This is a genomic window from Anoxybacillus suryakundensis (assembly GCF_001418025.1).
In the GTDB taxonomy this organism is placed as follows: domain Bacteria; phylum Bacillota; class Bacilli; order Bacillales; family Anoxybacillaceae; genus Anoxybacillus; species Anoxybacillus tengchongensis.
Window position 1 is genome coordinate 1 of sequence record NZ_LIOK01000011.1, and the last position, 57671, is coordinate 57671.

The 57671-nt window shown below is 42.5% G+C and carries 48 protein-coding genes (1 of these 48 running past the window's edge); 7 read left to right on the forward strand and 41 right to left on the reverse strand.

Translation table 11 applies throughout. The annotated features are described in order from the left end of the window. Positions 1-395: 395 nt before the first annotated feature. The 7 genes from ASC42_RS09120 to hpf all read right to left on the reverse strand — a co-directional run bounded on the left by ASC42_RS09120 (position 396) and on the right by hpf (position 6922). Positions 396-1256: a YitT family protein gene (locus tag ASC42_RS09120; protein WP_055441493.1), complete on the reverse strand. Its 861-nt coding sequence runs from the start codon at positions 1254-1256 to the stop codon at positions 396-398. Between the two features lie 89 nt (positions 1257-1345). Then, positions 1346-1606, reverse strand: coding sequence for a type II toxin-antitoxin system RelE family toxin (locus ASC42_RS09125; RefSeq protein ID WP_055441494.1), 261 nt, complete (start codon positions 1604-1606; stop codon positions 1346-1348). Beyond that, the gene (locus ASC42_RS09130) at positions 1575-1832 is read right to left on the reverse strand and encodes a hypothetical protein (RefSeq protein WP_032101205.1); all 258 of its coding nucleotides are present in this window, start codon (positions 1830-1832) and stop codon (positions 1575-1577) included. Before ASC42_RS09130 ends, ASC42_RS09125 begins: the two co-directional genes overlap by 32 nt. A gap of 89 nt (positions 1833-1921) precedes the next feature. Further along, positions 1922-3029, reverse strand: a protein-coding gene (gene prfB / locus ASC42_RS09135; RefSeq protein ID WP_141653514.1) for a peptide chain release factor 2 whose coding sequence is annotated in 2 segments (ribosomal slippage) — positions 1922-2956 and positions 2958-3029 — 1107 coding nt in all. Because the reading frame shifts where the segments join, the coding sequence is not laid out codon by codon here. An 80-nt stretch (positions 3030-3109) separates the two neighbouring features. Beyond that, a complete protein-coding gene (secA, locus tag ASC42_RS09140; protein WP_055441496.1) occupies positions 3110-5614 on the reverse strand; it encodes a preprotein translocase subunit SecA in 2505 nt (834 codons plus the stop codon). A gap of 118 nt (positions 5615-5732) precedes the next feature. After that, the gene (locus ASC42_RS09145) at positions 5733-6311 is read right to left on the reverse strand and encodes a coiled-coil domain-containing protein (protein ID WP_021093732.1); all 579 of its coding nucleotides are present in this window, start codon (positions 6309-6311) and stop codon (positions 5733-5735) included. A 62-nt stretch (positions 6312-6373) separates the two neighbouring features. Then, positions 6374-6922: a ribosome hibernation-promoting factor, HPF/YfiA family gene (gene hpf, locus ASC42_RS09150; protein ID WP_021093733.1), complete on the reverse strand. Its 549-nt coding sequence runs from the start codon at positions 6920-6922 to the stop codon at positions 6374-6376. Positions 6923-7096: 174 nt separating this feature from the next. Here hpf and ASC42_RS09155 point away from each other — a divergent pair, with 174 nt between their 5' ends. Next, a complete protein-coding gene (locus tag ASC42_RS09155) occupies positions 7097-8179 on the forward strand; it encodes an HD-GYP domain-containing protein (RefSeq protein WP_021093734.1) in 1083 nt (360 codons plus the stop codon). Between the two features lie 65 nt (positions 8180-8244). Here ASC42_RS09155 and ASC42_RS09160 read toward each other — a convergent pair whose 3' ends face one another. From ASC42_RS09160 to ASC42_RS09290, 27 genes are all read right to left on the reverse strand, one after another. After that, the gene (locus tag ASC42_RS09160) at positions 8245-8634 is read right to left on the reverse strand and encodes a DUF8042 domain-containing protein (protein ID WP_035062849.1); all 390 of its coding nucleotides are present in this window, start codon (positions 8632-8634) and stop codon (positions 8245-8247) included. A gap of 8 nt (positions 8635-8642) precedes the next feature. Next, positions 8643-8993 carry a flagellar protein FliT gene (gene fliT, locus ASC42_RS09165; protein ID WP_021093736.1) on the reverse strand — a complete coding sequence of 117 codons (351 nt, stop codon included), beginning with the start codon at positions 8991-8993 and terminating at the stop codon, positions 8643-8645. After that, complete coding sequence (gene fliS, locus ASC42_RS09170; protein WP_042535029.1) at positions 8993-9385, reverse strand: flagellar export chaperone FliS; 393 nt, start codon at positions 9383-9385, stop codon at positions 8993-8995. Before fliS (ASC42_RS09170) ends, fliT begins: the two co-directional genes overlap by 1 nt. Positions 9386-9400: 15 nt before the next feature. Further along, the gene (locus tag ASC42_RS09175) at positions 9401-10954 is read right to left on the reverse strand and encodes a flagellar hook-associated protein 2 (RefSeq protein WP_042894883.1); all 1554 of its coding nucleotides are present in this window, start codon (positions 10952-10954) and stop codon (positions 9401-9403) included. Positions 10955-10966: 12 nt separating this feature from the next. Further along, complete coding sequence (flaG, locus tag ASC42_RS09180) at positions 10967-11341, reverse strand: flagellar protein FlaG (protein ID WP_021093739.1); 375 nt, start codon at positions 11339-11341, stop codon at positions 10967-10969. A gap of 133 nt (positions 11342-11474) precedes the next feature. Continuing rightward, complete coding sequence (locus ASC42_RS09185) at positions 11475-12545, reverse strand: glycosyltransferase family 2 protein (protein WP_240468856.1); 1071 nt, start codon at positions 12543-12545, stop codon at positions 11475-11477. A gap of 44 nt (positions 12546-12589) precedes the next feature. After that, entirely contained in the window at positions 12590-13810 is a 1221-nt protein-coding gene (gene fliB, locus ASC42_RS09190; RefSeq protein ID WP_055441497.1) for a flagellin lysine-N-methylase, read from the reverse strand. 590 nt (positions 13811-14400) lie between these two features. Then, the gene (locus ASC42_RS09195; RefSeq protein ID WP_042894880.1) at positions 14401-15246 is read right to left on the reverse strand and encodes a flagellin N-terminal helical domain-containing protein; all 846 of its coding nucleotides are present in this window, start codon (positions 15244-15246) and stop codon (positions 14401-14403) included. A gap of 138 nt (positions 15247-15384) precedes the next feature. After that, positions 15385-15570, reverse strand: a complete 186-nt coding sequence (locus ASC42_RS09200; protein ID WP_009362420.1) for a hypothetical protein — start codon at positions 15568-15570, stop codon at positions 15385-15387. Further along, positions 15560-15808, reverse strand: coding sequence for a carbon storage regulator CsrA (csrA, locus tag ASC42_RS09205; protein WP_042894877.1), 249 nt, complete (start codon positions 15806-15808; stop codon positions 15560-15562). Before csrA ends, ASC42_RS09200 begins: the two co-directional genes overlap by 11 nt. Positions 15809-15820: 12 nt before the next feature. Beyond that, entirely contained in the window at positions 15821-16258 is a 438-nt protein-coding gene (fliW, locus tag ASC42_RS09210) for a flagellar assembly protein FliW (RefSeq protein ID WP_021095723.1), read from the reverse strand. 13 nt (positions 16259-16271) lie between these two features. Continuing rightward, positions 16272-16826: a DUF6470 family protein gene (locus ASC42_RS09215; RefSeq protein WP_021095722.1), complete on the reverse strand. Its 555-nt coding sequence runs from the start codon at positions 16824-16826 to the stop codon at positions 16272-16274. A 14-nt stretch (positions 16827-16840) separates the two neighbouring features. Further along, complete coding sequence (gene flgL / locus ASC42_RS09220; protein WP_021095721.1) at positions 16841-17713, reverse strand: flagellar hook-associated protein FlgL; 873 nt, start codon at positions 17711-17713, stop codon at positions 16841-16843. 11 nt (positions 17714-17724) lie between these two features. After that, positions 17725-19266, reverse strand: a complete 1542-nt coding sequence (gene flgK, locus ASC42_RS09225) for a flagellar hook-associated protein FlgK (RefSeq protein ID WP_021095720.1) — start codon at positions 19264-19266, stop codon at positions 17725-17727. 12 nt (positions 19267-19278) lie between these two features. Continuing rightward, entirely contained in the window at positions 19279-19731 is a 453-nt protein-coding gene (locus ASC42_RS09230) for a flagellar protein FlgN (protein ID WP_021095719.1), read from the reverse strand. A gap of 14 nt (positions 19732-19745) precedes the next feature. Then, entirely contained in the window at positions 19746-20003 is a 258-nt protein-coding gene (gene flgM, locus ASC42_RS09235; RefSeq protein ID WP_021095718.1) for a flagellar biosynthesis anti-sigma factor FlgM, read from the reverse strand. A gap of 65 nt (positions 20004-20068) precedes the next feature. Continuing rightward, on the reverse strand, positions 20069-20470 hold the full coding sequence (locus ASC42_RS09240) for a TIGR03826 family flagellar region protein (protein WP_021095717.1): 402 nt from the start codon (positions 20468-20470) through the stop codon (positions 20069-20071). 13 nt (positions 20471-20483) lie between these two features. Beyond that, positions 20484-20921, reverse strand: a complete 438-nt coding sequence (locus ASC42_RS09245; protein WP_035063520.1) for a YaaR family protein — start codon at positions 20919-20921, stop codon at positions 20484-20486. Positions 20922-21003: 82 nt separating this feature from the next. Further along, positions 21004-21819, reverse strand: coding sequence for a flagellin N-terminal helical domain-containing protein (locus tag ASC42_RS09250; protein ID WP_055441498.1), 816 nt, complete (start codon positions 21817-21819; stop codon positions 21004-21006). 13 nt (positions 21820-21832) lie between these two features. Continuing rightward, positions 21833-22246, reverse strand: coding sequence for a flagellar export chaperone FliS (gene fliS / locus ASC42_RS09255; protein ID WP_021095714.1), 414 nt, complete (start codon positions 22244-22246; stop codon positions 21833-21835). Positions 22247-22304: 58 nt separating this feature from the next. Beyond that, on the reverse strand, positions 22305-22592 hold the full coding sequence (locus tag ASC42_RS09260) for an EscU/YscU/HrcU family type III secretion system export apparatus switch protein (RefSeq protein ID WP_009362432.1): 288 nt from the start codon (positions 22590-22592) through the stop codon (positions 22305-22307). Continuing rightward, complete coding sequence (locus tag ASC42_RS09265; RefSeq protein WP_021095713.1) at positions 22589-27181, reverse strand: metal-dependent peptidase; 4593 nt, start codon at positions 27179-27181, stop codon at positions 22589-22591. The genes ASC42_RS09260 and ASC42_RS09265 overlap by 4 nt, the downstream gene beginning before the upstream one ends. A gap of 82 nt (positions 27182-27263) precedes the next feature. After that, positions 27264-27932 carry a ComF family protein gene (locus ASC42_RS09270; protein ID WP_055441499.1) on the reverse strand — a complete coding sequence of 223 codons (669 nt, stop codon included), beginning with the start codon at positions 27930-27932 and terminating at the stop codon, positions 27264-27266. After that, positions 27929-29269: an ATP-dependent helicase ComFA gene (locus tag ASC42_RS09275; RefSeq protein ID WP_055441500.1), complete on the reverse strand. Its 1341-nt coding sequence runs from the start codon at positions 29267-29269 to the stop codon at positions 27929-27931. Before ASC42_RS09275 ends, ASC42_RS09270 begins: the two co-directional genes overlap by 4 nt. A 123-nt stretch (positions 29270-29392) precedes the next feature. Further along, entirely contained in the window at positions 29393-30235 is an 843-nt protein-coding gene (locus tag ASC42_RS09280) for a DegV family protein (protein ID WP_055441501.1), read from the reverse strand. Positions 30236-30334: 99 nt separating this feature from the next. Next, positions 30335-31015, reverse strand: a complete 681-nt coding sequence (locus ASC42_RS09285; protein WP_055441502.1) for a response regulator — start codon at positions 31013-31015, stop codon at positions 30335-30337. Beyond that, positions 31012-32175: a sensor histidine kinase gene (locus ASC42_RS09290; RefSeq protein ID WP_055441503.1), complete on the reverse strand. Its 1164-nt coding sequence runs from the start codon at positions 32173-32175 to the stop codon at positions 31012-31014. The genes ASC42_RS09285 and ASC42_RS09290 overlap by 4 nt, the downstream gene beginning before the upstream one ends. A 197-nt stretch (positions 32176-32372) precedes the next feature. Between ASC42_RS09290 and ASC42_RS09295 the strand changes: the two genes are divergently transcribed. Further along, complete coding sequence (locus ASC42_RS09295) at positions 32373-33011, forward strand: YigZ family protein (RefSeq protein WP_055441504.1); 639 nt, start codon at positions 32373-32375, stop codon at positions 33009-33011. Positions 33012-33103: 92 nt separating this feature from the next. Then, entirely contained in the window at positions 33104-34123 is a 1020-nt protein-coding gene (locus ASC42_RS09300) for an LCP family protein (RefSeq protein ID WP_055441505.1), read from the forward strand. 31 nt (positions 34124-34154) lie between these two features. On the opposite strand, the gene ASC42_RS09305 is transcribed toward ASC42_RS09300, so the two are convergent. Continuing rightward, the gene (locus tag ASC42_RS09305; protein ID WP_055441506.1) at positions 34155-35207 is read right to left on the reverse strand and encodes a glycosyltransferase family 4 protein; all 1053 of its coding nucleotides are present in this window, start codon (positions 35205-35207) and stop codon (positions 34155-34157) included. A gap of 225 nt (positions 35208-35432) precedes the next feature. On the opposite strand from ASC42_RS09305, the gene ASC42_RS09310 reads away from it, so the two are divergent. Both ASC42_RS09310 and ASC42_RS09315 read left to right on the forward strand, forming a co-directional pair. Beyond that, positions 35433-35651 carry a hypothetical protein gene (locus ASC42_RS09310; protein WP_055441507.1) on the forward strand — a complete coding sequence of 73 codons (219 nt, stop codon included), beginning with the start codon at positions 35433-35435 and terminating at the stop codon, positions 35649-35651. 2 nt (positions 35652-35653) lie between these two features. Then, positions 35654-36997, forward strand: coding sequence for a SpoIID/LytB domain-containing protein (locus ASC42_RS09315; protein WP_245191171.1), 1344 nt, complete (start codon positions 35654-35656; stop codon positions 36995-36997). A gap of 18 nt (positions 36998-37015) precedes the next feature. Here the strand turns inward: ASC42_RS09315 and ASC42_RS09320 are convergent, their stop codons facing one another. The 3 genes from ASC42_RS09320 to ASC42_RS09330 all read right to left on the reverse strand — a co-directional run bounded on the left by ASC42_RS09320 (position 37016) and on the right by ASC42_RS09330 (position 41704). Then, entirely contained in the window at positions 37016-37762 is a 747-nt protein-coding gene (locus ASC42_RS09320; RefSeq protein ID WP_245191172.1) for an S-layer homology domain-containing protein, read from the reverse strand. An 11-nt stretch (positions 37763-37773) separates the two neighbouring features. Continuing rightward, positions 37774-39216 carry an N-acetylmuramoyl-L-alanine amidase gene (locus ASC42_RS09325; protein ID WP_055441509.1) on the reverse strand — a complete coding sequence of 481 codons (1443 nt, stop codon included), beginning with the start codon at positions 39214-39216 and terminating at the stop codon, positions 37774-37776. 265 nt (positions 39217-39481) lie between these two features. Beyond that, positions 39482-41704: a S8 family peptidase gene (locus ASC42_RS09330; protein ID WP_055441510.1), complete on the reverse strand. Its 2223-nt coding sequence runs from the start codon at positions 41702-41704 to the stop codon at positions 39482-39484. 185 nt (positions 41705-41889) lie between these two features. Here ASC42_RS09330 and ASC42_RS09335 point away from each other — a divergent pair, with 185 nt between their 5' ends. Together ASC42_RS09335 and ASC42_RS09340 are read left to right on the forward strand one after the other, a co-directional pair. Continuing rightward, positions 41890-43812 (forward strand): 5'-nucleotidase C-terminal domain-containing protein, encoded by a 1923-nt coding sequence (locus ASC42_RS09335; RefSeq protein WP_055441511.1) that lies wholly within the window; start codon positions 41890-41892, stop codon positions 43810-43812. Positions 43813-43903: 91 nt separating this feature from the next. After that, positions 43904-45742: a stalk domain-containing protein gene (locus ASC42_RS09340; protein WP_082435714.1), complete on the forward strand. Its 1839-nt coding sequence runs from the start codon at positions 43904-43906 to the stop codon at positions 45740-45742. Positions 45743-45769: 27 nt separating this feature from the next. Here the strand turns inward: ASC42_RS09340 and ASC42_RS09345 are convergent, their stop codons facing one another. From ASC42_RS09345 to ASC42_RS09355, 3 genes are all read right to left on the reverse strand, one after another. Next, the gene (locus ASC42_RS09345; protein WP_055441513.1) at positions 45770-47548 is read right to left on the reverse strand and encodes an S-layer homology domain-containing protein; all 1779 of its coding nucleotides are present in this window, start codon (positions 47546-47548) and stop codon (positions 45770-45772) included. A gap of 70 nt (positions 47549-47618) precedes the next feature. Beyond that, entirely contained in the window at positions 47619-54125 is a 6507-nt protein-coding gene (locus ASC42_RS09350) for an S-layer homology domain-containing protein (protein ID WP_055441514.1), read from the reverse strand. Between the two features lie 45 nt (positions 54126-54170). Beyond that, a protein-coding gene (locus ASC42_RS09355; protein WP_055441515.1) for a S8 family serine peptidase crosses the window boundary here: on the reverse strand, positions 54171-57671 show its 3' portion. 789 nt of this gene lie beyond the right edge of the window; the window shows 3501 of its 4290 coding nt (coding positions 790-4290); its start codon lies beyond the right edge, outside the window; the stop codon is at positions 54171-54173.

A 57671-nucleotide genomic window follows, 5' to 3' on the forward strand; every position in this document is an offset into this window, starting at 1 on the left:
AGCGCGTTAGAAAAACGGGTACCGGTCGTCATCCCAGCGTTAGAGAGCCTTCCGCATATGCCGGCACGTTGGGCAAGGCTCATTGTCATGGCTCAAGAGATGTTGACCCAACAAGCCGCATCCTAAGGACGGATTCGGCGGAGCGTACCCTTGACCATCCGAACCTCGCCAAAGGTAAAATCAGGATAGGGCAAGGGCTGCTTTCCTATGCCCTTCTTTTCTGCCCTTGCCCTTACTGACCGTTTTTCTCCTTTGGCGAGTGTTGGTCAAGGGCGAATCCGATTCCACCATCCCCTTTATTTCCCTTCAAAAGGTAGCCCGTGATGACTTTTCATAGATTTTTTGACGCTACCCAACATTTTCATACACTTCTATTATATCGCATCGTTTTTACGTTAGGCACGTTTAAATCCTTCACCAAGCACTTCCGCCGCATCCATAACGACGACAAATGCAGACGGATCAATGGTTTTCACTAATTGTTTCAATTTTGTGAACTCACTTTGTGCCACAACGCACATGAGCATCGTGCGCTCTTTTTCTGTATATCCGCCGTATGCATGTAGTTTTGTCACACCGCGGTCAATTTTATGCAAAATCGCTTCTCGCACTTGTTCTTCTTTCGTTGTAATAATCATTGCCATTTTTGAATTACCAAAGCCAACTTGAACAAAATCAATGGTTTTACTTGTAACAAATAACGCAATTAATGCATATAACGCACGTTCCAAATCAAATACAAAAGCGGCTGTTAAAACAATTAAGCCATCAATTAAAATGACGCACGTTCCTAACGATAAGCCCGTATATTTATGAATAATTTGAGCCGCTAAATCCGTTCCCCCAGTCGATGCACGCCCACGGAATACAATACCTAATCCGACACCAACACCGATGCCACCAAATAGTGCCCCAAGTAATGGATCGTGCGTTGCTGGTGCCATGTCATGCGTTAAATAAACAACAAACGGCAAAAAAGCAGTGCCAACTAACGTTTTGACACCGAACTGTTTTCCAAGCAACAACACACCTGCAATAAATAGCGGAATGTTGAGCGACCATTGTACATAAGCAGGCTGCCAGCCGAGTGTCGCATGCAAAATGGTACTAATACCGCTCACACCACCTGAGGCAACGCGATTCGGAAGTAAAAATAAATTGAATGCAACAGCCACAACGGCCGAGCCAACAAGAATGTATACGTATTCCAATATTTTTTCAACGACTGGATTTGTTATGTTGTTTCGTTTACGCATGCTTCTCACCTTCCCTCGTGAGTATAGCATGCCCGACATAGGAAGTAAATGACATCGAATTAACGCAATAATGATTTAATATAGTGAAGTTAATATACATCTCCTCGATTTCCAATAGCCTCGATGTAAATCATTTGCTCGTGGTGATCAATGCGGAAAAGAATGCGGTATGTGCCAACACGTAAACGGTACAAACTTTGTTGTCCTCTCATTTTTTTAATGTCTCCTTGAGGGGGACTGTAAAGCAATCCTTTTAATGCTATAGCGATCCGTTCTTGTACTTCTTTCTCTTGCTTAGCAAGAAATTTTACTGCTTCCTTACGGTAAATCAACCTGTAAGCCAAATTCACGTTTTGCATCACCACCGGTCATGTATCCTTCGTCTCCTTGTAACTGGCGGTTTTCCTCTTCTGTTAACAACGCTTCTTCTTCACTTACTTCCTCCATCTCATCCCACCATTTATGATCTTTTTTTGATCTTTGCAGTAAATACAATAAAAATTCGTAGGCTGATTTTTGGTCGGATTCGCTTAACTGTTCAATCATCTCATGGAGCACTTTTTTGTCTACTGCCATGTTACTCCCTCCTTTCGTTATGTCCAGATTATCACGCTCTTTTTTTAGATGTCAATAATATACAACAAAAGGTGCCCGTGCCGGACACCTCACCCTTGTTTTAATTTTGAGCGTAAATAGGCGTCAATAAAGACATCAATTTCTCCGTCCATCACCGCTTGTACGTTTCCAACTTCCGTGTTTGTTCGATGATCTTTTACAAGCGAATACGGATGAAACACATAAGAACGAATTTGGCTTCCCCAGCCAATTTCTTTTTGTTCCCCGCGAATTTCAGCAAGTTCCGCTTGTTGTTCCTCCAATTTCTTTTGATACAATTTCGCCTTTAACATATTCATCGCTTTTTCGCGGTTTTTAATTTGCGAACGCTCTGATTGGCATGTGACGACAATGCCTGTTGGAATATGTGTAATGCGTACAGCCGAATCTGTCGTATTGACGTGCTGACCGCCGGCACCGCTCGAACGATACGTATCGACTTTTATTTCATCTGGACGCACATCAATTTCAATGTTTTCGTCAAATTCAGGCACAACTTCGCACGAAACGAACGACGTATGACGGCGACCGGAAGCGTCGAACGGTGAAATACGGACGAGGCGGTGAACCCCTTTTTCCGCTTTTAAATATCCGTATGCATTATGCCCTTTAATTAACAACGTGACACTTTTAATTCCGGCTTCTTCACCCGGTAAATAATCGAGCGTTTCCACTTTGTATCCTTTTTTCTCCGCCCAGCGCGTGTACATACGCAACAACATCGACGCCCAATCTTGCGACTCTGTTCCACCGGCGCCAGGATGAAGCTCTAAAATGGCGTTATTTTTATCGTACGGCTCATTTAATAGGAGCTGTAGTTCAAACTCACTAAAATCTTTCGATAGCTTTTTCGCTTCAGCTACGAGCTCTTTTTGCAATTCTTCATCTGGCTCTTCTTTCACGAGTTCGTATGTCACTTCTAAATTTTCGAACCGCTCTTCTAGTGAGCGAAACTCACCGACTAAATCTTTGAGCGCATTTGCCTCACTAATTACCGCTTGAGCTGCTTTTTGATCATCCCAAAAATGAGGCGCAGCCATTTGTGCTTCTAGTTGTTCAATGCGCGCTTCTTTCGTTTCGAGGTCAAAGAGACCCCCTAATATCCGCTAATCGCTTAGCCATTTTTTCAAGCTCTTGCTTAATTTCTACTAAATCAATCATGTCCTTCACCTCAACCATTATTGTATGCAAACGTCTCGGCGGACGCAACATAACGAAAGCGAGGGAACATCCCTCACTTATCGTCCGCAACAATGTTTATATTTTTTTCCGCTTCCGCACGGGCACGGATCATTTCGGCCGACTTCCACCGCTTTTTTCACCGGCTTGCGTTTTACTTCCTCGCCTTCTTTCGGATGAACAGCTTCTCCTTTGGCTACTTCTTGTCGCTCAAGATTGCTTTCGATTTCCGCTTTCATGATATAGCGGGCGACTTCTTCTTCAATAGAAGCGATCATTGCCTCAAACATCGCATACCCTTCCATTTGATATTCACGCAATGGATCAATTTGACCGTATGCTCGTAAATGAATGCCTTGGCGAAGCTGTTCCATCGCATCGATATGTTCCATCCATTTCATATCGACCGCACGTAAAACGATCACGCGTTCAAACTCGCGCATTTGTTCCGCTGGAATGCGGCTTTCTTTTTCATCGTAACGCGTGCGCACTTTGTTCCAGATGAATTCAATCATTTCTTCTGGATCTTTGCCGCGCAAATCGTTGATCGTCACGTCTCCTTCAGGAAGAAGATTCGCCTGCACATAATCAACGATCGCTTGCACATTCCATTCTTCCGGCATATCTTCATCTGGAGTATGCATACGAACGACGCGCTCAATCACGGATTGAATCATTTTTTCAACGATATCGCGCAAGTTTTCTGAATCAAGTACTTGGAAACGTTGACGATAAATAATTTCACGTTGTTCACGCAATACATCGTCGTACTGCAATAGTTGTTTCCGTGCATCAAAGTTGTTTCCTTCTACGCGTTTTTGCGCAGATTCAACCGCTTTCGACACGATTTTACTTTGAATTGGCTGTGAATCGTCCATACCTAAACGATCCATCATGGCCATCATATTTTCTGAACCGAAGCGACGCATGAGCTCATCTTCGAGCGACAAGTAAAATTGCGATACTCCTGGGTCTCCTTGACGGCCAGAACGTCCGCGCAATTGGTTGTCGATGCGGCGGCTTTCGTGACGTTCTGTACCGATGACCGCTAAACCGCCAAGCTCGCGCACACCTTCACCGAGTTTAATATCCGTTCCGCGTCCTGCCATGTTCGTCGCAATCGTTACCGCACCTTTTTGACCTGCTTGGGCGATAATTTCTGCCTCTTTCGCATGGTTTTTCGCATTTAATACGTTATGGCGAATGCCGCGCTTCGTTAACATGCTTGACAACAATTCAGACGTTTCAATCGACACCGTACCGACGAGGACAGGTTGTCCTTTCGCATGACGTTCCGCAATATCCTCGACAACTGCACGAAACTTTCCTTCCATCGTGCGATAAATTAAGTCTGGACGATCATCACGAATGACTGGTTTATTTGTCGGGATGACGACAACTTGCATATTGTAAATGTTGCGAAACTCTTCTTCTTCTGTTTTCGCTGTTCCCGTCATCCCCGCAAGCTTCTCGTACATACGGAAATAGTTTTGGAACGTAATCGTCGCCAGCGTCATCGATTCATTTTGAATCTCAAGCCCTTCTTTTGCTTCGATCGCTTGATGAAGCCCATCGCTATATCGGCGTCCGCGCATGAGGCGACCGGTAAACGGGTCAACGATGACGATTTTTCCGTCTTCAACGACATAATCGACGTCGCGCTGCATGACAACGTGCGCACGCAATGCTTGGTTAATATGATGGTTTAACGTCACATGTTTTAAATCGAATAAGTTATCGATTCCAAACGCGCGCTCTGCTTTGTTCATTCCTTCTTCCGTGAGCTGCACGCTTTTCGTTTTTTCATCGTACGTATAATCGACATCCCGTTTTAATGTGCGAACGAACGCATTCGCTTGAATGTACAATTTTGTAGACTTTTGCGCTGTACCTGAAATAATGAGCGGTGTACGCGCTTCATCAATTAAAATCGAGTCCACTTCGTCAATAATCGCATAATGAAGCGGACGTTGTACCATATGTTCTTTATATAACACCATGTTATCGCGCAAATAATCGAAACCGAATTCGTTATTCGTTCCGTACGTAATATCGGCGTTGTAAGCCGCTTGTTTTTCTTCGCGCGACATATTGCTTAAATTTAGTCCGACAGATAAGCCTAAAAACTGATACAATCTGCCCATTTCGTTCGCGTCGCGGCTAGCTAAGTACTCGTTTACCGTCACGACATGGACGCCTTTTCCTGTTAATGCATTTAAATAGACAGGCATCGTTGCGGTTAACGTTTTTCCTTCCCCAGTCTTCATTTCAGCGATGTTGCCTTCATGAAGCGCGATGCCTCCCATTAATTGCACTTTATACGGATACATGCCAAGCACGCGCTTTGCTGCTTCGCGAACAACCGCAAACGCTTCAACAAGCAAATCATCAAGCGTTTCTCCTTTTTCAAGACGAGCTTTAAATTGCTCTGTTTTTTGACGCAATTCGTCATCAGAAAGCTGCGCCATTTGCGGACCGAGCGCATCAATTTCATTCGCGATTTTTTCTAATCGCGCAATTTGTCGTTTATTCGGATCAAACACTTTTTTTAACATTCCAAGCATACAAAAACGCCCCTTGCTTATATAGTCGCTAATTACCATCATATCACTTACAAGAAAAGGTGACAACTCATACGGAAAAGGGGATGGGAAAAAAGAAAAAACCAGCTTCTTCGCTGGATTACACTTGCGATTGTAGTTGCTCGATAGAGGCTTCGACTCTGAGTAAGCGTTTGTTGAGGGCGTAAATTTCAAATCCTTTTTCGTCGATCTTTTTATAAATGTTTTGCAGTAATGTGCGCACATCGTCGGCTAGTTGAATTTCTAAACGTTGCACTGTTTCTTTTACGTCGCTTAGCTGTGTTTCAACATGCTCGAGACGTTTCTTGACATCGCACATCTCTTCCTCCAGGCGACTGATGCGCTCATTTGTTTCTTTCATTTCTTGTTCAAGCGCATCTAACCGACTTTCCATATTAGCAAACCGCTCGTCAATCTGCGCAAACCGTTTATCAATCTGGGCAAATCTTTCATCAATTTGCGCAAATCTTTCGTCGATCTGCGCAAAGCGCTCATCAATTTGCTTAAATCTCTCATCGATCTGGGCAAATCTTTCATCAATTTGCTTAAATCTCTCATCGATCTGGGCAAAGCGCTCATCAATTTGCGCAAATCTTTCGCGCACTTCTTGTTGAAATTGCAAAAAATGACTCTCAATACTCGTCAACTTCCCTAAAATTTCACGTAAGATTGCTTCCACCTTTTTTCACCCCCTTTCACATTATACCACCCTCTGTCTTATGTCGACAGAGGGCGGTAGGATTAGTTCGCTTCAATTAAGCCATATTTGCCGTCTTTTCGTTTGTAAACGACGTTTGTGCGGTTTGTTTCCGCATTAATAAAGACGTAAAAGTTATGGCCAAGCATATTCATTTGTAAAATCGCTTCTTCACTATCCATCGGTTTTAAGCTAAAACGCTTCGTACGTACAACTTCAAATTCTTCTTCCTCATGCTCTTCTGTTGCGACAGGAGCAGTTGTTGTAAGCGTCACACCGTTTACTTCTTTTTCACGCATTTTTCGATTCACTTTCGTTTTATGTTTACGAATTTGGCGTTCGAGTTTATCGACAACCAAATCGATTGCCGCATACATATCGTCGTGGCGCTCTTCCGCACGCAATACAATTTGTGGCATTGGGATCGTTACTTCAATTTTCGATTGTTTATCGTTATATACTTTTAAGTTAACGTGAACAGTAACTCCTTCCGTTGATTCAAAATAACGTTCTAACTTCCCGATTTTTTTCTCGACATATTCTCGAATCGCTTGTGTAACCTCGATGTTTTCTCCGCGAATGTTGTATTTCATACGCTGTTCCTCCTTTTATGAAAGGTTGATTACTTATTTCTACAATTCCCTACAAAACTCCTCCTCAATCGTCACATTTTTTGTGAAAAAATGATGAACAAAATGATGGATAATTATGCTATAATTTATAGATGATGAAAAAGCGTTCGTATTTTTCTGCTGAGGTGTGATCGCATGCGCAAAGTGCATATATTTGAAGCAAAAAGTGGCGATGTGCTCGCCGTCGATATTTACGGACCGAACGGTGCCGTTTTGCTTGCTAAAGGAGTCAAACTGACCGACTCATACATTCGCGGATTGCGCGAAAACGGCATTCGTCATATTTATATTCACGACATTTTTACATTTGACATTGAGGAAAAGCCAACGATTAGCCCGGTTGTACGACAACAAGCCGTAAAAAAAGTGTACGAAACGATGACGGAACTCATCGAAGAACAAAAAGCTGTTCAACGCGTATCTTCGCTAGATCTCGGGCAAGAATATCAAAAAATATTTAAAGAAATTTTAGACTACTTATTGAGCAGGGAAAACTTGCTCATTAACTTATCCGACCTTGTTATTTCAAAGGGATATTTTTTTCATCACTCGGTCAACGTCGCAACGATCGCAGGTGTCATCGGATTAGCGAAAGGTTATTCCTCGCAACAATTGCTCGATTTAGGTGTTGGGGCGCTTTTATTTGATATCGGCATGACGCAAATTCCGAGTGCACTTTGGGCGAAAAAAGGGCCTCTTAGCCCTGAGGAACGCCGAATTATATCACATCATACGGAATTTGGATTTGAACTATTGAAAAAGCAAAATAATATTTCACCATCTTCCGCTTACTGTGCCTTACAACATCATGAACGTTTTGACGGGAGCGGTTACCCGCACAAAGCAGCCGGCAAATACATTCACGAATTCGCGCGCATTATTGCGATCGCAGACGTGTTCGATGCGCTCACTTCACCGCGCGATCATCGCCAACAACATTCGCCACACGAAGCGGCCGAATATTTATGCGCAGCTGGCAACACGCTGTTTGATTACGAGCTCATTAAAACGTTTTTAAAATACGTCGCCATTTACCCGCTTGGCACAAACATTGTACTCAACACAGGATACCGAGGCGTCGTCTCAAACATTTTCCCAGAATATCCGCTTCGTCCTGTCGTTCGTATTTTACAAAACCCAAACGGTGAAACGCTAAAATCACCATTTGAAATCGACTTGCGAAAAGAAGTAAACGTCACCATTGTAGAAGCATTTTAAACAGCACCCGTTTTTGTGAATATGTTAATATATGACAAAGAGGAGAGCTGTCTGCCCTCCTCTTCTTATTGTTCAACATATGGACGAAGATGTTGCATCATGCTTACTTTCCACGCTTCAAACGCTGGCGCTACATATTTTTCAACAATTTGCTTCTTTGCGTTTGGATCGTGTAGTTTTCCGTCTAATTTCCACGCCTCTTCTACGACGGCGGAAAATCGTTGTAGCTCATTCAATAGTGCGACATCATCAGCGAAAAAATGTGCAAGCGATCGCTCATTTGTCTGTTCAATTTGACCGAACGCTGTAAAAATATCCGCAAGCACAACATCCCCTTGCGTACGCCCATAATTGGAAAAACTTTCAATTACGTAATGAAATCCTTCTTCAATTGTGTCCAATAGCGCTGCATAGTGACGAACGACCGTCAATTGTTCTGGAGTTAACTGAGTCATCATGATACCTACCTTCTTTTATCGTAAAACATGCCGTCGCTCGCTAACGAATCGTACAAGTCGTCATAACGATCGACCGCTTCTCTTGTTTGTTTAATTTGCTTTAAGTCTTGCTGGATTTGTTGTTTAAATTGCCGAAGAAGATTGTTTGTCTCACGATCTAACGCAAGCAACTGTTTCCCCATTTTCTTTTCTTCTTCCGTTAACGTTGCAGGCAGTTGCTTGAGAAGCTGTTCCCGCTTCTCAAGCATTTCCTCGATTTGTTCAATCACCGCATCACGTTTTTCTTTTTCAATCGGCTCGCGAAGCAATTCAACCATTGCCTTTGTTATGCCCAAAAGCTCCGAAACAACGCTCATTACACGTGACCGCCTTGCGCGTATTGACGTTGACGATTTAGTTGAATCACTTGCTTCCACGTATCACGGAACTCTTTGACATATCCTTCAACTTCTTCTAAAATCGCGATGTCGCTTTTAATATTTGCTTCAACTAAACGACGATACATATAGTCATACATCGTCATCATCGATTTGGCTACTTCATATTCCATATTGAGCGTCACCATCAACTCTTGAATAATTTTTTGCGCTTTTAATAAATTTGTATTGCGCGCTTCAATATCTTTCTCTTCGATCGCTTTCTTCGCTTGCGCAATAAACTTTAGGCAACCGTTATAAAGCATAAGCGTCAATTCCCCCGGTGACGCTGTTTGCACCGCATTTGTTTGATATGATTGATATGGGTTCATCTTTCAACCTCCTAATTATTGTGCTCCACCGCCAAAGGCATTCATGAGATACATACTTTGCGAGTTTGCACGTTGCACTGCTTTTTCCATCGCGGAAAACTGCTTCCAGTAGCGATCTTCTACTCGTTTTAGCCGATCTTCGGCCGCACTAATGCGCGTATCAATGTCAATAATACTTTTTCCAATGATATACTGATTCGTAGCTTTTAACGTATTTCCTGCTTTATCTTCAATACTTTTGATCGTCTTTTTAATTTCATCGCGAAGTTGGCGGACAATCCCTTTCGCATTTCCTTCACCGTTGTTGCTAAATAGACGATAAATCGCATCTGGATTTTCTTCAATTTTTTGTCTTAGTTTCGCTTCGTCAATAATTAACTTTCCGCCTTCTAAATAGTTTGGCGTCGTTGTAATGCCAATTTGTGCAAGTTGAGAAAATCCGTCCGCCACTCCATCCACTTTTCGATAAAGTGCTTGGCGCATGCTAGAGAGGGCGTTTGACAAAATCGAATCACCGCGCAAAATGCCGCTTTTCGCTTTTTCCTCCCACTTTTCCGCCTGCTTTTCCGTCAACTTCTCGCGCTGTTCATCTGTAAGCGGCTGATAATCGCGATAACGCGTTTCTTTTAGCTTCTTATTGATTTCATCGATCGTTTCATTATATTTATCAACGAATGATTTAATCGAATTAAAAATCGCATCGGTGTTTGTTGAAGATGTAATCGTCACCGTGCCTGCATGCGTATTTTTCAATGTATATGTCATGCCGTTAATTGTAAATGTGTTCGATGTGCGTTCTGTTTGAAGACCGTTAATTGTAAATTTGGCGTTTTGACCTGTTCCCGCGTCTTGTTGTAAAAACGTTTTCGTGATTACATTTAATGGATCGCTTGCATCAACCTGTATATCTAGGTTAAATCCTAATTTAGTGAAAAGCTCCGCACCACTTGTAACTTCAATAGAAGATCCACTGCCCGTTTGATTTTTAGTAATGACCATTTTCTGTGTAAAATCATCATAAAACGCACGAACGCCTAATTTAGTATCTTGATTCAATTTTGAAATCAACGTACTCAATGTTTCCTTACTTGGGTCAAGTGAGATAGTAACCGTTTCTTCAACACTGCTACCTGGATTTTTTACTTTAAACTGTAAAGAAGTTGGCATTACCTCTGTACCTAAAAATAATGTGCTCAACTGGTCATTCGCACTTATATTAATCGTATTTTGAGACGTCCATCTTGCCGCTGTCGCAAGTTGTGTAATATTGCTAATTTCTACCGTTTGGTTCGCAGCAGACGGAGTCCCAGTTGCTGTCACAACGTTTTCATTCGAACTCGTCACTTTTTTCTGCAAAAACGTGCTTTGGCGCATCACGCCGTCGAAAATATGTTTATCTAATGCGTCTAGTAAACGATTCATATCGCGATATGCATCGCGTTGCCACTCAAGTAATTGCTTTTTTTGTTTTAATTTATCAATTGGCGCACGCTCCACTTTCATTAAATCGCCAACGATTTTGTCGATGTCCATACCGCTTGCCAATCCACCTATACGCATCATGCTCATATGTGTCACCTCCTAAATTTTTCGATCAACAATTAAACCGACAAATTTCATCATCGCTGCATACATATCTAACAGCTTTTTCGGTGGAATTTCGCGCACGACTTCTTTCGTTCGTTCATCAATAAGCTGGACGTAATACTCTTTTAAATCTTCATGCACGTTAAACTTTAACGACGTATGGCTCGGTTGTAAAAATTCGTTCATTCCCTTGACGATTTCTTCAAGTTTTTCTTTTGAAATACGATCTTCTTCTTGTTTTGCGTTTAGTTGTTGTAAAGTGGTTTGCTCTTGTTTCGGTTGTTCTGCTGGGCGTTCTGTCGTTTTTTCGCTCACCGTTTTTTCATACATATATGTGGAAGAAAGAGAAGAAGAAATTCGTTCAATCATCACCGTTCGCTCCTTTGCATATACGTTCCTACTGTTTATATCGGATGGAAGAAGGGAAATTTGAAGGGGGAAAAGAAAAAACCTCTCGTTCGTTAGAGAGGCTAAATACACTAAAAATCCATCAACATGGTTACTACTGTCTCAATACCTTTAATCGCTCACTCGCCTTTTCATATCCTTCGTGTGCTGATTGTTTGTAAAAATGGATCGCTTTCCCCATTTGTCCTGTCACTTCGTAAAAAACGCCAAGGTTATAAGCCGCTAAAAAGCTACCTGTTCCGCGGACACGATCGTATTTATCCGTCTCACCAATTTCTAAACAGCGAATGAAAGATCGCTCGATGGACGAAAATACATACGCGTATCGCTCCATATTGTAAAACATCGCATCCATATAAAATAACCCGCATACGAAATGAAAATCAGGGGAATCATGTAGCCTTTTTTGTTCCTGTGCAATGACCTGTAATCCTTTTTCGAACGAACGATTCGCGATCAATGTATATAAATAATCAATGACTAAACTATGACGATACCATGCCCCAAGCGGTACAAGGCGATAACTTTCCTCAAAATATTTTTCCGCAACGTTGAATTGCATCAATAACTTATATTGTTTACCAACTTGGTATAAAACATAATCATCTGTCGGATGTTGACTTAGTTCTTCCAACAGTAGCTGTAAATTGCGTTCCGTTTTATTTGTGTAAACATATCCATCATGATACACTTCCACATCAACATTTTTGCGCGGAAAAGGTGAATCGACTTGTTCGTGAATTTTCCCAACATATGTGACACCTTTAGGGAGAAGGCGCGATAAGTAACTCTGTGCATATCTTTTCTCCCCATTTTGCACAAATTCATCTATTCGCTTAATTCGCCCAATCGTTCTCTCATTCGTTTCAATAAAATGTCGAATGATATGTTTACAGTCATTTACAATATACTCATCTGCATCTAACACGAGATTCCAATCACACGTCGATTGCATAAGCGCATAGTTGCGTGCTGCTGAAAAATCATTTACCCATTCAAAATGAAACACGTTTGCACCAAATGAACAAGCGATATCTTTTGTCCCATCAGTAGAGCCTGTATCAACAATAATAACATCATCAACGATATGTTGAACGCTTTGTAAGCAGCGGGCTAAATGTTTTTCTTCATTTTTTACAATCATCACTAGAGCTAATGTTTTCAATATTTCACCTCATTGAACTGTTTTCGTTTCCGAAAAATATGAGATCAACTATTTATAAGTACAGTCATGAAGCTCATACTATTTATATCATTTGCACGCAGTATATCTAATACTGTCTTTAAATATTGCTTATTGTGTTCAATTGTTTTAGAAAAGGATTGAATCAACATCACCACCAATTGCTCATTGAGCCCTCGATGGAAACGAGCAATTCCAATCAAATGTAACCTAATTAACGTATAATGAACAACAATCATGACATAACTATCAAATACATCTTCTTTGTCAATTGGAAATAAATTTTTAAACACGTAATTGACCAAATAGTTTTCTAACATATAGCCTTTTTCTTTCATAAATGGCTCATAATACTTCGTAATCCCCTCTTCATAACACTCTGCCATTCGCTCAATGTTATCACTGCCACCAAATCCTTGAATCATTTGTTCTAAATATTGTACATATTTATTGTTTTGAAGCCCCATCTTTTTTCTAATTTCGATAAGCTGTTGACAAATAGAAAGTTGAATACCTAGCTTTTTAGGAAGGGTAGCTATATGCTGTTTGACGAATAAGTCATCCAACATTTGATAAGTATATTGACAAATTTGTTCAAACATAACGTCAATATGATCCTTGTTTTCACTAATTTTTTTCAAAAACATTCCTAATACGATGAGACGTTCCTCCAAAGAAAGTCTTCTATCTTGTAAAATTTGAATACATAGGACACGAATCGGCCAAAAATATTTTCTTACCCCTTTTTCATTATTTAAATGAAGTGCAGAGTGATAAGCAGCTTTTTTTTCTACTTCTCCTTCTATTTCATCGAACTCAATTCCATTTGGATTTAGCAACACCAATCGTGCAATTTCCGGACAAGATAATGTACCACTTTTCTCCACTACATCGTTAACTAAATTAAATGTGCGTGGATAAATGGCACATGTGGAGCATAAAAAGTCCTCTCCCAACTCTTCATGTATACGACAAAGCTTCTCTTCTGAGAGAAATGGGCATGCACCACTCTCGTTCATTCGAATGTTTGCATAATCAAATTTTGATGTGTTATTTTTATTTCTTTTGATCACTTGTTCATTTTCAGCAAACAAACGATGAGTTGTCTTTTTATATTTTTTATATGTGTCTCGATCAATCCATACATTCCAACCTACGCAACACGTATCCTCACATTCCCCACCAATACATCGAAACGAATGCATATACTGCGGAACTAACATTTTTGCCGTTCGCTTTTTGTTCACATGAAACACTCCTAACAGACGTATTAAGAAATTGACTTCTACTCATAATATCGGCAAAAAAGCAAAAACATAAAGTATTTATTGCTCTTCTGAACAAAGGGGAACGTGTAAAAAAATAAATTACGATTATTACGGTAAGTGATGGCGATTTTCGACTACGTCTATCAAATAGAAAAAGAGACCTTAGCAAACCTAAGGTCTCTTTTTGCTTTATTAACGGAGCAATTGTAATACTCCTTGTGGTTGTTGGTTGGCTTGCCATGCCGCAACGTCTTTCGATCGTTGTGTAGACTATCTCTTCACCTTTCTAGCCATTTGGCTAGCGAAGGGCTGGGCACTTCGGGAATTTCCCTACAGACTTCATCACCATAGCCCTCGCCTTAGGTGGTATGTCCTAGTCGTTGAACCTTCTCCAGAGTTTCCTCACAGGAGCTTGGCTGCTGATTGCCCATTGTTCCATCTTTCCTTTTTTCACGCCGTCACGCCTGCCGTTTCCAGCTTCGTTGTGGCAAGGAAAGCTTTAGGGCTTCCCAGCAATTCACCCAGTCATCCTCTTAGCCGTTTCCAGCTAAGACGCCCTTCCAATCAAATTACCGAAGGAGTTGCAATACGCCTTGTGGCATTTGATTGGATTGAGCCAACATTGCTTGTGCTGCTTGAGAAAGAATGTTGTTTTTCGTAAACTCCATCATTTCTTTCGCCATATCTACGTCGCGAATACGTGATTCCGCAGCTGTTAAGTTTTCTGCTGCATTGTCAAGATTCGCAATCGTATGCTCTAGGCGGTTTTGCATTGCTCCTAAGTACGAACGACCTTCAGAAACAGTCTTAATCAAATCATCTAACTTGCTAATAGCGCCGGCCGCTCCACTTTGAGTACTAATATCTTCACCTTGAGCATCACTAACGATATCACTCAAGTCAATTCCCTTAGTTGTCAAATCTAGTTCGATGGTATCATCTTTATTGGCTCCCACCTGTAGCACAAGCTTACCACTAGAGTTTACATTGCTTCCCGAAGCACCTTGGAACAATTCTTGTGTGTTGAATGTCGTCTTATCTTTAATTCTTTCTAGCTCTTTTCCAAGTTGTTCAAACTCATCTTGAAGAGCTTCCCGATCTTGTGAAACGTTCGTGTCGTTTGAAGATTGAACAGCTAACTCGCGCATACGCTGTAAAATAGCATGTACTTCTTGTAAACCGCCTTCAGCTGTTTGAATTAACGAGATACCGTCTTGTGCGTTTCGAGATGCTTGCTCTAAGCCGCGAATTTGGCTACGCATTTTTTCAGAAATCGCAAGACCTGCTGCGTCGTCGCCTGCACGGTTAATACGAAGACCAGAAGACAATTTCTCCATGTTTTTTGCTGTAGCGCTTTGCCCGATTGTTAATTGACGATGCGTATTTAACGCCGCGATGTTGTGGTTAATTCTCATTTCATATTCCTCCTTGAATTTGTTTTCCCACGTCCATGTGGTTTAGCTAGCAAGAATGAAGTCGGCCGCCCTTCTTTCTTGCCCTCACGTTTATTATCGGTTGTTTTTTTCAAAGTTTAATAGGTTGCGAAAAAAATTTTATACTTTAATGTCAAGAAATTGTGAAAACGGCGATGGTTGTTGTATTTCTTTGACGATGCGAGCAGGATCGTCCTTATGTTTATTAATGATTTCGTTTAATGCTTGTTCGGCGATCGCTTTGTTGTCTTGAACGATGCGAGCGATGACGCCAGGGACTTGAACACCGCCGATGCTAACGCTCATTTTCTTCCCCTCCTTTCTTTAATCGATGAGATAGCTGTTGAAGCGAAGTCATGGAGGCGAGTGATGCTGCGTTGTTTTCTTGTTGGATGGCGAGATATATTTCTTTTCGATGCACGTCAATATGTTTCGGTGCACGAATGCCAAGTTTCACTTGATCGCCGTCGATGGCGAGAACGACGACTTCAATGTCATCGCCAATTTGGATCGCTTCTTTTAATTTGCGCGTTAACACAAGCATGTTCTCGCCCCCTTATTTCGCTTCAACCGTTTCTGGAAACAAGCGATGTTTCGTTTTATACGGTGTATTTGTTAAAATGACTTGCTTGCCGATTCGTTCGTGGACGTTAATGACGATAGGTGCTTGTAAGTTTGCCGTCGTGTTTGTAAACGGTTCGGCGACCGTTAAAATGACGTATAGCGCGACATCGTTTTCTGCTTGAATGTTTAGTTGTTCGCACGTCGCATCATCGAGTTCAACTTCGTACGTTGGAAAATAAGAAAACGGCTCGATCATGACAAACGCTACGTCTTTATTTTGTACCGATTGTAAAATTGTAAATGGTGAGTCATGAATCGGCAGCAATGCAAACTGCTTTTCATGTTCAAAACCCGGTAGCCCGTTTTCAAATGAAACGATCGCCATGTCAGACAGCTCGATCGTTCCGTGATATTTCGTTTCGATGTTCATCTTCATCCCTCATTTATACGCTCACATCGATGCGCAAGTTGTTATGACGTGCTAAATCGATATGCACGACGTTCGGTTTATAGTCGATTTGTACAGGGCGCGGTTCGATATGAATGCGCGCTCCTGACGTTTGCCAATTCATCTCGATGCGCCCTTGTTCGAAGCCGATTTTTACGCTAAATGGGCGTGGAATTAGCCCAACGTTATAGTCGAAAGGTGGGCGCTCGCTGTTCGCTTGCGCTTGCATCGCAAGCACGTCGCCACCTTGTTCAATGCGCATTAATTCATCGCCTTGCATCGCTGTCGTTTCTAAATATGATAACCAGCTCGCATAACCGTCTTGCGCTGCTTCTTCAATGCGGCGAAAAATATGTTTTAAATCGACATCGGCACGCGCTTCCGTTTGATCGATCGTTAAGCGCGGAGGCGTCGTTTTCATTTCCAGCTGCGGTTTCGGTTGTTCAATCGACAGCTCGGCTTGTTGTTGGCGCATATGCATATATCCGCGCTCAATCGTGATCGATAATTGCGGAAATGTCGCTTGCATCGTTAGCTGCGGGATTTTCATTTCAACTCATCCCCTTAACGTAAAAAATCAACGAGCGTCGGCTGAATGATGCGCGCACCGACAGAAAGCGCAGCGCGATGAACGCTTTCTTGCGACTTTAATTCGGTAATAATTTTTTCAATGTCCGCATCTTCGTTATCTGAAATCATTCGTTTCGCGATCAGTTGTTGTTCAGAAAGACGTTGTTCAACAAGTTCTAGACGGTTGACGCGCGCCCCTAATTCTGCCCGTTCGGCAAGGACGTCGTTTATATGTCCGTCTAATTGAGAAAGCAAATTGTCTAAATTCCCTGTTGGATTGGCTAATTCGTTTTCAATTTGCTGCAACGTATTAAACAATCCTTGGTTAAATACATTATTAGGCGTGACGTTAATTTTTAGTTTTACTCCCTTGGCGACTTCGACCATAAAATCATCGTTGTTGTTGTTAACCGTCGGTGGGGTGCCGTCTGTCACAGGCGCTTGTTCAATTTTTGTGCCGTTAAAAATATATTTCCCTGCTACTTTCGTGTTGGCGACTTGTACTAAGTCTTTTTTCAACTGCTCAATTTCCCGCGCGATCGCTTGACGGTCTTCTGGACCGAGCGTGCCGTTTTTCGCTTGTACGACAAGCTCACGAGCGCGTTGCAATACACTTGTTGTATGACCTAACGCTGATTCCGAATTTTCCATCCACGTGTACGCTTCAGAAAGGTTGCGTTGAAACTGCTCGATTTCTGTTAAGCTCGTACGATAATGCATCCCTTTCATCGCCACGACCGGATCTTCGGATGGGCGATGAATTTTTTTCCCTGTCGCCAATTGTTGTTGATACGTACCGAGTTTATCGTAACTTTTACTTACGTTACGAAGCGTATTATTCGCAAGCATCATTTGTGTTACACGCATTTACTGTTCACCTACCTTCCGACAATCCCCATATTGTTAATAATTTTATCTAGCATTTGATCGATCATTGTAATCATGCGCGCGGAGGCGTTATATGCATGTTGAAATTTCATCATATTCATCATTTCTTCATCAAGCGATACGGAGCTAACTGCCATGCGTCGTTCATCAACCGATTGGCGAAGCACTTCGCTATTTTGCGATAACCGTTTCGCCTCTTGCGCATTCACCGCCATTTGCCCGATTAAACTTTCATAAAAGTTTTGGATCGTTGTTGTGTTTCCTGCGATATTCATCATTCCGTTTTTTACTTCGGCTAACGCTTGCGCATTGCTTCCGTCACCAATTTGTCCTGATGCTGATGCGGCAATATTGTCAAGTGAATCTTTAATGATTTGTGCGATATCTAACGTTCCAGCTGGATCAGCTGGGTCATAGGTGAAAAATGGCTTAGTGGATGGAGAAGTCGCATTATTTTTTATTTCCGCCACACTCCATCCATTAGAATGCACCGTATTAAACTGATCAGCAAATGCTTTTGCCATGGCATTTAAATCTCCTAGCATTTCGGGATATAACCCTCTCGTCGTTGTACCTCCGTCTTCGCTGTAACCATAAGAATAAAGAAGAGCTCCTACTTTTCCGTTTTCTTTTAAGCGCTCAAATGTTGAAAATGATGCATCGCCAAGAGAAAAGCTAACAATTGGCCCCGTCTTAGCTACGTTATCTTGATATGTCACTTGAAATTCATTGACTTTCCCAAGTCGTCCATCAACAAGCGTGCCGATGACTGTGCTACCAGTTCGATCCACTAACTCTACCGTAAAACGTCCTTCCGCAATTTTTAATGCACTTCCGCCACTTGGCACAGGAGTTACTTTAACGTTCACATATTGCGACAACTCATCTAACAGCCGATTTCGTTCATCATATAAATCGTTCGGCAAATAACCATGCACTTCGACTTCGCTAATTTGTTTGTTTAAGTCATTTAACTGACGCGCCAATGAATTTACAGCTTTCACTGTTACGTCAAGCTCATTTTTTATATCATCACGAATCGACTTTAACGAGCTTGATAAGTAATGAAACGTTTCAGCGACCGCCATGCCGCGCTGACGGACGACGGAGCGCGCACCTGAGTTTGACGGATTGACGGCTAAATCTTGAAGCGACTGCCAAAAACGGTCAAGCGTCTTCGCAAGCCCTTCGTCTGACGGCTCGTTCATAATTTCTTCCATTTTATACAACGCTTCTGCGCGCGTATTCCAATAGCCGTATTTCATATTTTCGCCACGATATTGGACGTCTAAAAATTCTTCGCGCATTCGTTGCACGGTGCCGCCTTCCACACCTGTTCCCATTTGCCCTGGCACGACAGGACGGTTTTTCGACGCAAACGGATATGGCGGCGTTTGTTCAAAGTTTACCCGTTGGCGCGAGTAACCTGGCGTGTTGGCGTTTGCGATATTATGCCCCGTAACGTATAGCGCTTGTTGTTGGGCGGTCATCCCGCGCCGTACCGTTTCTAATCCATGAAATGTTGAAAGCACAAAAAAACCCCCTTACGTTTTTGCTTCAAACGACGACCGTGGCGGCAATTCATCCGTTCGCTTCGGGTCATACGTCACATCTTGTTCGTTCGGTATCATGAGATCAAGGGTAAAATGAATGAACTGAAGCGACTGTTGCAATAGTTGCATATTGAGCTCGTTTTGCTCTTTCAACCGTGCGATTGTTTCGCTTAAATCGCTTGCTAAGTGGAGAAGCTTTGTACGTTCCGTTTCTTCCAACTGTTCTGCGTAACAACGAACCGTTCGCTCTTCTTCAGGTAAATGTGAAAGAAGGCTCATTCGTTCGCTCTCGAGCTGGCGAATGGCCATGACATATTTTTGTTCTTTCGCCATCATTTGTTGCAACGCATGAATGTCGCCTTTTTTAATCGCTTCTGTTTTTTGTTGTGCCAGCTGCAACAGTCCACGGTGAAATGTCAGCAGCTTTTCCATAAGATCGATCATGTTCATTCGCTCCGTCATCGTTTATAATAGCGCAACACGCTTTCCGCAATGGCACGCGCATCGATCGCATACGTCCCTGCTTGCACTTCTGCTTTTAACCGCTCCATTTTTTCTAACCGTTCCGAAGAAAATTTCGCCGCTTCTTGCAATTCTTTCGCCGCGCTTGAAATTTCGACTTGATCTGTTTTTTTCGTCGCTTTTGTTGGTTTTTCAACGCGCGACGTCCGTTCATACGGATTGACGCTCATCGGCTGAATACGATTAATTTTCATCATCCCACCTCGCTTTTCCCGTTCTTCTTTCCTTATGATTATTATCGGCTAAAAGAAAAAAATGTTTAGTCGTCTCTCTCTGTAAAATATGTCGTTTGACGCTTCGCTTGTTTTTGTCGTTCCTCTTCTCGTTGAATTTTCGTCATTTCTTTCTGGATACCACCAATGCACTTTGAACATAGTCGCCCTTCACGTATCGTTGCTCCACACTTTTCGCACGGATAACCGAGGTTCGGAAAATGAACGAGCTGCAGGCGTCCTTTTTTAATCCATTTAACAATTAACGCTTCTTCTACTCCTGTGGCATCCACTACTTGTGGCATCGTTGCTGTTCGATTTTCCCGTTTTCGAATAAATGCGTACACTTTTTCAAACAATTTTTCTTCTTCTTTATAACATGCCTCGCACACATCTCGAAATTGCGTCTTCACAAACAAACTTCCACATTTTGGACAGTTATCTAACATGCTTTCCCCTCCCTTATGTGTAAATATTAATAATCAATCCTTGAATTTCACCGACGAGTCCAAGCAAATCAAGTCCCTTTTTTTCTTTTTCCAACACCGCATTTGTCAGCTCGACTAACTTTTGATCGACTTCTTTCACAAGCTTATAAATTTTCGTCCGTCCCCCGCGACTAAATCCGCGCTGTTCCTCGAGCTGCAAACTATTTTTCACTGCATCGTCTAAAAATTGCTTCACAAGCTTTTTATATTTTTTTAAATCTTCTACCGTTTGCGACTCAGCTAACCTTTTCCCTTGCGCTTCAATTTCTTGCGCCATCGTTTGAAAACGTTCAAATAACACGTCGCTTTTTTTCTTATGCATCACTTCCGTAAACGACACCGATTCCATCGGCGCATCGTCTTTTTTTTCGACACGATTCAACGACGCCCGCGATACTTTTTGCACTTCCATCATCGTTCACACCTTTTTTCTTTTTATTATGCCACACGTACAAAAAAAGGGCGAGGTCGCATCGACCTACCCTTTTTACCCATTAGCTTTTTAACAATTGCAAAATTCCTTGTGGGAGCTGATTTGATTGCGCGAGCATCGCCTGTGCTGCTTGGTTTAAAATGTTGTTTTTCGTAAAGTTCGTCATCTCCATCGCCATATCTGTATCGCGAATGCGTGACTCCGCAGACGTTAAATTTTCATGCGCTGTTTTTAAGTTGTTGATTGCATGCTCAAAACGGTTTTGGTAAGCGCCAAGGTTGCCACGTTCTGTGGAAACTATATTAATCGCATCATCAATCGTTGTAATAGAACTCGATGCTCCAGCTGCAGTAGAAACATCTAAACCGCTAACACCTAACAGTGATGATGTCATACCTGCTATACTTATTTCTACTTCCTCTCCTTCATTTGCACCAATCTGGAATTTAACATTAATAAAACTATTATCCAGCAATGGCGTGCCATTAAATGTTGTTTTATTCGCAATGCGATCAATCTCTTCAATTAATTGCTCAACTTCATTTTGAATATGTCCACGATCATCATCTGTATTTGTACCATTTGCCGCTTGCACTGCTAATTCACGCATACGTTGAAGAATGCTGTGAATCGAGTTGAGCGCCCCCTCCGCTGTTTGAATAAGCGAAATGGCATCTAATGCGTTGCGTTCTGCAACTTCTAATCCGCGAATTTGCGAGCGCATTTTTTCGGAAATGGCTAAACCTGCTGCATCGTCTGCTGCGCGGTTAATGCGTAAACCAGAGGAAAGTTTTTCTAAGTTTTTCGCTGTATTCGATTGGTTGACCGCTAAGTTACGATAAGCGTTTAATGCTTGAATGTTATGGTTGATTCTCATTTTTTTCTCTCCTTTACTCTGTCATAATAAATTGTTCATATGTCGCCGCTTTTTTTGCCACAACGTTTGTTGTCGGTTGTTTTTTTAGTGCCTCGTTCCATGCTGTCGCAATGTCTTTGGCGATCGTTAACACTTCTTGCATCATGGCTACGTCTTTTTTCATATTGGCATCAATAAGACGCTCGGCCATATAGTTGTATAGCGCATCTAATTGATGAGCGATAATGCCTGCGTCATAATTTAACCCAACACCTAGTCGTTGTAAAATATCGTTTGCTTTTTGCAATAGTTTGTTGGCATAAGAGTAGTCGCCTTTTTTTGTGCTTGCGATCGCTTCTTCTACACTTTCAATTAACCCTTCATAAAGTAGCGCTGTTAATTGTTGCGGCGTTTTTTTATACACCGCTTCTTCTGTTAAAAATTCCACGCGCTCACTCTCCTTTTATCGTTCACCTACTTTATTTATCGTCACGATTTTTCAATGTTTAATAGTTTCGTTCCATTTTTTCAATTAAAATTAAAATTTCTGCGATGACTGCGTACAGTTGTGGGGGAATCGTATCGCCAAGGTCAAGATCAAGTAAATGTTGTACGAGCGCGGCATCTTGTTCGACGGGCACTCCATTTTGTTTGGCGAGTTCGATAATTTTTTCTGCCACATAGCCGCGCCCGTGGGCGACGACGGTCGGCGCTTTATCTCCTTCTTCATAGCGAATGACCGCCGCCGACGGACCGTTTATTTCCCGTTTTCGTTTTTGGTTAAAGTACATCATATTGTAAAATCATATCCTTTCTCCGTCCATGTTGCCCGTTTCGGCTCATTCGTTTTTTCTTCTTTTTTCTCAAACGTCGTAAATTGTACGTGACCGACGCGGTAGCCGATGTCTTCCAACCTTTTTGTCGCCGTTTCGATGAGCGGACGCATGCGCTCTGCAAAATCTTCGCGATCGTTACGAAACGTCACAGAAATTGTTCGTTCGTTCGCACTTAACAGCACGCCGACATCGCCGAGCTTTTTCGTTTCAAGTAAAAAGTATAAGCTGCAGTTTTCCCAATCGACTCGTTTTCCGTCGTTTCGGGCATTGACATATACTTTCACATCTTTTACTTCCTTTTGTAGCAACAACGGGATCGTAAAAAAGAGCGTTTGCATCGCACTTCCTTGATCGTTTTTATTCAGCAGCTGTTGCCCGGTCATATTCGTCAACGCTTGTTCTGCTTGTTTCGCTGCTTCTCCACCTGTCTGTGCTAATTTCATTAAGAGTCCTTTCATCGTATCTTCCGTTTGTTCGCTTTCACCGTTAAACACGAGTGCATTCGCCATATCGGTTTCATGCATCAAGCCGAGGCGACGAATCGTTTGCAGCATATGACGCGCGGACGGCTCCGGTTGGACAACATCGTTCCATTGCGCGAGTAATGCTTGTTCTGGCGCTTGTTGTTTAAGAGACTGAGCGTCGACAAAATGCTTCACTTTCACATCGGACGGCTTAAATTGCATTTGTTCAAGCGTACTTTTTACTTGTTTTACGATTTTTTGCGCTTCTGTCATTTGCCCTTTCTCTAACAGCTTTTTCGCTTCTGCTAATTGCGAACTTGCTTGCAGTAATTTTTTCTCCATCGTCATATCGGCAAACAACATCGCATCGCTTTTTAAAATCGTTTGGTCGAGCTGTTTAATCGTCGTTTCTAGCAATTGTTTTGCTTGCGGTCGCGCCGCTTGCTTGTATTGAGTAATGAGATGATCAATCGCCTCTAAATTGCGCATCATATCACGCTTCGTTTGTTGGAACTGTTTCGTCGCTTCTGCCATCCGTTTCGTGACGGTTTGCACGATAATATCTTTTGATTGCAAGCCGAGCGCAGCTAACGATTCGTACGCCGCATCATCAGCTGTTGAGGTATTGTTTGGCAACAACGTCTGTTCAACTTGTTGAAGCGCTTGAACGACCGTTTGTCTTGCGGCCATTTCTCGCCCGTTTTCTGCAAGCTCATCAGCACGAGCAAACGCTTCATGAAGTGACGGTTCCATATGTTGAGCGAGTTGCGCACGCGCCACGTTTAGCGCTTCTTTCACATTTGGCTCCTTTTGTATCGTTTTCATCGCTTGAGCGATAGCAACACGTACATCATTCGTTACACGTTTTCCACTTTCTGTTATTACAAGGGCTGTGAATAGCTGTTGGCGTTGTTTGTCGAGCATTTGTGTAACTTGCTGAAGCGTTTGCGCCATATTTGGTTGTTTAGCAAGTGTCGCATCACCTTGAAGCTCACGAACCGCTTCTGCCAACGTCATTGTTTGTTGTTCAAGGCGATCGGCAATCATATTTGCACGATGGACATATTCAGGCACGAGCTGTTGTTCGATGGCACGTAACGTTTGCACGAGCTTTTGCTGTGCCTCTGCACCACGACCAACTGCTTCAAATAATTTTGCTTGATTTAATGCTTGAATGACTTTCTCTGCTTCGTTCGCTGGTAACGTACGAGCGACTTCTCTCACTTGCGGCTCGATTGCTCTCACATTTGGGGCACTTTCTGCTTGTTTCCGTACTTCAGCGACCTGCTTTAACTGTGTTTCTTTTGCCTCCAACGCCGTGGTTGGCGCATTCGTTCGGATCACTTCTTTCGCTGTCCGCACGACATCCGCAACCGCTTCTTCTTCCACCGTACGTAACGCCTGCACGAACTGCTGACGGGCTTCCACACTTCGTCCAGCCGTCTCCAGCTGTTTCGCCTGTTCGAGCGCACGAGCGACTTTCTCTGCTTCGTTCGCTGGTAACGCTCGAACGACTTCTCTCACTTGCGGCTCGATTGCTCTCACATTTGGGGCACTTTCCGCTTGCTTACGCACGTCAGTGACCTGCTTTAACTGCGATTCTTTCGCTTCTACTGCCGTTGCCGGCGCATTCGCTCGAACCACTTCTTTTGCTGTACGCACGACGTCCGCAACCGCTTCTTCTTCCACCGTACGTAACCCCTGCACCAACTGTTGTCGGGCTTCCACACTTCGTCCAACCGTCTCCAGCTGTTTCGCCTGCTCGAGCGCACGAGCGACTTTCTCTGCTTCGTTCGCTGGTAACGCTCGAACGACTTCTCTCACTTGCGGCTCCACTGCTTTCATCGTCGGCGCGCTTTCCGCTTGTTTCCGCACTTCAGTAACTTGCTTTAACTGCGATTCTTTCGCTTCTACTACCGTTGAAGGCGCATTCGCTCGAACCACTTCTTTTGCTGTCCGCACGACATCCGCAACCGCTTCTTCTTCCACCGTACGTAACGCTTGCACGAACTGCTGACGGGCTTCCACACTTCGTCCAACCGTCTCCAGCTGTTTCGCCTGCTCGAGCGCACGAGCGACTTTCTCTCCTTCATCCGCTGGTAACGTACGAGTGAGTTCTCTCACTTGGGGCTCCACTGCTTTCATCGTCGGCGCACTTTCTGCTTGCTTACGCACGTCAGTGACCTGCTTTAACTGCGATTCTTTCGCTTCTACTGCCGTTGTCGGCGCATTCGCTCGAACCACTTCTTTCGCTGTCCGCACGACATCCGCAACCGCTTCTTCTTCCACCGTACGTAACGCCTGCACGAACTGCTGACGAGCTTCCACACTTCGTCCAACCGTCTCCAACTGTTTCGCCTGTTCAAGCGCGCGAGCGACTTTCTCTGCTTGTTCTGTTGGCAACGTACGAACAACTTCGCGTACTTGGGCTTCCACCACTCTCACATTTGGGGCACTTTCTGCTTGCTTCCGCACCTCGACCACTTGTTTCAGCTGTGTTTCTTTGGCTTCCAACGGTGTGGACGTTGGCGCATTCGCTCGAACCACTTCTTTCGCTGTCCGCACGACGTCCGCAATCGCTTCTTCTTCCACCGTACGTAATGCTTGCACCAACTGCTGACGAGCTTCGACACTTCGTCCAACCGTCTCCAGCTGTTTCGCTTGGTCAAAAGCGCGAGCGAGCTTCTCTCCCTGTTCCACTGGCAATGCTCGAACGATTTCTCTCACTTGCGCCTCCACGGCTTTCACATTCGGATCGCTTTCTGCTTGTTTTCGTAAATCAACCACTTGTTTTAGCTGTGCTTCTTTTCTTTCTAACGGCAATGTTGACTTACTCGGTTGGTCTCCTACCGTACGCAATGCTTGAATAAGGTCGTTTTTTGCTTTTTCTCCTAATTGTTGTACACGTTCAACGGCTTCATATAGTTCCTTCGATTCGATGCGTGGTAAAACCGTTTCTTTCAGCTGACGAACCGCATCTTCGACATGGCGAGCGTTGCGAACGATGCGTTTCGCTTCATCGATGACTTGCTTTTGTGAAGGTGAGGCCGATTGTACCGGAACATCTTCGTTTTTCTCTACAGAAGCAAACGCTTCAAGCAATCTTTGTTTAGCACGAAGTGGTTGACCTGAGCGATACAACTGTTCTGCCTCTTGTAATGCTGGCCCGAGCGTTTGACGAACGACGTCGCTTCCTTTTGCTATAGCGATCGCTTTGGCGACAATCGGCTCGCGTTCAATTTGTTGACGAATGATTTGCAACTGTTTCTCTTGCGTCGTTGCCCGTTCTGTTTGTACGTCATTCGTTTTCTTTTCGTTCACTTCTGCCATAGCGACCGCTTGCATAATGCGGCTGCGGGCAAACGATTCATGACCTCTCTCTTTCATTACAGTCGCTTCACGAACAGCTTTCGCAATCTCCTCATGCCCGTTTTCTTCGGCAAACTGTTTCGTCCATTCGATGACGCGGTCTATATTTTTTTCTTGTTGTAACTGTGTACGTAATTCGCTAATCGTTTGCGACGGTTGTTTGGCGATTGGAGTAAATGAAAAATGTGCGTCAATGGCGCGCACGATATCATGTAGCGATGCACTTAACGGCTTGCCGTGGAGCGCCTCATGAACCGCTTGTAACTGCTTTACTGTCATATCAAGCTTTTTACTTGCGGCAATTTGAATCGTTTCTAACTTTTGTTCAACCGTTCCTTTCCCTTCTGCTAAAAATGTGCGCAATGCCTCTACCGTTTCGCGAGTGAGCGGCAGTTGCTTTTGAGCAACGATCGTTGCCGCTTGGCGAAGTTCAGGCGTTTCAAACGTTTCAAATGATGATGTGGAAGGAGGTGTCACAACCTTCCCTTCGACCACTTCTCCATTCCCACCTGTCACTTGCACTTTCACTCTCCCAGAAGGCGGCACGTCTCCTTCAAAACGAAACCGAATATCCACCCCTCGCAATTGCACGATCGCTTCTTTTTCACTTACTTGCTCTTTCACGACCGCTTCATACACATCTCCGGCTTTTAACGTCACAGTCGTTGACGATGAGGATGCCGAGCGATAATGTCCGTATCCGCGAATTTCCATAACGACCCATCTCCGTTCTCCAATATTCCTACTTTTTATATCGACCATCGTTGCGCACTTTTCAATGGGATTTTGTTCCCAACTATGAACGGATAAGAGTAAACGAACAAATATCGCGCGCACCTGCGTCATACAGAAGTTTTGCTGCTTCGTGCACCGTTGCGCCTGTCGTGTAAATATCATCCACAATCACAATGCGCTTTTCTGCCACATTTTCTCCGGTGAGACAAAACTTCCGTCCAGTGAAACGTTCACGTCTCGTTTTTTTCGATTGTTTTTCATCATCGATACGTCGCAAAGCAAAAATCATCGGCAATGGCAAAAGGGAAGCGATCGCCTCCGCTTGATTAAATCCGCGTTCAGCTAGTCGAGAAGGGCTAAGAGGAATGGGCACGAGGCATACATCGGAAGAAAAATGTTTAGAAAAAACGGCGCGAACATCGTGACGAAACGCTTCAATAAGCGCATAATCGCCACGAAATTTAAAACGATTCATCATTTCTTTCATCCAATCGTTATACATATACACCGAGACGTTTTGTTTCAACACCGTTTTTCGTTTTTCCCACCCGATACAATCTTCACATATCGCTTGATCGCTTAAACGGCTACATCGTTCACAGCGATTTCCCTCAAGACGAATAAAACGGGCTCGACAACGCGGACAACAAACATCCGCTTGGCAAAGCGTTAAAAGCAGCGCAAACGACATCGCTGGCACCCATTCATCATGACAAATCAAACATTTCATTCGTCAAGCAACCCTCGCTTTCGTGCTTCATCGTTCATGCGTACAATATGACGCTTGGCGGCGATCATCGCTTTCGTTTTTCCAAAATGAAAAAAGCGCACATCACCTATCGGATACTGAGCACTTCGCCCGACGCGTCCTGCAATTTGCACAAGCGCACTTTCTGTAAAAATCGGTTGTTCTGCACCTAATACAGCGACATCAATGTTCGGGACAGTGACTCCACGCTCTAAAATAGTTGTTGTCACAAGAAGTGGAATTTGCCCACGTCGAAACGCAAGCACTTTTTCTTTTCGTTTCGGATCTTCGGCGTGCACGCCTTCAATGCGCGGATGAAATTGTTGGAAATATGGGACAACTTGTTGTGAAAAGTCGATGTGAGGGACAAATAAAAAGGCTTGTTTGTTTCTTTCGAGATGCTCGTTTACCCATTGCACGACACAGTATGGCAAACGTTGATTACGCCACTTTTTTTTCCAATTTCCGCACCATTCAAATGTCGGAACAGGAAGTGGACGACGATGATAGCGCGCAGGAATCGTCACCGCTTTTCGTTTTCCGCTTTTTACTTCACGTTGCCATTGTTCATTTGGGGTTGCGGTCAAATAAATGAGGGAAGATGTCGGTTTTCGGGCGCGTTCAACGGCGTATGAAAGCATCGGATCAAAGCTATACGGAAACGCATCAACTTCATCGACAATCATCACATCAAAAGCGTGATAATAGCGAAGCAATTGATGCGTCGTCGTCACCGTCAATGAAGCAAGTTTGCCACGGTCTTGGCTGCCGCCATATAATGCCGCCATATCGACCGACGGAAATACACTCGCCAAACGCGGAGCTAGCTCCAATACAACATCGGTGCGCGGAGCAGCAATGCAAACACGCTTTCCTTGCGACAGCGCCATATTGATTCCTGCAAATAGCACTTCCGTTTTTCCCGCTCCACATACCGCCCAAACGAGCAACGAGTCGCTTCGATCAATCGCATGACAAACTTCATCGGATGCGAGTTGTTGCGCGGGAGACAATTGACCGCTCCATTGTAGCGGTGAAGAGAACGAGGTGGGAGAAGTAGGGCCAGTCCAAATGACGAGCGGATTACATTCGCTACATCGCCCCATCATGATACATTTTCGACAATACGTACATATTCGTCCACAACGGGAGCACGGAAAAGAAGCGAAAAGCTGAGGATCATCGTTGTTGCAACGGACGCACATATACCCGCGTTTCGTTTTCACAACGCTTGGTACAATTTGAACGTGTTGTTCATCATAAGGAAAAGACAGCTCAGACTTCAATAGCTGTTTTCCTTCTAAACGCAAACGAACCACCTCCGATCAGGAAAAAAGTTTGCTTATGGAGATTCTCCTTCCGACGACTGATGGTAAGCTACTAAAAAAGAAGTGGACCTTCGCCCACTTCATATATTCGTGCCAATCAAAAAAAATTCCTGTTTATTTTTTATACCAACCAAATCCCATTGCACCTTCTCCTAAATGCGTGCCGATGACAGGTCCGAAATAGCTAAGGAAAAATTCAACATGCGGATATTGTTGCTCGAGCTTTTCTTTCCATGCGCGTGCTTCTTCTTCACGGTTCGCATGAATAATGACCGCACGCATAGGAACGCCAAGGTTCGCATCTTCAGCAAATAGTTCTTCTATGCGATGTAACGCTTTTTTACGTGTACGAATTTTTTCAAACGGAACGATGACTTTATTAACGAAATGCAAAATCGGTTTAACTTGCAGGAGGCTGCCGATCAATGCCTGTGCGCCGCTTAACCGCCCACCACGCTGCAAATGCGATAAATCATCGACCATAAAATAAGCGCGCACCGATCGTTTCATTTCATCTAACCGCGCAATAATCGCCTCTGGATGCATACCTGCTTGCGCCATTTCGGCTGCTTCGATCGCATAAAATCCTTGCACCATGCAGCTAATTTCTGAATCATATGCATACACCCGGATGCCTTCGACCATTTGACCAGCCGCAACCGCTCCTTGATACGTTCCGCTAATGCCGCTTGATAAATGAATCGAAATGACCGCATCGTATTGTTTCGACAGCTGTTCAAACGTCTCAACGAATAAACCAATCGGTGGTTGAGACGTTGTCGGCAGTTGTTCACTTGTTTTCACTTTATCAAAAAAATCTTCTGCGCTTATATCGATTTCTTCTCGATACGTCTCCGTTCCAAAAACGACACTCAAAGGAATGATATGTATATTCAACTGTTCGCGAATATGCTTAGGGATATACGCTGTACTATCCGTTAAAATCGCCGTCTTCATCGCTCTTACCTTCCTTGTCCAAAATTTTTCCTATTTGCATTGTACTACATTATAACTACGATTGCATTGAAAAAGGTTGTCGAATCGATTTCGACAACCTTATTTCACTTCGACCCAGCCGTTTTTAATCGCAACAACAACCGCTTGCGTACGGTCGTTCACGTTTAATTTTTGTAAAATGTTGCTAACGTGGTTTTTAACCGTTTTTTCACTAATATAAAGCGCATCGGCAATACCTTTATTGCTTTTTCCGTCTGCCAATAACTGCAATACTTCACATTCTCTACGCGTCAATAAATGATACGGGCGACACACATCTTGGTTTTGCTTCTCTTTCTCCATTCCCTCTCCTGCAACGAGACGACGGTATTCTTTCACAAGATTATGTGTAACTTTCGGATGTAAATACGATCCACCTTCTGCCACGACACGAACCGCTTCAATTAAAGCATCGGCATCCATCTCTTTTAATAAATAGCCCATCGCACCCGTTTGTAAAGCATGCATGACGTAGCTTTCGTCATCATGAATCGACAAAATGATAACCTTTGTATCTGGATATGCTTCGATGAGCTGGCGTGTCGCCTCTACACCGTTTACATGTGGCATATTAATGTCCATAATGACAACGTCTGGCTTATACTGTTCCACAAGCGCTAGCGCTTCATTGCCATCGCTTCCTTCTGCGACGACTTCAAAATCTTGTTCAAAATCTAAAATACGTTTAATTCCTTCTCGAAACAATTTATGGTCATCAATTAAAACAATGCGCGTTTTCATTGTTGTTCCCCTTTCCCTGCTGTCTTTTGGAGCGGAATATGCATCGTAACAATTGTTCCGCGTCCAAGTTGCGAGTAAATATGTAATTTTCCTTCCAGCCATTCGATACGCTCACGCATGCCCATTAATCCGAACGCTTTTTCTTTTTTTTCATTCGGATTAAATCCTTTACCATCGTCTTTCACGACAATGAGCAAACTGTCTTTTTTAAGCTCTATTTTCACTTGGATCGTTTTTGCCTCCGCATGTTTTAGCGCATTTTGCACAGCTTCTTGCACGAGACGAAAAATAGCAACTTCAAAGCGATCAGATAACCGTCTCACTTCTCCCATATATGTAAACGTAATCGTTGTTTTATGATATTCTTCGATCGTCTGTAAATATTTTTTTAACGTCGGAATTAAACCGAGGTCATCAAGTGCCATCGGACGTAAATCGTAAATGATGCGGCGCACTTCATATAACGCGGAGCGAACCATTTTTTTTAAATCGCGCATTTCACGAATCGCTTCTTCCGCACCACGCTCGCGATAAATGCGTTCAATTAAATCGGAACGCATAATGACGTTCGCAAGCATTTGCGCGGGTCCATCGTGAATTTCTCGCGACAGACGCTTTCGCTCCTCCTCTTGCGCCTCAATAATCCGAAGTCCAAACTCTTGTTTTTCATTCGCACCATTAATAAATTCACTCAGTTCGCGAAAATCTCCATTTAAATAGTTAAGCACAACGGTCACTTGTCCGATTAAATGATCTGCTCGTTCAATCGTTTCTTTCACAGCGGCGAGCCGTCTTTCTAGATCATCACGACGTTGCCGCAACTGCTTTTCTTTTTCTTGCGCCATCGCTAGTTCCATTTGTAGCAAATGCGCTTTCTCATACGCTTGTCGAATTTCAGCTTCCGTATAAAACGAGAAGTTTTTGCTAACATCGGATAATCGTTGTCGCGCTAAACGTGCTTTCATTTCTAAATTGTCCGTTTGAGCGATAACGCGTTGCACTTCTTCTTTCGTTCGTCGTAGCTCTTCAAGGAGACGTTCATGTTCTTTCCGTGATTGTTCGCTAATATGAAAAATTTCCGCTTTACTTTCATCTACAGCTTCAATCATTTTTTTTACAATTCGATCCAGCTCTTTTGCGTTTATTTTCTTGTTGGACATATACACCACCTAAAGAAAAAAATGACCAAAAGTCAACAAAAATGACTTTTCTGACTTTTATTCGAACGTTATTCTTACTTTGAACATTTGACATATCGTCTTATAATTTTTATTATAACACGCTTCGTCTATTTACATCAGCATTTTTCGACAAAAAACGCACAACATTCCAAATAAGCATTTGAGGTGATTACGCTTTGTTAGAGGCATACTATACGGTGAAAGGATATGGAGAGGCAGAAATCGTCATTGAAAAATCGCGCTTCATTTGTTATGTCGAACGCGCGACAACAGAAGAAGAAGCCGTTCGCTTTATCCAACAAATAAAGAAAAAACATTGGGATGCGACACATAACTGCTCTGCGTATATCATTGGCGAGCATGACCATATTCAAAAAGCGAACGATGACGGAGAACCGAGCGGTACGGCAGGCGTTCCTATGCTCGAAGTGTTAAAAAAGAAAAAGCTAAAAAATACGGTCGTTGTCGTCACACGATATTTCGGCGGCATTAAACTCGGCGCTGGCGGCCTTGTGCGCGCTTACGGCAAAGCGGTAACCGAAGGGCTAAAAGCAGCAGGCATCGTCGAACGTAAACTTATGCGTATCATGCATACAACGATTGACTATACATGGCTTGGCAAAGTCGAAAACGAATTGCGCGCCTCCACATATACAATCAAAAACATGCATTATGCAGAGCACGTGACTATTGACACATATGTGGAAGAAAAACAAAAAGATGATTTCTACTCATGGATGACAGAGTTGACAAATGGGCGAGGCACCATCGCAGAAGGCGAACATGTATATGTCGAGTTTGATGTAAAGGAGTAAAAAATTTTCGTTTACGACTGCATAAAAATTTTGTAAAATGATGATTGTTTACATGTCGATATTTGTTGAACTTTTAAAAAAGGGGAACGACTATGCAAAATAGACGAGCATATATGAAAAAAAAGAAAAAGCGAAAAAAAATATGGACCTTTGTCTTGCTTCCATTACTTCTACTTCTTATCGGTGGGGGAGCATACGCAACATTTCTTTTCAATAAAGCGCAATCCGTCATCCAGCAATCATTTGAACAAATCGATGGACGAGAAAAGTCAGAAAAGCGAATGAAAGAAGTGGATCCAAACTCAGACAACATTTCTGTTTTATTTATTGGCGTAGATGACAGCAACATTCGACAAAAGAAAGGAATGGGTGCCGTACGTTCCGACGCACTTGTCCTTGCGACATTTAACGTCAAAGATAAAACAGTCAAATTGCTTAGCATTCCGCGCGATTCTTACGTTTATATTCCAATCGAAAAAAAATACGATAAAATTACTCATGCCCATGCATACGGTGGAGTCAAAGCAACAGTCGAAACAGTCGAGGAATTGCTTGATATTCCAGTTGATTACTACGTCAAAATGAATTTTGAGGCGTTTGTCGATGTCGTCGATGAACTTGGCGGCATTGAGTTTGATGTCCCTTATGAAATTCGCGAAATGGACTCAAAAGACCGCAAAAACGCCATTCATTTAAAACCAGGTGTGCAAACATTAAACGGCGAAGAAGCGTTAGCACTTGCAAGGACACGCAAATATGACAATGACATTGAACGTGGCAAACGGCAACAAGAACTAATGAAGGCGATCTTCAAAAAAGCGATGAGCGTTCATTCATTAACGAAATTTGACGATATCATGGAAGCTGTCGGTAAAAATATGACGACCAACTTAACATTTGAAGAAATGAAAGGTTTCTTTGCTTACGCGACAAAAGGAACGGGGGCAAACATTGAAACGCTCCATCTTAAAGGAGAAGACGCACGCATTAGCGGGGTGTATTATTATCGACTTGATGAAACAACGGTAGATGAAATTAAACAAACGTTAAAAACACATCTCGATGTATCATCTTACCAAGCACAAACAGAACAGTTCGCTCAAGAACAATAAAGAGGGTGTCTCGCGAGACACCCTCTTTGTTTTATGAAATTTTCCTCATTCCGCGAACCATTTTCAGTAGCGGGCGATAGTCTTTTCCGACAAGCCCAATTTTCTCAACCACAAGTTCAACGATAAGTAAAACGAACGCAATAACGAGCAACGCCCCAAACATCGTCGCTTTCGATAACACGACAGCAGACACACCGAACATCGCTGCCATGCCGTAAATAATTAACACTGTTTGACGATGACTATAGCCGAGACGCAATAAACAGTGATGCAAATGCGATTTGTCTGGCGCCGATAACGGCTGTTTGTTGACGATGCGTCTCACAATCGCAAACAGCGTGTCCGAAATTGGCACCCCTAAAATCAAAATCGGAATGATCAACGAAAACACTGTAACATTTTTAAAACCGAGAAGCGATAACACCGAAATCATATAGCCTAAAAATAACGCCCCTGTATCGCCCATAAAAATTTTCGCTGGATGGAAATTATATAAAAGAAAGCCGAGCGTACTTCCGAGCAATAATAAACTCATGGCAAAAACGAACATATACGTATTACCCATTGTCGCTGCCATTCCGGCAATCGTTACGAGCGCAATCGACGATACGCCTGCGGCTAAACCGTCTAGGCCGTCAATTAAGTTAATCGCATTTGTAATTCCAATGATCCAAAGCATCGTAATCGGGATGCTTAATAATCCAAATTCTAAATGGCCACCAAACGGCAAGTTAATGAAATCAATGCGAATGCCACCATATATCACAACAATGGCAGCAATGATTTGACCGAGCAACTTCCATTTTGGTGACAACTCATATATATCATCAAGCACGCCCGTTAATACGATGATCGTCGCTCCAATAACAATCGCTGTCGCATATGGGCTAGCTGGTTTCAATACAAGATAACCAACGATAAAACTAATAAAGATCGCTAATCCGCCTAAACGTGGCATAATTTTTTGATGCACTTTCCGCTGATTCGGCTTGTCTGTTGCACCAACACGAAACGCCAACCATTTGACAACAGGCGTAATTAGCACAGCTACAACAAAACAAAGAAACAAGGTGAAATAAACCATAGGAAACCTCCCTATTCGTTAGCATTCCCGATTTTTTAATCCATTATCGTTTAAAAAGTAACACTTTCTACCATCTTTTCTCACAAACCTATCAGACATTATACCATAAATTTTAAAATCGACAAATGGAAAATAGAAAACTAGAATTTTGTTACATTTTCGTCCTTTTTGTTGAAATCATTTGTTATAATGTGAGATAGATAGAGTTAAGGGAGGAGAAAACCGGTGAAAAAAAGAACGATCGTCATGATGTTTCTCGCAGCGATGTTGACCGTATCTGCATCAAAAGCGCTAGCAAATAGCGAACCTGTGTTAGCAAGCGTCGAATGGGTGCTATCAAAAATGAATCCGTTAAATGACCGAGTCACTAAGCTTGAACAACGCGTTCAACAACTTGAGCAGGAAGTAAAAAAACTAAAACAACAATTAGAGGCGGCGAAATGACGATGAAACGCATTCGATGGATTTTAGTTGCTTTCAGTCTATTTCTCTTTATCCCAACATCCGTTGATGCGGCGTCATATCCAACTCCTGTAAAGGTAAAGCTATTGCCGACAGCGACGTTTCTTGCGACAGTGAATGGAAACTATCAGCTCATTGATTTAAAAACGAAACAAGTTATTCCGTTTACAAATCCCATTGCCTTTTCCCAAACGAATGGGGCGGTTGTCGCTACGATCAACGGTACTTCTTACACATCAACAAGCGGGTTTTTATTAGATGAAGTGACAAGAAACGATCAACATGACGTCACAATCGGTAGCATTCAACAAGCGAACGGCACATCAGCACCTGTGAAATATCGCGGTTCATTTGAAATAACCCCAGGGACGACAGCACCAAACTTATTTAATACGTTAGATATAGAAGATTATTTAAAAGGTGTCGTTCCAGGAGAAATGCCGTCATCTTGGCATAAAGAAGCGTTAAAAGCACAAGCTGTGGCGGCTCGTAGCTATGCATATGCCCAATTAAAAAATACATCATTTTTACAAATGACAGTCGCAAGCCAAGTGTACGGCGGAAAATCAAAAGAACAAGCAACGTCAACAGCAGCCGTCAATGAAACAGCAGGCGTATATGCAACGTATCAAAATGAACCCATTTCTGCGTATTTCCACTCAAGTTCTGGTGGAAACACAGAACATAGCGAAAATGTATGGAGTAACGCCGTTCCTTATATTCGTTCTGTTTCTGATCCATATGATCGTCATGGAAGCAATCCACATTATGGGTGGAACGCAAAAGTAGTAGCTAATACAGTATCTTCAAGATTTAAGCTAACAAACGAACAAGTCGTATCACTTCGTGTAACACAAAAAACAAATGCAGGAAGCGTTCAACAAATGGAAGCGACCGTATACAATCCAGCGACAGGACAAAAGCGCATCGTACAAGCTCGCCCTTCTTTCGTCTCATCAGCTGATGCGTTTCGTTCATTTTTCGGCATTTCATTAAAAAGTATTGCCTTCGATGTCAATGGAAATGCAAACGTGAAAGTGAAACGGGCAGATGGGTCAGAACAAACAGTCGATCATATTGTTGGCTATGCGCTTCAAACAAATAATGGACAAATGACAATTACAACTGGAAATACTTCGATTCGTACAGAAAATGGAACGATGTACTATCCAACTGCCCCAACTGAATTTACATTTACAGGGAATGGATGGGGACATCGACTCGGCATGAGTCAATGGGGAGCGCGCTCGATGGCCGAAAAAGGATTTACGTATGACCAAATTTTAAAGTATTACTACAAAGGGATTGAAGTGAAAAAAATCAAATAGGCTGTGCACATGCACAGCCTATTTATTTTGAAGCGCACGATCCATAAACGTCGCAAAGTGAGCGCGCTTTGTTGCTTGCTCAGGATAAAAATAGCCGTTGCTTCCTTCTGCAATGCCATGTTGAGAAATAATGCGAATTTCTAGCGCTCCTTCGGTTCCGTTTGTCACATCTTTATAACCTGCATACGGTGCTGATGTCGCCTGCAGGCGAAAAGCGCGTTGAATAATCATCGCCATATGCTTTCGCTTCATCGATTCTTGTGGTGCAAACCGATTGTTTGGATACCCCCCAACAAAACCAGCTTCATATGCGGTCATAATTTCACGTGCAAACGGATGAGAGTTTGGTACATCCGCAAAAATCGATGGCTTATTTGATAGCGGCAGTTGGAATGCTCTTACAAGCATCGCAGCCGCTTGCGCGCGCGTAATCGCTTGATTTGGAGCGAACAAACCATCACCCACACCCCCAACGATATTTTGACGGTATAAACGAGTGACGGAGACATACGCCCAATGACCGAGCGGAACGTCTTTAAACACTTGCGGCGATTCCGCAGCTGTTTTTATTTTTGCTAGTTGTTCGTCTAACTGTTTTATTTTTTCATCGATTTGATTTAAACGGCTATTCGTATCTGCCAATTGCTGTTCCGTCCATGGTGCTGTCGCAATTTCTTGTTCTTCACTTGCCCCTGCATGTTCTTGCTCACAACCTGTCAATAACAACATAGCGACAGAAACAGTCGAGATGATCCACCTTTTCACTACGTCACCTCCTATTGTGCTGTATAATATTTCACAATACCTTGATAAATCGCTTCTGCATATATATTTTGATATTCTGCCGACGTCAACTTAGCACGATCTTCAGCATTCGAAATAAACCCAAGTTCAACGAGCACACTTGTTACGCTATTGTTACGTAAAACATACAAACCGCTATTTTTTACACCACGATCGACCATATTTGCCATACGGACAATTTCCTCTTGAATGTATTGCGCCAATTTTTTGCTTTCTTCAGCATTCGGATTCGTTAATGAATCATAATACACTTCCGCTCCTTTTGCACTTGTGTTCGTCGCTGAATTTGTATGGATGCTGACAAACATTTCAGCATAGTTATTTTTTGCAATATCAACCCGATCTTGCAGCGTCGGATACACATCGGTCTCCCGCGTCATGACAACCGTTGCGCCTGCTTTTTCAAGTTTATCTTTTAACAATTTCGCTACTTCAAGCACAATTGTTTTTTCGTTCGCTCCTCCGCTGATCGCACCAGGATCTTTTCCACCATGCCCTGCGTCAACGACGATAATGCGCCCTTTCACAGGGGAACCTGCTATATTCCGCAGTTTTAAATACGTTTTATGCACGTAAGCAAACTGACCGTTATACGCAATTTTTGCCCAATATCCGTTTATGTCGTATACATCAACAACTTGTCCTTTTTTCAACGTTCCGACAAGCGTCCCAGTCGTTGACGGCGTTTGTCGAACGTTAAGCGAAGAAATTGTCACCGTTCCTTGAATATTTGTTTTTCCTTGTTCGATTAAATCAGGTAACGGCAAACGAAATTGATCGTTAATGGTTCGAGCTACTAATGTTGCAAATTCAGCACGCGAAATCGCATCCTTCGGGAAAAATTGCCCATCCCGTCCATTCGCTATACCGTGATAATATAAGCGATTAATATGCGCTAACGCCCGATGCCCTGCCGTATCTTTAAATACCGCGGCAGACTCTACCGCTGCTCCTTTACTCGGGAGCGAAAAAGCATTGACAAGAACGATGCTCATTTCAGCACGTGACAACCCATCATTCGGACGAAAGTTTGTCGTGCCGTCTCCCCCCATCACGCCTAGTTGCACTGCGCGTGCGATCCAACCACGCGCCCAATGATTTAGTGGAACGTCTTGAAACGGCAACGTTCCATCTTTCCACTCCGTTTGCCCAAGAGCGCTGACGATCATTTTTGCCGCTTCTGCTCTTGTCACCATTTGTGCAGGACGAAATTGTACCGTTTGTCCCATTTGATAGCCGTTAATAATTTGTGCATTTGCTAAAAAATCAATTTCATTTTTTGCCCAATGATCGTCCCCAACATCGACAAATCGCCCTCCTTGCTTTACTTCTGTATTTGCCCAACTAGGTGAAGCAACAGAAAAAAAAGCAAGAAAAACGATGAACCAACCATATACGTGACGTTTCCCCAGCATCTTCTTCTCCCTTTCGACATTTTTCTACCATTAAGCATAACAAACAATCCTAACCTTTTCCATACCCGTCAAAGCATATTTTTCTATTCGACAAATCGCTCGATCTTTTTCGACAAATAACGACACAAAAAGACAAATTTATACAACAAAGTTATGATTTTTGTAGTGATTTTTTAAAATAAAAAGGCTATACTTATTTATGCGATAAGGTTTTGGTTGCTAAGTCAGCCTCCCCGCCGTTTCCAAATGGCGGGGCTTTTTTTTATTATGGTTTTGTCGAATCTTGTCGAAAAAATGAAGAAGCGCGGATAAGTACGGCACACATTTCTGCTCTCGTGATCGGATCATTCGGACGGAAAAAGGCATGTTTTGCAATCAATCCTCGTTCCGCTAGCAATTGCACTGCTTTCCACACATCTTGTTGCTTCACATCTCGAAACGGATAAACGGAGCGAATCTGCTCATTCTCGAGCTGAAGCGCACGCATAAGTAGTAAAGCCATTTGTCCACGCGTCAGTTGCTCTTGTAAAAATGCCCGTCCCCCATTTCCTTTCACAATTCCTTTTTCCGCAGCCGTTGCTACAGCAAGTGCATCAGCTGACGTTAATGGCACATCGACAAAAGGAGATTGCAAAATAGATGGCGCCTCCCAACCAAATAGACGAGAAAGTATAACCATGCTTTGTCGACGTGTGACAGGATCGTTTGGATGAAACAAGCCGTCTGGAAGTCCACGTACAATCTGTAGTTGCTGGGCTTGCATGATCGCATCATATGCCCAATACGTCTTTTTCACATCGGAAAACGTTGTCGAACGAATGGGAACAGAATGAACGTCATAGGCGACGACCCGTTTTTGATCATCGGTAATGACAACCGCTACATCTCCTTGTTGTTTAACGATGTCGAACAAACGAAAAGACATCATTTCTCCATCTATACGAAACGAATGAACGAGCTTTCCGTTCACAAAAAGATGACCTTGTTTTCCAACAAATCGAGAAGACAAACCTAAAACATACGTACGATGTTTTTCAATTGGCTGCCCCGGCTGCAAATTCAACCAGTCAATACCTAATGGAGCAGATAACGTCATTGCCCGTTGCCATTGAATCATTCCATGTCCGGTATATATATCATATCCACGCCAATACACATCTTTTGCTGTTTTCCATAAACGTTTCCGAAGTTGAATCGCATCTTCTTCTGGATACATCGCCTGCAACATCGCAAGTAATGCCGAAACGTGCGGTGCTGCCATCGACGTTCCGCGCATCGTCCGATACCCAGACAAATATGTGCTCATTAAAAAATCTCCTGGTGCGCTCACGTCCACGTCCCAACCATAATTTGAAATAGAAAGCGGCAGTTGTTTTCGATCGATCGCTGAAACAGTAATGACCCCAGGGTAGCTTGCTGGATAAATGTTTGTTGTCGGCATATGGCTATTTCCTGCGGCGGCAACAACATGTACACCTCGTTTTACTGCTTCTTCGATGACCGACTTTAACACTTCCGTCTCTCCTTGACCAGCTAAACTTAAATTAATAACAGAGGCCCCTTGGTCAAGTGCATATTTTACTCCTTTTGCAATTTCAAAATCACCGCCGACTCCATAACGATCTAGCACTTTAATTGGTAAAATATCAATTGGTGCATCACCGATCAGCCCGACAATTCCTTTTCCGTTATTGACACGCGCAGCTAAAATGCCAGTCACATGCGTCCCATGCCCAAACGTATCATCAGCATATCGCTTCTTTTCTGCATAATCGACACTTACGCTATATAACACATGGTCGCTTAAATCTTCATGCAGCACAATCCCAGAATCAACAACCGCAACAAGAACATGGTCGACCCCTTTCACCTCAACAATGCGTGGGGCTTTTGTCCAATTTCGCGCTGTCACGTATAGATGAATCGTTGAAGAAGAACGGGGGATGAGTACATCTAAACGAGAAAGCTCTCCTTCATTTTTCCCTAACATGTCACCTTTTTCATCTTGTACCTCTATACGCCATGGTCCTTCGATATGATCGACCGTGACAGAAAGACGGGATAATTTCTCTTCGCCAAGCGCGATGACGATATGTTCACCGTAAAACGGCTCACCATCGTACACGTATGTTTGTCCATCGACTACCATCTGTTTACCGATTAGTCGATTCACAGATGTCAGCGAAGGCATAGACCAATGAATAAGTGGCAAAGACCATTGCTCAGAAAGTAACGGATCATCAATAGCTGCCCGCTTCACATCATTTTTTTCCATTTTCAAAACAAATGGCAAACGTGATACCGCTTTTTGTTCCTCTTCTGTTAATGCAACTTTCGCAAACGTCCCCATCGTATCAACAACGTACGGTTGAAGATATACAACGTCCGATATCCGTTGAACTTGAACGATCCACTCTTCTTTTTCACTCGCCCAAACGACTTGTGGAATAAAAAGAAAAATTAATAATATCCATAACCATCTGCTCACCCCTATCACCTCCTATGCACTTTCATTGTATCGTTCCAAACACGACATGAATAGACAAAAATCGCAACTAAATAAAATAGCAATTTCACTGAAAAATAATAGTTTTTTAATATTTTAGTAAAAAAAGATTTGTAGAATTTTGTTATAATGAAGAAGATTCATAATGAAGTAGAGGAGGAAAAAAGATGTATAAAATGAAAAAATGGCTCATCGTTGCTTGTATGTTTGCTGTTGCCTTCGTTCTCCAACCGCAAACATCGGAAGCAAGCGGGCATGTGACGCGCGGAGAATTTGTGCAACAACTTATCACAACACTTGGCGTCGATGTCAAAAGCGAAGTGAAAGAACTTCCCTTTATAGACGTCGATCCGCAACTTGCGCCATACGTCGAAGCAGCTATTCGCCTCGGCATCGCAAGTGGAAAAACGGAAACAACATTTGCGCCAAACGAAAAAATAACACGTGAACAAGCGTATGTCTTTCTCATTCGTTCGTTACAACTTCGTCATCATTACGCAACGAACGTATTTAAACTGTATAAAGACGAAAAATTTATTAAACCGTGGGCACAACAGTCACTTGCTGCAGCACTTCATCTTGGTTTACTTCAAGGATATAGTGATAAAACAATTCGACCGCAACAATGGCTCACATTAGAACAAACTAAAGCAATACTTAAGCGATACGAAACAAATATTGAAAAAATTACATTCATTCATACAAACGACACGCACGGACGCATAATCGCCAACGCACAAAACGGTGAAATGGGCTTTGCTAAAATCGCAAAAATTGCTCAAGATGCGCGCCAAAAAAATAAACAAACGCTCCTTGTCGATTTAGGCGATACGTTCCACGGCACGACATACGTGAACTTAAATAGCGGGCAAACTGTCGTTGACTTGATGAATGCGATGAAATACGATGCGATGGTTCCAGGCAACCACGATTTTAACTACGGTCAAAACCGTTTGCTTGAGTTAAAACAAGCTGTACAATTTCCAGTCGTTAGCGGAAACATTTATAAAAACGGACAACCTTTTTTACCTGCCTATACGATTAAACAAGTCGGCAACAAAAAAATTGCGCTTGTCGGTTTAACTGCAACAGATACAGCTGTAAAAACGAATCCTGCAGGCATTGTCGGCATCACATTCGCAGATGAAGAAGCGACATTAAAACAACTTGTAGGCGAGCTAAAAGGAAAGGTTGACCATATCGTCGTATTATCTCACGCTGGTTTACAAACAGATGAGAAACTTGCTAACAACGTATCTGGTGTAGACGTCATTCTCGGTGGTCATAGCCACGACACAATTGAAGCACCGAAAAAGTTTAAATACGCTTACGTCTCCCAAGCGTTTGAATACGGAAAAGCACTCGGACAAACAAACTTATTATTCTATAAAGGCAAACTTATTGGCGTCAACGGCTTCTTATATCGTGACAGCGCAACAAAGCAAGAAGACACAACCGTTCGAGCGATCGTTGACACGTACAAAAACAATATCGATGCTACTTTACAACAAGTGATCGCAACAATTGACGTCAGCTTAGACGGTGAACGTGCAAACGTACGCACAAAAGAAACAAATCTCGGCAACCTCATTGCTGATGCGATGCGCCAAACGCTTCAAACTGATGTTGCCCTAACAAACGGTGGCGGCATTCGGGCTTCCATTCCAAAAGGGGACGTCACACGCAATCATATTTTAACGACGCTACCGTTTGCAAACACGCTTGTGAAAGTATCGATGAGCGGCGCCGATTTGAAAAAAGCGCTTGAACATGGCGTCCGTCTCTATCCTGACCAAAACGGTGGCTTCCCACACGTTTCAGGCATTCGCTTCACGTTCGATGCGACGAAACCAGCTGGCTCACGTGTGACATCCGTTCAAATTAACGGACAGCCGCTTGATGAAGCAAAAACATATACCGTCGCAACAAACGACTTTATCGCCAAAGGCGGCGACGGCTATGATATGTTTAAAACAAGTAAACTTGAATTTGATAGCGGGGAATTATTAAGTACAGTCGTGATCAACTATTTACAATCACAAAAACCGATTCCAACGGTAGAAGGTAGAATTACAGTAGCGAATCAATAACGAAAAAGACGTCCAAACGGGCGTCTTTTTTACGTTAAATCCCAAAATACGTGACAAAAGGAAATGATATGGTATAATGTGTTGGGAAGGAGTGGTAGTTTTGTTTAAAAAAATTATTGGATATGTACTCGTTACACTCATTAGTTTTTCAACGATGGCGACATCTACGGAGGCAACAAGCATTCGACCTGTACATGTCCCAATCATTTCAAACGGAAAAGCACTACAAACAGATGCGTCGCCCATTATGGTGAACAATCGTATTCTCGTCCCATTTCGAGCGATCGCTCAAACGATGGGGGCAAATGTTTTTTGGAATGCAAACACAAAACAAGTGACCGTTCAAAAAAACAAAAAGGTTATTTTTCTTACTGTTCAATCGTCCACAGCGACAATAAATGAGCAAACCGTTACACTTGACGCCCCACCGATCATTTACAAAGGGCGCACATTTGTCCCTATTCGTTTTGTCGCTGAGGCGCTCGATGCCCATGTTCAATGGACGGGAAAAGATGTGCGCATCTCGTGGGCAACTTTACAAACAAGTAAGGGAGCAGTATATGTCAATCAGACAAAAATTACAAACAACACGATGACAGATGGATTATATACATACATTCCATTAAAAAACTTATTAACAGCTATTGATGTAAATGCCGATTGGATCGAAACAGATGAATCATTAACCGTGCGATTATCCCGTGGACAGCTGACCATTTTCGCAGGAAAAAAACAATTTATTGTTGATGACCAAGAAGTTGTAGCACCACTCGCACCGATTCGACTGAACGACGAATGGTACGTATCTGCTTCGTGGATCATGACCGTGTTTGGCGCGCAAATGACTCGTAACGGAAATAACGATTTATTTTTCTCTATTCCACGAACGACATTTCGCAGTCCGTTACTGCCCGTCAACGAAACAGCTATGATTGTCCCACAGCACGTCACAACACCAAAAATGGCTGATGACCGTCGTCTATTAATAAGTGACAATCCAGAAGTGTTGACATCCGCTTCTGTACCAAATGGACAAGCGACGTTAGCGCTTGATCACGTGCAAGGATTACTTCAAACGATGGAGCATCGCGTATTTGGTTGGCACGTGAATAACTTAGGCACTCATGCGACAGTTGCAATAATGATCGACAACCGTTCATCTAGCGATATGGTCGTCACGAATATAAGAGGAACATATCGAACAAGTCCAAACAGTTGGGGGCATTATGATGTTGGATTACCACTAGCTGAGGCGGTGTTGCGCCAATCGTTCGCAACCGTTCCAACAATAAAAGTGAAAGCAGGAGCGAGTGCAGTCATTCAAGCATTTGATGTTTCAAACAATCAACTGCTCGGCTTTTTATATGACTTTACTGTACAACAAGAAAGCGGCACGGCAGACTATCGCATTCGCACAGTTGTCACCAATTCATCTGCTAATTTCTCAACAATCTCTCCAACGCTCGCACCGCTTGATTCTTATGCGACTCATCCGCGCGGCGTATGGAAGGGAACGACATTAGAAGCGTCATTGCCGACATATACGATCGATAGCGAACCTGTTGCTTACAGTATATCAAACGGAAAAACGGATCATCTTCTTTCCGTTTCCAATGCATTAAGCAATCCGAACGAAACCGTGCACAACCCTGGTCATTACGGCTTAACATATCGTCTATCGCTCCACATCCAAAACGAAACCGGAGAAACTAAAACGATTCGCCTTCGTTTTAGCGGACGTGGGGGCGCTTATTGTGGGGGCATCAAAATAAACGGTGTCGTTTATCTCATCCCACCGCTTCAACCGATTACCCAATCCGCCTACATCGACTACACCGTCTTTTCAAGTCAAGACGTCCTTTCGCTTGAACTAATGCATGCAGGCGGGGCCGCACTGCCGCTTGGGATCGAAGTTTCGACGGTGAGGTGAAAAAGGATGTCCGAACCGGACATCCTTTTACTTGTGTAACAATCGAAGCATTTCATATAGCATTTTGGCCGCTTGCGCTCGTGTCGCTTTTCCTTTTGGATCGAACACTCGTTGACCGTTTTGCATTTTTCCGTCGATGATCTGTAGTTGTGCAGCTAATTGTACGTCCTCGCGAGCATAAGATGCAATGGTTAAAGCATCAGAAAATGATACATTTCTCGCTTTTCCTTCTTCTAAAATTTTCTCATTTTTATATTGAATCGCACGGACGATCATCGTTGCCATTTGTTCACGTGTAATTGGAGCATACGGATCAAACTTTCCTCCATTTCCACGAATAATACCAGCTGCACTGGCTGCTTCAATTTCAGCAACTGCCCATTTCAATTTTTCGCTCACATCTGTAAATGTTCCTTTATAGGATGTCTTTGGTAAATGTAATGCTCTTGCCAATAACACAGCAAACTCCGCGCGTGTCACACTTCCATTTGGAACAAATTCATTTTCTTTCATTCCTTTAAGAACCATACGCGATGCTAGTGACTCAATATACATTTTCGCCCAATGCGTCTTCACATCTGCAAATGTTTTAAATTGCTCGATGACCGCATATGTAGAAAAATGAGATACAGAGACGATCCATTCTTCTCCTTTTAAAGCCCCACCAACATACTCCCATTGCTTCGCGTTTTCATTCCAATAATATGCCGCTGTATAATCAGCATTTTTTACTTGTTTACCAACATTCATACGGATTTCAACTGGCTTGTCAAATAAATGATCATATTTTTTTCCATCTACTTGAATAGAAAAATCATATGCACGGTATGCTTCACTTTTTTGCACAGGTGTGACTGTAACCGTCACATTTGCACGCACATCGAACGATTGTAAAACAGCTGGCGAAAGCGCTACCGTTGCACCACTTGCTTGAATAGCTAACGGCTTATTCGCTTTGACGATTTCCTCAACTATTGCTGCAGAAACCGTCGCTTGTTTTTCCACTTGAACCGTCACAGTTGGTACAGATGATTGTAGTTGCTGACGTACCGCCTCATCTACTTGCTCTCCTTTTGATGGAACAGGTTGTGGAGACGGTTTAGGCGTTGGCGCTGGACTCGGACTTGGTGACGGTGCTGGACTTGGTGATGGCGTCGGACTCGGTGTTGGTGCTGCTGAAACAGAAAAACTTTTTTCTATCGCTTTCCCTAAAGCCTCGACTTTAACCATATAAGAACCTGTTTCAATGACACGAAATGTATGCGTATATTGACCATTACTATTCGAAAAAACGTTTTCTTGCTTTAATGTTGTTCCGTTTTTCGTCCATGTCACTTGCACACTTGTACTCAGTGCTTTTCCATCTTCTTTTACTATGCCTGAAACGGTGACTGTGTCCCCCTCAACATAAGAAGAAGCGTTTAATTCTGCAGTCAATTCAATGACTTTTTCTTTTTTCGGTTCTTCAACGACAAATACTGTTGTTGCTTCCCCACTACTTGCTTTTAAAGTGACGGTATATTTCCCATACGCCGCATTGTCTTTTAGTGTAAAAAACGTCTGCACTGTGCCATCATTACTAATCTCATTATCATTCCATTGATATGTGTACTCAATCGATTGATTAGGACCTCGCACAGTTAACGTTGGCTTCGTTCCTTTTCCTTGTACATTTCCAGCAATATTGACCTTCTCTCCACGTACATAAGCAGATTTATCCGTTGACACAGTAACCCCGGCTGCCCACGCAGGAAAAGAAGAAAAGATAAGCAACAAACATAATAAAGTTGCTATTCCTTTTTTCATTCATAATCCTCCCTTGATTATCACAGAAGAATGGCTTGCTGCCTGTTTGACAGAAGCCATTCTCCATTCATTAAAACTCTCCCGTTTGTTGAAGTAAGCGATACAACATAACAGCCGATTCTGCACGCGTTGCATTCGCTTTTGGCTTAAATACAAGTTTGCCGTTAACAACCGTACCGCGAATTAATTGTAAAGATGCGGCTAATTGAACATGTTCACGTGCATACGGTGCAATCGTTGATTCATCAGCAAACGTAATGGTCTCATTGCCTTTTATATGTTGATTTTTGTACGCAAGTGCACGAACAAGCATCGCTGCCATTTGTTCACGTGTAATGACATCATTCGGTTTAAAGGCTCCATTACTTCCTTGCACAATGCCAGCACGGTATGCTGCTTCAATGTATGGCGCAGCCCATGCCATCTGTGATGAAACATCTGTAAACACACCTTTATATGTGGACGTTGGCAACTGCAATGCACGTGCAAGCAATACTGCGAATTGAGCGCGCGTGATCGCTTTGTTCGGCTCGAACCGATCTTTTGCCATACCTTGAATAATTGAGCGAGAAGCAAGGACTTCAATCTCATCCTTAGCCCAAGCTAATCGGCTTGTCACATCGTTAAACGTTTTACTTTGTTCTAACAAAACAAACGTGCCGAATGCGTGGAGTGAAACAACCAATTGTTTTTTCGACTTGTCGTATACACCGCCAACGTATTCATAAGACTGACCGTTAAGGCGATATACAGCCGCTTTCCGAGCATCAACAGGCGTAGATGTGACGTTAAATGCGACTTTAATAGGCTCCTCACCTATTATATGTTGGCCATCTAATGTTTTAGCTGACAGTTCATATACAGGTGCAATGACTTTGCCTTCCGTCTCCTGCTTCACATCTTTGACACTTACGGATAGTTTTACATCCGCTTTCGTAAATGATTTCAATACATCTTTAGCTAAAACGATAGTAGCTCCGTTCATCTCGATCGACATAGACTTCCCGCTCGCTACCAACGCTTCAGCCAACTGTTTTGATACTTGTACGCTAAGTGTATGAACGCTTTGCTCTCCTTGTTTACGCTCCACGACAATGTTTACTGTGTCAACGTTTTTCGCCATTTCTAACACACGCTCTGTAGATAGTTCGACCGTCTTCTCGCCATTTTGGATCACTTCTTTACCAACATCAGTCGATGGAGCAGGTGTTGGCGCTGGACTTGGCGCCCCTCCTGAGCCTCCTCCTGGAGTTGGTGTTGGACTTACTGACTGTTGCTTCGTTACGAAGGTATACGTGTAATCAGTCATCGACTTGCCAGCATAATCTTTTACTTGTGAGTTGATTACTACTTCATATGTCGTACTATGTTTGAATGGTACATTTGGTTTAAAAGTAAATGATTGAACGAGTTTTTTCGTTTCATCTACAATAAACCAACCACTTTCACCCTTGCCATCTAATAAACTATCATCCTTTTTACTTTCATCCGATTTGTAGCCGTTAAAGATGCGATCATATATGAACGTACCGGATACTTTTGTTTTTTGTCCGTTGTTCACTTCATATACGCTCACATATTGTTCAATAGACGCTTTGTCCATTAGGCGATCAAATGTAACGTGTATGCTTGTGTTCGTATCTACGTTTTCCGCATTTGTTGCAGGCGTTGCTGTCTCTACGCGCGGATTGCTTTGACGAACAAGTGGCACGTTCAATTGTGTTTCTGCTGGCGGAACGTTCACAATGCGCGACGTATACGTCTCATAACCTTCTTTTGAGAAAACAACACGCCATTTACCATTGATGACATCCCAACCATATCGTCCATTTTCATCTGTCACTTGCGGGTTCACCTGACCGTAAAGTTCGGCATTCCATTTCACCCACTCATCACCTTGTAGCTGTTGAACTTCCGCTATTACACCTTCTAAACGGTTGTCCATGCTACCTTCAAACACATAGCCTGATGGGTCAATAAGCACAATAATTTGCATTAGTGGGAGACGGATTTCTTGCCCCTTGACTTTAAAAATGAGCTGTAACATTTGTTCACCGTACGAGCTCCAAGCACCGAGCTTTGAACCATCAAACGTGAATGTTTTTCCATCACTTTCTTTTTCCATTTTGTACTGCTCACCTAAAAACTCAATCCACGCCTCATCGACTTCGTCACTAAACACAATTTTCGTGTCGAGTGGTGTTTTCTCAACAACCGCAAATGAAGCGACACCGGTATAAGGATTGAGCGATACCGTTCCGTTCCATCCCGCAAATACTTCGGCCTTTTCCACTTTTGGAACAGATGCATCGTATTGAACAGTGGAAACGTCAGACATGTGCTGCTGACCATTCTCTTTTACAACCGCATATAACTGGAACGTTTCTTTTTCTTTCGTGATCGGTAAATTCACAGTCGCGAACCACCAACGGCCTTCTACTTTTGTTTCGATTAGTTTTTTCCCATCTGCATATACTTCAACGACTGCGTTTGGCTTTGCTTTTCCGTATACTTTGATTTGTTTGTCTGCTGTTTGTGCTGGTGCTTGTAACGTAACAAACAAGACACTCGTTGTCGCTGATAATTCATCTCCATTTCCAACTTTTGCGATAGCACGAACGAAATCATCCGCACTATCTTTCACTTTTACTTGGAAAGTAATAGATCCTGATTCGCCAGCTTTTACTTTAGGAATGGTCACTTTACCGTCCGTTAACGTCGCTTGCTGTCCGTTTACAACGAGTGAGTTGCTGACAAGCTCCACATGACTCGGCAAAGTAAATGTGACAGGAACGTTCTCTTCTTCTGCAGTACCGTTATTCCGATACGTGAGCTTATAATCAATTGTTTTGCCTGGTACGACCGTGTCAACAGACGCAACGAAACGATTTCCTTCACCTACAAAACTTCCGGTTCCTTTTGTAAATGTAAGCGTGACGGTTTGTGATTCGCTTTGAATATCAACTTCTTGTTCAAGCGTCTTTCCGTTATACCATGCTTCAAGTTTGTACATACCAGGTTGTAAGCCGCGAACTTTGAAATAGCCATCTTTATCGGTACGCGCCCAACCTGCATATTGTCCATCTTTATCGTATACATATACATACACATGTTTGAGTGGCTTAGCCCCTTCGTACACACGTCCATCAATGTACTTTGCTTTTTCTAACGTAATGGTACCGAGATCAAGCGTGTCACCTTCACTTGCTCCAGCAACAGTCTCTCTCTTTTCGACATAATCGGTTGCTGAGACGACATATGTGATTTTTTCATTTGTGTTTAATCCTTTAATTGTAAATGTACCATCCTGTGCAAATGATACGTAGCCATAGCTGCTATCCGTATATGCATACATCCACACATTTGTCATTTTGTCGTAATCAGCAATTTTTCCTGTCACTGTAAGCGCTCTATCCAGCGTAATTGTCATATCATGCTGATCTTTTGTAATATCTACTTTTTGTTCTTTTGCAATATACCCAGGTACACTTGTATATAACGAATAACCATCTGCAACAACGACATTTGGAACTGTTACACTTCCATCTTCGTTATATGTAACCGGGTATGTCGAATGATAAAAACCGAGATCGTAATGCGATGTGCGATATACGTCATATTGGTATAAATAAAAATATGCATCCGGTTCTGTAATGACATTTCCATCTTTATCTTTAAACGTTAGCGTGACATCAACGACTTCGATTTCTTTTTTGTTTAATGTGAGTACAATCTGTTCTTTTACATAATTTTTTTCTGGATGAATCGTGACCTGTGTTTTCAACGTTTCGTACAACCCATTTCCGTACACGGTCAATTTATACTCCCCAGCTGGTACACGTTTTAAGGCACGATCATCCCAAGAAACGAACTGCCCTTTTTGATTAATGTATCCGCTAATCCATACTCGATCGTTATACATGTCAACATATAAACGATCAGATACTGCCTTTCCATTTTGATCAACAAAATGAATGCGCACTTCTTGTGGTAAATGAATGGTTACTTGCTCTTTTTGTCCGTAATGTAATTGAATCGTTGAAACAGCGTAATTCCATTCTTTTCCGTCGTAAATACCGATACTGTAAAACCCTTTTGGCAACCCTTCAAGCGTAAACGTACCATCGGATTGAATAGCCGCTGTGTATGCACCGATTTGTACTTTTCCCTTTGTTAACGGCTCACCGTTTGTACGTACGTTCCCTTCAACCGTTGCCCCAACGTACTTTCCAACTTTTTCTGTTAATTCGTTCGTTTTTTGTCCTTTTCCGTCTGTAATAAACGCAACAATTTTATCAACAAACTTCATGCCTTCTTCAATCGGAAACGCTCCAACGTATGCTTTTCGTTCCGCATTGTACGTTAAATCAACTTCTTTTTGTTTCCAATCATAATATATAACCGCTGTTGCTTTGTAACCTTCTTTATATGAACCATATAACTCAATATTCATGTTCTTGCCAATTTTTAAATAACCTTGTTCTGTTTGAACTTGCAATGTCGTCGCAATAAATTCTTCCGTTTTCCATTCAGCGATCGTATCACTACTATTTCCGATTTGGTCGACGGCAACGACTTTAAAACGATATGTCGTATTTGGCAACAGAGGTGAATAACGATACTCTTGACGATTCAAGCCAGACTTCAGTGTTTGCCACTCCCCGCCATTCACTTGAAGCAAGACATTATAGTAAGCAACGTCTTTATCTTCATTCCAACTTACAACGAGTTCGTTATTTTCTTCTTTGATCGTCACTTCAGGCTTTGCTGGCGGTGTCGTATCAACTGTAACTGTCACAGGTTTAGATGAGTGTTCACCGTCTGATACAATTAAAGAATACGTTCCATCTGCAAGTACTAGTTCAGTAGAAAAATGACCTGTTGCATTCGATTTCGTTTTTGTAGATGTAATAACTGTTTCCCCTTGTTTCGCCTCCACAGTTAAATCGACATTTGCCTTGGCGTATCCTTGAACATACACTTTATTACTACCACCAACCATTGACCCATCTTTTGGGTAAACGATAACTGGTGCGGTATTTTCAGAAACCGTAAACGAAGTATACGCTCTCTCACCTGTTCCTGTCACTAATTCAACTTGGTATACACCTGTAACTGCTTGATTTAATGTAAACGATGTGGTGATCGAACCATCGGGTTGAATATCTGCATCGTTCCATTGATACGTATATACAACATCATTTGTTGGGGATGTGACTTTTAACGTCGGCTTCATCCCGTAGCCAGCTTGGCCATTTTTACGTACGTAACCGTTAAACTTCACTTCACTATTTGGTGAATATATCGTTTGATCGGTTTGAATATGAACTTCTTTTTCTGGAACAGGTTGTGTCGTTCCATCCGATATAGTAAACTTCTTTTTCCAGTACACATGATTTCCATCTGGAAGATTTAAATCATAGTATACGATATATGTTCCATTCGGTAAATTAGGCGCTTGGATATAAACATAATCGACCGTAACATACTTCTTCTCAAATTCGATTTCCTGCCCTTGTTCATTGACAACACGAATAGATGGCTCAATATTCTTATACACGCCATCAGTTTTCTTTTGAATTTTCCTTAACTTAAAGTCCCCTTGACGCAAATCGGTGTTCAAAGAAATAGACGTACCATTCAAACTATCTTTCCAGTAAGATACATCTGTGCTTTCTATTGCAGGTTGACCGGCAACCGATAGTGTACGAGGTGTTGTAAAGTCAAGATTGATAGGTGATAGGTTATATGTGTATCCTCCATCATCAACCATACTGAAAACAGCATATCTATACTTATTAGATGTAACATACACATTAGAAATATTTCCTTCATTCAAATGAACGTGCGCAGCGCTATATTGTTTTTCACGCATAAACACAAACGACGTTAATTTTTTATCACTATCTATTTCAATTTTTGAAACATTATGAAACGCATCCTCAAATGACAATACCCGGTGTTCTTCATTTACTTCAAATTGTTTGTATACAACATAACCATTATTTTCATTATCAAATCCCCGATAACTCACAGTCATCTTTTGTGGACGAACGAATACTTTTCTTTTAGCGTCATATGCATAAACTGTAAAATCCCCATATGTTGTTGATAAGTAATACTCAGCCGAAGCCTCTTTAGTGATCGGGGTGTCTTCTCCCGTCACCTGAACTGGTACGAGGTCAGTTGGCAAAGATAACGTTTCTCCATTGATTAGTGCCTTTAGTTGTTCATATGTCAATTTTCTTGTATCTGCATATACGGCATATTCATTTTGTTCATTTTTCATATCGATAGAGAAACTTAGTTCATACGTTAAACCTGGTTTTAGTTTGTCAACAGGAATAACTAAATTCGCCTGATCTCGCTCGCCATTCAGCCATTCCCAAGAAGAATAATAAGTATCTCCTTCTTTATAACCGACTAACCAACCATCTGCCTCCCATACTGCTTTATATCCTTCGGGCAGTTCAATTTGAATCGTTTTCTTCTCCTCTTGCGCATATACCGCAATAGAAGGGGCAAAGGACGAGAAAATAAGTAAGACTGCTAATAGCGTATATAACGCTTTCCTCACTGCGACATTCCTCCTTATTTTAGTGGGGAGGGGGAGCCCCCCTCCTTATTCCACTCGAAATTGAACTCGATCTTTGTTCGCTTCAGCCATTGCTTTTTGATCCCATCCTGACCAAACGAACGCTTCTACTGTATATGTCCCTTTGGCAAGAGATGAAAGCGGCAATTGCATACCGAGACCATTTGTTCGTTGTGGATCAAGTTGATCGATTGTCAAGAAAGCACGTCCAACAACTCGGCGATTTGCATCAAGCACTTGTAAAATGACGAGCGGCTTGACTGGTGCATATTCTAAGTTTTGAACGCGCGCCATGACATAAGCAGAACCAGATTGATTAAACGATGTTTGTTCTTCACCGTTTTCATTTAATACTTTTACCGATTCAATTAGCGTTTCGTAGTTGTACACAACGAACGTATTGACTTCCGAATCAACGAGCTTACCTTCTGCATCGTACGCTTCAAACGTCACAGTATATGTTCCGTTCATCGCATCTTGTGCAACTTGATAAGAGTAAGAGTACTGTTGTCCTACTTGTTCTGGAAGTTGTTCTTCTTTTCCGAGTGGATCTTTCACTTTTACTTTCCATGTTACTTCTTCGTTTGCATACGCACTTAGCCATGCTGGACGGTTTGTGCTAACAAATTGGTTTGGTTGTACATATGTGTCTGTAATCTCTACTTTCGGTGGTTGTTCTCCTTCTGCTAGACGATAAATCGATACAACTTTTTGTGTCACATGACCACCGAGATCTTTTAATGTGAGCACGAATGTATTGAGCCCGTCTTCTAGCTGTAGCTCTTGCGTATACGTATGTTCATAATCTTTCATGACAAATGGGCTTTCAAAATTTACCCCATAGGCAAAGTCATCATCGACATAAAATTGCATATGACGATAATTATCCTTTAATTTCACTTGCAATTTAAACTTGTCCACATCATGAGTCACATACTTCGGCACACGCTCTACAAATTCAATTTCTCCTGGTGTGGAATCAACAAAAACTGTGCGATTAATTGTAATCGATTGACCTTTTTCATCGGTTGCTGTTACTTGAATGTCTTTCACACCATCACTTTCAAATGACACAACCGTAGAGAAATATTTTCCGATCATCGGGTCGTTACTTACTTTCACTTTCTTTCCATTCACAGTAACTTGAACGTTTGATACGTCACTAATAGATCCAAATACGTGTACATCTTTTGATCCATATGCACTAAGTGGCTCCGGTGAGAATAGCGAAATAACTGGCGCTTCTTCATCTGCTATAACCTTTGAAGCAAAACTAACATTTCCAGCATAGTCAACCGCAGCTACAGTTACCTCTGCGTTCGTGTACACTTGTGGAAGCTCTACACTTGTTTCTTCTTTTGATAACAATGTTTCACCTGTAATCGAATCGCCGTTGACAAACACATCGTAGCCGGCGATGCCCGCACCAGTTTCAATAGCTTCCCATGAAATGGTATTTGTTTCTTCATCATAATCAACTGATAAAGTCGGTGCTAAAGTATCCACAATGACCGGTATTTTCTTTGACTGCCAGCGCGCATTTGGATAATCAATAACTGCTTTTAACTCATATGCATATTCCCCATCTGGAACAACATGAAATTTCACTGTTCCATCCCATAGGCGACCGTCCATATAAGAGAATGGTGGTTCATAACCTGCATCAAAGAAATTTTTCCGTACGTTGTTTTCAGATTTAATACGGCGAAGTTGTTTCCCATCTTTTAAAATGTTGTATTGCACTTCTTTTGCATTGCGTAAAAATGTTGGCAGTGGCTGAATGTAATCCATAAATCCATCGCCGTTTGGTGAAAATGCGTACTTGCCTTCTTCATTTGGCATTAAAAATGATGTCGTTTCATCCATCATCGTTGACCATCCGTAAAACGATGACTCGCCTAGATCTGCAATACCATCAAAAATATTTGGCTCATCCCAATGACCGTAAAAACCGACATATGGAATCGTTAAGTCTGGATTATTTTCGTTTTTCAACTGCACGAAGCCTTCGACGAAAATGTTTTCATGAAGATCTTTCGCCCCATCAGTTGTTGGTATTTTCGCATTTGATAAATCAATTTTGATAGAAAATCGTTTTTGATCGTTCGCTGGCACTGTAATGCGATCGTATTCTTTTGTAATGACCGCACCTTCTATATGGCGTGCAGCTAAAGCATTATATTTTCCATTCACAAGATCCGTTAACACATTCGCCTTCACGTCGTATGTGACTTCTTCATCTGACATGTTGTACGCCGTAAACGTCATTTTAATCGACTTTTCAGTAAAATCACCAAGTTCAACTTTCGCTTCACCCGTTGATGTATTGACGACGTATACTGGCGTCGTGACTGCTGCATACGTTTGCATCATTCCAGCACCCTGACGTCGTGGCGAGAATGGGTAACCTTGTTGATCTGTAATAATATTTGCCGTGTTCATTAGTAAAATTTTAGCTAATTTTGCTCGCTCTTTTGTTCCCATATTCGGAAATTTTTCTTTTAGATGTTGCATGACAAGCGCTGCACCACCTGCCACATGTGGCGCTGCCATCGATGTTCCACTCATATATCCATATTTATTATTTTGAAGCGTTGAATAAATGTTTCCACCTGGCGCAGAAATTTCAGGCTTCAACTGTAAACTTGGCGTCGTTCCCCATGACGTAAAGTCTGTCATCCGTCCCATTTCTGGATCTTCTGTTTGATCTTTGATTACAAAATTGACCTGAAGCGAACCATCAGCATGAGCAATCAGCTGCTCTAATGCTTGCCCATCTTCTGTTTCGATCTTCATAAATGGAATGAGATCCCATCCACCTTGGTCTTTGTAAAAGTTCGGGTTGCCATTATTGTAAACAATAATTCCAATAGCTCCTGCTTTCTTCGCATTCATTGTTTTTTCATAGAAAGAAATTGCACCACGTTTAACAAGAACAACTTTTCCTTTTACATCCATTCCTTCATAATCTTCTGCAAAACCATACGCACCGCCAAGGGAAACTAACTCAACTGGATCATCCCCAAATACTTCCACCCAGTTATCTGCCCCGTAACCTACGAATCGATTATCTCCAACATTCACGAACGTCTCGTATAAATATCTCTCATTGCCTGTAGCAGCAACTTGAAGGGCATTTGCTGCTAACCCCGGAGCACCAACGGTTCCGATATCAGGGTTTTCAGCGAGTGGATTGCTAAATCCATAAGCGAAATGACCTGAGTTGCCTGCTGATACTGATACAACAATACCGTTTTCTGTTGCACGTGTAATCGCTTCACTTGCCATATCTTGCTCATTATAAAACTCAGCTGCACTTCCTAAACTCATGTTAATAACGTCTGCACCTAATTTAATCGCATCATCAATTGCTGCTACATATACATCGTCATATGTATATGTATACATCGGATCGTTACTAAACACTTTCATTGCTAGCACTTGCGCTTCTGGAGCGACACCGGAAATTTGACCGTTTGCCGCAGCTGTGCCAGCTACGTGCATACCGTGCATAGAAGCTGCTGGACC

Coding starts and splice junctions, on each gene's coding strand:
- fliT (WP_021093736.1), bottom strand. CDS start 8,993: ATGAGCGTTGTTTCGGAGCTTTTGGGCATAACAAAGGCAATGGTTGAA.
- ASC42_RS09245 (WP_035063520.1), bottom strand. CDS start 20,921: ATGGAAGTGCAAAAAGTATCGCGGGCGTCGTTGAATCGTGTCGAAAAA.
- ASC42_RS09230 (WP_021095719.1), bottom strand. CDS start 19,731: ATGATCGATCTTATGGAAAAGCTGCTGACATTTCACCGTGGACTGTTG.
- ASC42_RS09130 (WP_032101205.1), bottom strand. CDS start 1,832: ATGGCAGTAGACAAAAAAGTGCTCCATGAGATGATTGAACAGTTAAGC.
- fliS (WP_042535029.1), bottom strand. CDS start 9,385: ATGAACCCATATCAATCATATCAAACAAATGCGGTGCAAACAGCGTCA.
- ASC42_RS09260 (WP_009362432.1), bottom strand. CDS start 22,592: ATGATGTACTTTAACCAAAAACGAAAACGGGAAATAAACGGTCCGTCG.
- secA (WP_055441496.1), bottom strand. CDS start 5,614: ATGCTTGGAATGTTAAAAAAAGTGTTTGATCCGAATAAACGACAAATT.
- ASC42_RS09300 (WP_055441505.1), top strand. CDS start 33,104: ATGCAAAATAGACGAGCATATATGAAAAAAAAGAAAAAGCGAAAAAAA.
- ASC42_RS09290 (WP_055441503.1), bottom strand. CDS start 32,175: ATGTCCAACAAGAAAATAAACGCAAAAGAGCTGGATCGAATTGTAAAA.
- flaG (WP_021093739.1), bottom strand. CDS start 11,341: ATGATTGAACGAATTTCTTCTTCTCTTTCTTCCACATATATGTATGAA.
- ASC42_RS09195 (WP_042894880.1), bottom strand. CDS start 15,246: ATGAGAATTAACCACAACATCGCGGCGTTAAATACGCATCGTCAATTA.
- ASC42_RS09250 (WP_055441498.1), bottom strand. CDS start 21,819: ATGAGAATCAACCATAACATTCAAGCATTAAACGCTTATCGTAACTTA.
- fliW (WP_021095723.1), bottom strand. CDS start 16,258: ATGAACATCGAAACGAAATATCACGGAACGATCGAGCTGTCTGACATG.
- ASC42_RS09280 (WP_055441501.1), bottom strand. CDS start 30,235: ATGAAGACGGCGATTTTAACGGATAGTACAGCGTATATCCCTAAGCAT.
- ASC42_RS09325 (WP_055441509.1), bottom strand. CDS start 39,216: ATGCTGGGGAAACGTCACGTATATGGTTGGTTCATCGTTTTTCTTGCT.
- ASC42_RS09160 (WP_035062849.1), bottom strand. CDS start 8,634: ATGACTCAGTTAACTCCAGAACAATTGACGGTCGTTCGTCACTATGCA.
- ASC42_RS09345 (WP_055441513.1), bottom strand. CDS start 47,548: ATGAAAAAAGGAATAGCAACTTTATTATGTTTGTTGCTTATCTTTTCT.
- ASC42_RS09240 (WP_021095717.1), bottom strand. CDS start 20,470: ATGTTAGATAACTGTCCAAAATGTGGAAGTTTGTTTGTGAAGACGCAA.
- csrA (WP_042894877.1), bottom strand. CDS start 15,808: ATGCTTGTGTTAACGCGCAAATTAAAAGAAGCGATCCAAATTGGCGAT.
- flgL (WP_021095721.1), bottom strand. CDS start 17,713: ATGCGTGTAACACAAATGATGCTTGCGAATAATACGCTTCGTAACGTA.
- ASC42_RS09270 (WP_055441499.1), bottom strand. CDS start 27,932: ATGAAATGTTTGATTTGTCATGATGAATGGGTGCCAGCGATGTCGTTT.
- ASC42_RS09120 (WP_055441493.1), bottom strand. CDS start 1,256: ATGCGTAAACGAAACAACATAACAAATCCAGTCGTTGAAAAAATATTG.
- ASC42_RS09200 (WP_009362420.1), bottom strand. CDS start 15,570: ATGAGCGTTAGCATCGGCGGTGTTCAAGTCCCTGGCGTCATCGCTCGC.
- ASC42_RS09315 (WP_245191171.1), top strand. CDS start 35,654: ATGAAACGCATTCGATGGATTTTAGTTGCTTTCAGTCTATTTCTCTTT.
- hpf (WP_021093733.1), bottom strand. CDS start 6,922: ATGAAATACAACATTCGCGGAGAAAACATCGAGGTTACACAAGCGATT.
- ASC42_RS09215 (WP_021095722.1), bottom strand. CDS start 16,826: ATGAAAATCCCGCAGCTAACGATGCAAGCGACATTTCCGCAATTATCG.
- ASC42_RS09175 (WP_042894883.1), bottom strand. CDS start 10,954: ATGAGCATGATGCGTATAGGTGGATTGGCAAGCGGTATGGACATCGAC.
- ASC42_RS09265 (WP_021095713.1), bottom strand. CDS start 27,181: ATGGAAATTCGCGGATACGGACATTATCGCTCGGCATCCTCATCGTCA.
- ASC42_RS09305 (WP_055441506.1), bottom strand. CDS start 35,207: ATGGTTTATTTCACCTTGTTTCTTTGTTTTGTTGTAGCTGTGCTAATT.
- ASC42_RS09285 (WP_055441502.1), bottom strand. CDS start 31,015: ATGAAAACGCGCATTGTTTTAATTGATGACCATAAATTGTTTCGAGAA.
- ASC42_RS09335 (WP_055441511.1), top strand. CDS start 41,890: ATGTATAAAATGAAAAAATGGCTCATCGTTGCTTGTATGTTTGCTGTT.
- flgM (WP_021095718.1), bottom strand. CDS start 20,003: ATGAAAATTAATCGTATTCAGCCGATGAGCGTCAATCCGTATGAACGG.
- ASC42_RS09155 (WP_021093734.1), top strand. CDS start 7,097: ATGCGCAAAGTGCATATATTTGAAGCAAAAAGTGGCGATGTGCTCGCC.